The sequence below is a fragment of the Spirosoma arboris genome, from assembly GCF_009754945.1.
In the GTDB taxonomy this organism is placed as follows: Bacteria; Bacteroidota; Bacteroidia; order Cytophagales; family Spirosomataceae; genus Spirosoma; species Spirosoma arboris.
In genome coordinates, this window is record NZ_WPIN01000003.1 from 519,044 (window position 1) to 576,714 (window position 57,671).

The following is a 57,671-nucleotide window of genomic DNA, read 5'->3' on the forward strand; positions in this document are numbered from 1 at the left end:
ATACAGGAAATGACACTAACTTCTATACTGCCAGCAAATTCTTACGCCTGTACTTTGCTAGTTGAACAGCGGATTCAATCGCCAGCACCATAGCATCGGGGCTAGCGACACCTTTCCCGGCAATTTCAAAGGCAGTTCCATGATCGACAGAGGTGCGGATAATGGGCAACCCCATTGTAATGTTCACGCCTTTTACGCTGTCCATCTGTTTCTTATCGGCATTCCATTTAAAGCCCGTTAGCTTGAACGGAATATGCCCCTGATCGTGATACATGGCTACTACACCCCCATAATAACCGGTCGCAGCTTTTGAAAATAAGGTATCGGCAGGAACGGGGCCTTCTACATCGTACCCCCGACGTCTGGCTTCTTCAACGGCAGGAAGAATTTCCTGATCGTCTTCCGTGCCAAAGAGGCCAGAATCACCAGCGTGCGGATTTAGACCTGCCACCCCAATTTTCAGATTAGGTTCGCCCAATGAGATCAGGCCGTTGTATAACAGATCAATGACTTCCAAAATGCGGTCTTTTTTAACCAAATCACAGGCCTGCCGCAAGGATACGTGCGTCGATACATGGATCACCTTCATCTGGTCTTCAACCAGCAGCATGCCGTATTTCTTCGTATCGGTGTAATAGGCGTAGATTTCGGTGTGACCCGCAAAATGATGACCTGCTTCGTTGATTGATTTCTTATTGATTGGGCCGGTCACAGTGGCGTCAACTTCGTCGGCCAAAGCCAGATCGATCACGGTTTTTACCGAGGCAAAGGCCGCTTCGCCCGCCATCGCTGAGATTTCACCGAATTTCAGATTGGCGAGGTCTACATTAGCGAGATTATAGACATCAATCGTACCCAACTGGAATTCTGCGTTTTGAATCAACTTAATGGCATTGATCGTAACGTTTAGCTCCAATCGCCTTGCAATATCCTGAAAGACAGCCGCATCACCGACCAGTACAGGATTGCAGATATTATAAATGGTGGGATTCAACAGTGCCTTAACGGCTATTTCGGGACCAATACTCGCCGGATCACCCATGGTGATGCCAACGATCGGCTTAGCTTGATTACTCATATGCAGAATTGTTTCATGTTCCATGTTTCAGGTTCGATTCTGTATCCGAACCTGGAACATGACCCTTATAGTCTGGACATTACAATTGTATTTCCTCTTTTTCAACTAATTCGGCAAAAGTTGCTTTTAGCTCGGTTTCTTCGCGTTTAGAAAGCGATTGTAGCGGGGGCATCATGGTTGTACCACAAAGCTCGTATTCCTGCATGAGAACCTTTAACGCCCACAACGATTCGCCCAATGTACGACCGGCCTGATAGATATGGCCGAATGCATCCGACTGATTTTGGTACCCATAGGCTTTCTCCTCATCGCCAGCCAGAACAGCCTTCAGCATGTCGCGATAAATGGCGGGGAATAGATTTCCGGTGCTTGGTACCAGGCCATCACTACCCGCGAGTAACGCATGCGCCGACTTTGCAGCCCAGCCCATGAAGTGGCTAAAATCAGCGCGATTAGCCCACAAACCAAGCGCTTCGTTCAGGCGTTCGGTGCTACGCTCGGAGTCTTTGATTCCAACAATTTGCGGGTGGTAACTCAGCTCGTCAATCACTGGTAAAGGAATCGACATTCGGGTAGTTGCGAAGATGTTATAAATGATCAATGGCCCGTTAATCTGATCGGCCAGTTGCTCGAAATACTGCTTCATCTGGCTTTCCGACAACGCATAATACGAAGGAAGCGTAGCCGCTACAGCATCGACACCCTGATCGAAACAGTAGTTTGCAAACTCGACTGACTCTTCCAGGCAGTTCGATGAAATGCCCGCATATAGAACCGTATTTTCTGATTTCAGGCGAGCCGCTTCTTTCACATAAGCCTTTTTTACTGATATGGGCAAGGATGTCGATTCGCCCGTTGTCCCCAGAACAAAGGGCATAGCATCGCTGGCCTGAAGGTTCGCAATCATTTTTTCGACAGCTGCCTTATCTAAAGCAAATCCTTCAGTCAGTGGTGTAACCAGCGGAACGACAACACCTTTATATTTCTTTTTCATAGTAATAGCTAATAAGCGGCTGTATAGATAGAAATAGCATCTTCGCGGGTAATTTCCCGAGGATTATTCTTTAATAAACGAGTGATTTTCAGGGCATCATCGGCCATTTGTGGAATCACTTCTTCGGGGATACCAACATCTCGTAAGCGAGCTGGAATGCCACATTCATGAATCAGTTGCTTGATTTTCGTTACGCCATTCGCGGCTGTTTCGGCATCATCGTTACCTCGCTCGCAACCGAGTGCAACCGCTACCTGCGCATAGCGACAGACAGAAGCAGGTATGTTAAATTCCATGACGTAAGGCAGCAGTAAAGCATTGGAAAGGCCATGCGCCAGGTGAAATAGACTACCAAGCGGATACGAAAGTGCATGCACGCCAGCCGTATTTACCGGTCCCAGACAAAATCCACCCAGCAAACTCCCCATAGCAACCTGTGTTCGAGCCTCTTCATCGGCACCATTTTGTACGGCCTGTACGATGTTGGCCGCAATCAGGCGCATCCCCTCAAACGCATACATGTCGATGAAAGGCTGGGAAAATTTGTTGGTGTAAGCTTCCAGACAGTGAGTCAGGGCATCGATCCCAGTAGCTGCCGTAATAGAGGCTGGCACACTCATGGTAAGCAAAGGATCGACATACACGACATCAGGCACCAGAAACGGGCTAATGATTCCTTTTTTCTGATTGTCTGAATCGTCTACTAAAATGGCGTTGGGCGATGCTTCACTACCCGTACCCGACGTAGCCGGCACGCAAATGAGTTTTTTTCGGCGTCCATTCAGGTTACCGATGCCCAGAATTTCCGTGAGCGTTTGGTCATTGTCCAGTTGAGCAGCTACTAACTTGGCAATATCCAGCACGCTCCCTCCGCCAATGCCCACTACAACATCAGGGTTGACCGGCAAAATGGTTTGCATCAACTTGTCGAAATCGGCAAACGAGGGCTCCTGAACAATGCTGGTATCAATCGCAACAGTTATGCCATTGATTTCCAACTCATTGATCAAATTAGTCAATTGCGTCATCAATGGACTAATCGTTATGATCAATACGTTTGTTGGCGCCAGTAAGATGATCTCATCAGCTAAGTTTCGGAGAGAACCTTTGCCAAAAATCAGTTTACCGGGAAAATGTATTTTCAATTCCTGCTTCATTAGTTTCTTCGTTCGTGGCAGTCTCAGACTATCACTCTCGTTTTCGCTTGGCTTTGCCGAGTGAAGACTATCGTTTTAAGGGCGTCTCGCCCGTATTGTTTATGGTAAAAACAGGCCAGAGGCCTTTGAAAAAATAGTCTTCACTCGGCAAAGCCAAGCGAAAACAGTTTGCTCAATCCTTCGTAATCTCCTTCGCCACAGGCGCGGTATAACCAGCTAATGCGGGCCAAACGCCGTCTTTAATGGGTTCCAGCTTTAACTTTTTTGGATCGATAACCGCGTGTTTGATCTTTTGCCGACGCCAGGTATAGATCACGTGAACCAAACCATCATTTGTCTGAATTACAGATGGATACGAATATTGGCTGATCGGTGAATCTTCCAGAATTATTGCTGCTGACCAGTTTCTACCATCGTTCGAAACGGCCAGATTTAAGGGCGTACGAGGGCCTTTTGCCAGATCGCCCGGTGGCAGTACGTGATTATAGACCAGCACCTGCAGCCCATCTTTCAGCGTCACGGCATCAGTACCGGAGTTGTTATTCGGTAAAGTCGTTTTGGTGAGTGGCGACCAGGTTTCTCCATTGTCTGTCGACCAGGATTCTTCAATGGCGCGATCCCGACTGCGGGCCAGAATCTGGAGTTTTCCGTTTCCATACGTCAGAATGCTAGGCTGAATGGCATTGGCTATTTTACCATCGTTGATAGGACCAATTTTTCGCCAGGTTTTCCCGAAATCGGGGGTTATCTCAAAATGCAGTTTCCAGCCATCGCCCTCCGTGCTGGATGGGCAAACCAGGTTTCCATTCGCCAATAACACTGGCTTGTTTTTGACTGGGCCAATGTATCCTTCAGGCAATTTCTTCGCTGCCGACCATGTCCGTCCACCATCGGATGACGTTTTCAGTAAGCCCCACCATTTCGAAGGGCTTGGACCAACCTTATAAAACAGTATCAAATCGCCCTGAGGAATTTGGTACAAAACCGGATTCCAACAGGCGTACCGAAGCGTGTCGTTGATGATGCCATCAGCCACGTTCTGTGGAGCCAGCCACTGGACGGCACCTCGTTTGCCTTTCTCCTGCCGACTTACCCAAATGCACACGTCCGGATTCCGTTCTTTGGTCCCACCAAACCAGGCCGATACCAATCCGGTTGGTGTCTCAGCAATCGTTGCGGCATGGCTTTCCGGGAATGGTGGATTCTCGACTACAAACTCATCCAAGACCAGTCCAGATTGCCATTTTGCCAACTGAGCATAGGTGTTGCTGGACAGGCTTAGGATGGTAAGCAGGGTTATGTTTAGAAGCTTTATTATCATTATTTTATTGTTTTCATCATTTCGTTTTTTGTCATTTCGACCGGGACGCGTAGTCGTCAGGAGAAATCTTAAGCTTGACCAATAGGAGATTTGAGATTTCTCCTGACGACTACGCGTCCCGGTCGAAATGACAAAAACCTCCGGAGCTGTGACAAAAGAAAAAATCAATTCGTAGCCTGTTTTTTCTCCGCAGCTTTCTTAGCCTTAATAGCCGCCGTATACGTATTGTACATCTCGCGCCAGTTGCGACCGTTAGCGTTGAGATACTGCTCCGATTTGGTTTTGTAGATCTCGAAAATGGCCGAGATTTCTTTCATGTTTTTGTAATCGACCGCCTGCTCCCGCGCCTGTTCCAGAAATCCCAGAATGGTTGTTTCTTCCTGAGTCGTGATATTAGGAACGATAGCCTTGTACCCTCCCATCGTGAAAGCCACTTTGCCAATGGTATATTTATCCAGAATAGCATCGACCTGGCTTTTCTCCAGATCCTTTTGCAGTCCGGTCATCAATGCCTGATGCACCGTTGCAGGAATAGCCGAATCGGCAATGAGTTGGCGATCTAGTTCAGACAGTGGCTTCCCGGTTACTGGATTAATACCAGCCGGGACAGTACTAACCGGATGCTCATTGTGCCAGTCGCGAGTGGTTTTCAAATGAGTCGCTACCACTTCGATCAGACGCTTTTCCCTGTCTGGATCATTCAGATTCAGCGACGAAATCCATTCCGAAGCCTTCTTTTCCAGTTCGGCATCTGCTTTGGCCTCAGCCGTAGTAATCGGTTTAGTGGGTTGATACTGGCTAAAGGCGGGCGATGCCAGGATAAGGGCGGCTATGAATAAACCGGCGGTTAGGGTCTTCTTCATCTTATTTTGAGTTTGCAGTGTTTAGCGCTTCCGAACGCTTTTGGCCTTCGGGAAGCTGACTTTTCAAGGGATTATCGGTGCGAAATGGGCGAGCGGGTAAGCCTTCTTTGTTAACTAAATTGGGTTGTGCTGCTTCATCCCACGCAAAGCGAACGGATACCGGATGCTGGACACTGGGTGACGAAACCAGTATGCGTTTCCCATCAATACGAGCCTCGGCGGAAACGAAAATCCCATCGGCCCCAGCAATGGTAAAACCGGTAAGGCCCTGACCATCTCGACTCGCCAGTCCACTCCCAATCTGACTGAACGATAGCTCGATGCTTCGACCTTTTGTTTTCATTTTTTCGTAGACAGGCCCTTCAGAAACCAGGTCATTTTTCTCATAATCAGCCGACAATGCTAACAGAGCAAGTCGCCGTCCGATCTCCCATTTAAAAGGCGGGTGGATGTCAGATAGATTATCGGCCAGATCGGTTGTGACAATCATACCCGTTCGGGGTAGGCTTAATACGAGTTCCTGTGCCTCCCGAAACTCGGGCAAGGTTTCGCGTGTCAGAGCGACTTTCCCCTTCGATTCAGAGTAGTTGAATGGAGCCAGCGAGACGTAATAAAATGAGAGTTTCTGATCGTTCCAGGCACTTCGCCAGCTTGTGATCAGCGTTTTTAGTTTGTGTGAATATGTGATGGTTTCTTTCAAAAAACAGTTACTCTCTCCCTGATACCACAGAAAACCTTTCAGGGCAAACGGCGCCAATGGCCGAATCATAGGTTCATAGAATTTACCTGGCTCACCGTCTACTTTTTCATTGCCGAAATAAGGGTCTTCCCGGAAAGCAGCTTCTGAAATCCAGGGCTCAATCCGACTACCGGGAACGGCCGACGAGATGACACCAATGGGTACGTTCAGGTTTTTGTAGAGTTCTTTCGCGAAAAAATAAGCCGGTGCCGAAAACGATCGCAATGCCGAATCCTGTGCCATATTCCACCCCCGATGCATCGAATCAGGCTTACTCAGTTCTTTCCGATTGACCAGAAAGATGCGTATCTGTGGGTTATTGGCGTATGCTAACTCATCGACTGGGTTATACTCACCAACGGATTGCATTGCGAGAGAAGGCTTCACTTTGCTGTTCTTCCGCATTGTGTATTCCATGTTCGACTGGCCCGAACACAACCAGACTTCGCCAACCAGAATATTTTGCAGCCGTATCAAATTCGTACCAGCGATAACTAGTTCTTCTGGGTTGCTCGAAGCTTTTAAGGGTTTCAGTGTAACGCTCCATTTACCTGATACGTCAGCAGAAGTGGTTTGATTTTGTCCGGCAAACTGAACGTTCACTGTTTCGCCAGCCGATGCTTTACCCCAGATCACCACCGGCTTACCCTGTTGCAGCACCATGTTATGACCCAAGATTCGGGGCAATACAATCTCGGCTTTCAGCTGGACTGAAAGGAGAAAGATGGTGATAGATAAGAGGGTATGTTTATTCATAAGTATTATATTCCACTTGCAATTTGTCATTCCGACGCAAGGAGGAATCTCAAAAACACGGGTAATTACTCAACTCTGCTTGACGTCCCACTCGTTTTAAATGATTTGATCACAAATACAGCCTCCGGGTCCTGTTCGCCCGAATTGGGCAGATCATAATTTTGATCGGTGGGTGTATCAGCATCTGGGAAACGACGCACACCACCTGTTCGGAAAACCACTCGCCGGAATGAAGCCACAGGTGCGAAAAACAGTCGATTGCCTTTGGATTGGCCGTTTACGAACGTAGTAAACATGCGCTTGTCGCGATCCAATTCGATACGTACATCGTATTGTTTTCCAGCTTCATATTTCTGAATCCCCGAATCACGGTAACCCACTTTGGCTTTGAACAGACTGTCAGAATCAAATAGCAGACGAACCGCTGGTGTACCTTTTGCATCCTGAAACTCGATCTGCAAAACGCCTTTATTGGTTTGCTGGGGCACAATTGTAAACTCGACAGTCACTTTCTTCGACTCGGGAATCACTCGCTCAGCTTTGGCAAAATCGAACCTGTCTTTATCACGAAGAACCAGCGCTTTAGTCCCTTCTATCGTTTCTAGTTGAGCCGTCGCCTGAATCGGGCTATAGATGTTCCAGTATTTTAACTCTTCGCCTGCCGGGAGTTGGGCAAATACATCGTTGGCGTGGGTTTTCACCTCGTCGGTAATGGGCACTGGAATGCTGGATATCCAGATATCTTCCTTATTCATGCTGTAGGTAACCCACAGATTACCATCGGGTGGTATTCCGTTACCTTCTTCGATGCCTCGAACGTACTGGGGTCCGTAGGATTTGTAGGCACCTCCGTAACGCATGGACGTAATCTCACCGTTTACCAGTAGTAGGTTGGTATAATTCAGTCCGTCTTTACTGGTCGATAGCGCCAACGGCCACCGAAACTCAGAAGGATTATAGACCGTAACATATTGACCATCTGACGTCTTTTGTCCCCAGATTTTCGCGTTGCTGTTTACGAAACCCGGTGCCCGCAGGGGATTATATAGCCACATTTTGCCTTCATCTTTGCTGATGGTGGTAAGCGCGTGTTTCCACAAACCCACCACGCGATTATCGGAAAGATGGTAATAGCTGAATGCTTTTACATCCTTTTTCAGCGAAATCAGCGGGTCGTTACGATCAGCTTCTTCAACCCATTGCTGTATCATTAACGGATTGGCCAGTAACTCGTCGCAGGCCTCCACAAAGCCTTTATCTTTTGAACTCGTGTAGAACGGATAGGCCGATTTCGATTTGTCCCAAGACGAGTTATTCCGAATAAAATAAATCGGGCCGAACTTACCATCCGGATAGACCTCTCGAACGACCCTCCCGATGCCATTCCCATCATTGGGGTAATCCTTGGGTCCCATGACAATACCATAAAATGCCAGCGTTAGGAGTCGTTTATTTTTCGCAACGAAGAAACCCATGCGCTGATGCATAACCGCATACAGGTCTTTGGCTACCTCCGGGCGACCTTCTTTCTTCCAGCCATCGGGTATTTTGTAAGGCGGAAAAATAATGGTTGGCTTCGACCAACTAGAGCCGTCTTTCGAGGTCATAAGCAGCGTCTGTCCTGGAGGCACGTGCTCGCCAACCGGATTACTGAGGTATTGCAGATAGAATGTATTGTTCCAATAAGCCAGCATGGGCGCATGATTGTACGTCCAGTTGGTGCCACCCGCTAATTCTGGATGCTCGCGATTTGCCCGAACTACCTGGATATTATGCACACCCACCGCCGGATGCAACTGTCCATGATGGTAATCGACATTCGACAGCGTTTGACCAATATAGCGGACGGTGTCTTGGGCGTGGGATTGGGAAAAGCAGAGGAAGAGAAGGATAACTACCAAACTTCCAAGCTTTTCTAGCCCCTCTCCCGTTTTGGGAGAGGGGTTGGGGTGAGGGTATTGGCGGTTCACCTCACCCCCGGCCCCTCTCCTAAAACAGGAGAGGGGAGCAGCGTGTGACTGCATTATAGGCATTACCCCCAACCCCCTAAAGGGGGCTTTGCATGTGCGAGTTTGAGCCCCCTTTAGGGGGTTGGGGGTAATTTTATTATACGTCATAACCCGTTACTTTTTTTAAGCCAAATCACCTCTGGGCTGCCCGACTGGTTTTTCAGGCTCACCATACCACCACCTTTTACTACGTCTTTCGACTTCGTAATCTGCCCCGTTTTTGGATTTATATAATTGACCGAGAACGAACCCGTTGCTTTTACCAAATCAAGCTGGGCAGGATTTGTCGATTCATTGTATAGAATGTACCCAATTTTCTCGTCGCCCAATGCCCATTGACTGGCAGGCGTTTGGGGCAAATCCATTGGCTGCATTTGGCTGGCATCTGTTAAAAATTGCGGATCACTAACCGCAGGAATATTGGGCATAGAACCACCCGCCATCAACACAGCCCAGCCCACTGAATCGTAGCTGTCAGCAGCATACGTAACTGCTTTCTCCGGAAATTTCTGCCGATATTCCCGCACAGCCTGATAGACTTTTTCAAATGACGTTTTCTTCGGAACAACCAAACGGGCATGTTGGCGAGGGGCTAGATTCTGCCCCCCGGCAGGTGCATAGGTCGTTCCGTTAGCCTGATAATGCCAATACCGAATGTCGATCAGGTTAATTACGGATGCTCGTTTGGCATCGGCCAGAATCGCGTCCTGAACATCTTTGGTGGTGCTTAAGCCTACAATTACTTTTTTGCCGGTTTCCTTTTCCCACTCAGTGATGGTATCAATCCAGAACTGCACAAAATGCAGTGGCCCCGTAAATTCAGCTCCGATCAGTTGAATGACACTCGAGTTGCCAGCGAAATTATCCAGGCACTTTCGGATGTAAGCCCGATGCAACGCCCGCCGAACGGGGTGCGATACATCATAGAATTGCTCGGCCATAAAAATCCGCTTGTCGCCAGCGTAAGGGACAGGTTCAGGAAAACCTGTGTTGTTAATGTTATTCGCAGGTCGCCAGGGGAAATCGGCGTAGTGAGCCCCCGCTTCGATAATGTTGTGCTGGAAATAGTTCTCGTGAACGAGCGCCAGTCCTTTTTGGTCGGCCAGATCGGCAAACTGTTTTAGTCGGCTCCAGTACCAGTTATTGTATTTTGTCAAATCGTATTTACTCAATCCATCCCAGGCTGCCTCTTTGCCGCTTCGGGCAAACGGAAGTTCGTAAAACGGAGGCCATACTTCACCGTTCATTCGGCGAATACGCTCGTGATCATCCCGACGACGGTCGTACCAGAGGCCATAGTTATGGTCGATGGCCACGATATTATCAGTCTTCATGGAATCGGTCATAGCTTCCAGATTATCCGTCAACCCCTGGCCTGTCATGCCCGGTACAAAGCGGGTAATGTGAGGCTTCGCATTAGGTAAGCCATAAGGTCGCGCACTCCCATTCCACCAGGGCACTTCCTGCCGCCGACCTGTCAATAACGCACTGCCTCGAACCAGCTTTCCATGTTGAATCTGCATAGATGCTGCCTTTGTAGAATTTGATTCTTTCGGCAAGCCGATTGCCTCAATTGATCTGGCAGTTGACGTAGTTGGAATAGGCTGACGCGTGTAAGCTGCCGTGATAAAATCGTATAATGTTGGAGCTGGATTAACAGACTGCTTGGTTAAGGCTGCAGCAACCTCAACTTTTGGGCTACTTGACGCTTCTGATTCGACGGGTAACAGGATGGTTCTTCCTGCAATGGCATCGCCCAATCGGTCTTTTAGTTGGGCATAATACAGACTTCGGGGTTGGATATGCTCGTTGGACATATCCCAATAACCATCTCCGGCAAACTGCGCCCAGGTTCCAAACGCCCAGTTCTGTGCCGTAGGAGGCTGGAAATTCTCGACGCGGGCTGCTGTGCATTGCCAGAAAACGCTGTTGGCAGCATTCCAGCCAGCACCCTGTCCATCTTGGCCAAGATTAGCAAAACGCAAAGCATTCCCATCACTATTTACGACATCAAACAACACACCCGACGCCCAACTATCAATGCCTCCACTGAAGCTAAATGGTAGATGTGCTTCGCACTGGACAAAGGCATTGGGGCCAGCACTACAATAGCCAACCGCAAAATCGTGATAGCCAGATTCGGAATAAAGTCGTTGACAAAGAACCTGTTGTCCTCGAATAAAGAATGTCGTTCGTCGCTCTCCGCCAATTTCGGAGACAGGTTCCAGCGACTGACAATCTTCGATTGTAACGCGCTTTGCTGTTTCCTGAACATTCACTGCTGATCCAGCGAAGTGCCTGAAAACGACCTGACGAACCCAGGCATCTTGTACGTTTTCGAGAACGATAGCCATCCAGCGATGATCTTCATCTTTCGGATTAGCTTTGTCGTATGACGATTCCAGCTGTAGATTTTCTATACCAGCTCGTTCAATCCGTCCTGCCCAGGTGTAACGGGCAATCGTTCCTCCACCGTAAGTGGAATCCAGCGCGGTTGTCAATGGCGCATCGAGAGTGAGTTCAGAACCATTCACGGCGGTAATCTGACGATCCCAATAAAGATCGCGTTGACCCGGTTTCCAACCCAGTGCAGAAATTCCCCCGCCAAATGTATCGGTATCCAATTTCTGAATCCATTCTTTGGTCGATGGTCGACGGATCTGTACAAAATCACCAACCTTAAAATCAGTGGATTTCGCGACCCGAACTTTCTGCGCGTTGACCGGTACATAGCCGTCCGTAATGGAAACGGATGAAGCTATTTGTCGGTCGTTTTTTCCAGAAACTGTAAGTAAGTTCTCCCGACTGAAACCCGTCCCGAGAATCGTCGTACCGTTGATTCCGCTCCCCCGAAGTACAACGCCAGAAGCGGTAATTTTCAAGCTTCCAGCTACTTCATAGATCCCTTTTTCAAGCAATACAGCCCCTCGAAAACCATCATTATTGATGGGTAACGAGGCTACATAGTCAATAGCTGCCTGTATTCGCCGGGTAGCATCGCCTTTTCTGAACGGTACAACAACCTTTACGTCTACAATTGGAATCGCCTGTTCGCCAGCCTTGTAGCCACAGTATGAAAAATCAGGAATGCGATTACCCAGCTCGTCCGGCGTATATATTAAACGACCCTGCTGGCCAAGAGCTACAGGTTGTTTCTTTGCCAGCTTATTACCCTGCGCACACGTATTTTCTATACGCACAAATGCGAATAGCAGGCAAAGCAGAGCAATAAGATGACGGGTTTGAAGCACGGTTTTAGGAAAGGTTTTCAGCCCACTGCTTTAGCTGTGGGAAATCAAAAGACGAGTTTCTTGTTAACCGTTTCAACGGTTTTTATACGCTAGACCGTTGAAACGGTTAACAAGAAACTATTAACTCTCGCACCAACCCACAGCTAAAGCAGTGGGCTAAAAATGGCTACTACGTTCTCGGTCTCACCGATTGAACGGGCACAACACTGTTCAGGTAGTCTTCAATATTGGTATACCCATCCTTATTTTTATCCTGGCTGGCATCCGATGGATCTTTCGGGTTCAGGCCGTTTTTGGTTTCCCAGGCATCAGGCATACCATCGTTATCAGAATCGGCATAAGGCGTGCCTTTGTAGTCAGGATAACCACCTACTTGTATAGGGTCAGTAATGATGCCGTTTTTGTACGAATCGATAGGGAGTCGACGGTGTTTAAACTGCGTTTCGGGTAATTTTACACCTTCTTTGTAAGCAATCTTACCAGTACGAACCTGCTCCAATACACGCGTGTCGACGGGATCACGTTTGGGGAGAGCAGCTCCAGCGTTCGCTAATACATAATCGTAGGCCTGCTGTGCTGACAGTATCGTAAGCTTTGGCATTGGTAGCGGCTCCTTCCATTTTATGCTGGCTGTGTATTGACCCGCATTAGGCATATCTTCAACCTGCACGCCCCCATCCCAGTTATCCTTCGTCACCTTGTCGTTGCCTTCCACAATATTGCCGTTCACATACGCACGACCATACTCCCGATGATCCAATTTACTTCGTCCCGATTCTGGTTTGAGAATCCGATAACCAATCGGCGAATCTTTTGGTGTTTGAGGGCCTGGCTTGAAGTAATTGTTAACAATATTGTACATAGCCGTGTAGTCACCGCCATCGGTTGACCGGTGCACCCAATTGAAGATCACATTATTGGTAAAGTTGAAGATGCCATTCCAGCCAATCGACGGATTCCGACCGGCGTTATCGGCCCAGAGATTACGCATGAACGTACAATTTTCGCCACCCAACGTGCTACCAAAGGCGTGATTCCAGGTATCTAAGGCCTCGGAGAAAATCGAATTCTGAATTGTGATATTCACTGTTGGGAGCTTTTCTTCCAGTGGCTTGCCCGTGCTGTCATTATACATGTGGCGGTACATCGACATGTTCTCATCCAACCCCCAGCTTGCCGACACGTGGTCGATCATGATGTTGCCGATTGGGTTCCCGCCAATCGAATCGTCGCGACGACCTACGTTCGTTTCGCCCCGGCGGAATCGCATGTAGCGTACAATCACATCGTGTGTATTGATCCAGACCGATTCGCCAGCCACACAAACACCATCGCCCGGTGCCGTCTGACCAGCAATCGTAATGTAAGGAGCTCTGATAATCAGTGGTGTTTTTAGTCGAATAATGCCGGCTACATTAAAAACAACGGTACGTGCTCCGCCCTGTTCGCAGGCTTCCCGAAGTGTACCGGGGCCACGATCTTCCAGGCTCGTTACAACGATTACTTTTCCACCGCGACCGCCAAATGTGTAGGCTCCACCACCTTCAGCTCCAGGAAAAGCAGGAATGCTGGCCTGGGGCAAATCGACGGGCCGAGCTGCCCACGGAACATATGGTTTGCCTTCCTGTGCTTCTTTCTTAATAATTGGCAATGCCTTTACCCAGGCAATGTCTGACTGACGTCGGGCTTCCTTAAGCAGATCATCACTTTCTTTCTGAACATCTGCCGGAATTGTCGGGTACTGCGCCCAAGCAATGTTTTGGCCTATTAGTAAGGTAGCAGCCACTACCAGAGAAATATTAAATTTTTTCATTGGACAGGGTTTCTTTTGAGTGAATTTGATTTCAACTCTTTTTATAAAACTGGACCTTGACGACTAGTTCATGTTCAGATTGTATATCAACATCAAAATAAGGCTAAAAAATAGGGCAATATCTATATCATTTTTTCGGCAATGTATAGGATATTATCATCCACTAATAAATCGACGCGAAGCATGTGAAGTAATGTGTTTTTATACTTTCTGTTCTCTGTGCCTCTGTGATTAATTGACTAAATCTTCCTACAATAGTGATTTGTAATTCGCGAGTAAAAGTGGGGGTAAAATAGGCGCTTTATGAGCTTATTGCTATTCATACGGTACATCTAGCCAGTACCTAAATCGTTTCGCAGCATGAAACTCCTTATTCTTACCTTATCTGGGTTGCTCTTTTTAACTAGTATGATGCACAAATCTGACACCAACGAACAGGAAACTCCCCCCAAAGCAGGAATCGAAAAAACACAGTTTGGCACCTTTCCCGACGGTCGAGTAGCCGACTTGTTTACCCTTCGGAATGAAAAAGGTATGGTTGTACAAGTCACAAACTATGGCGGCTATATTGTTTCCTGGACTGCCCCAGATAAAGCTGGAAAACAGGAAGAGATTATTCTTAACGTGCCAACGTTTGCCGATTATCTGAAAGGAACACCCAGTTTAGGGCCAATCATCGGTCGGTTTGGCAACCGGATTGCTAATGGAAAATTTACGATTGATGGTCAGGAATATACGCTGGCGCAGAATAATAATGGCAATCACATTCATGGCGGACCAACCGGATTTGACAAACGTCTCTGGCAGGCAAAGATTATTGACGGCAAGGAGTCCTCTTTGGTATTAGGCTATATGGCAAAAGATGGCGAAGAAGGTTATCCTGGTAATTTGGCAGTCATGGTGACCTACACACTTCAAAACGATAATGCACTCCGCATCGACTATGAAGCAACGACCGACAAAGCAACGGTTATCAACTTGACCAACCATACTTATTTCAATCTGAGTGGTCTGAAGCACGATGTCTTGAATCATGAATTGATGGTGGCTGCTAATCGATACCTACCAACCGATCCCAAACAAATTCCAACAGGCGAGTTGAAACCTGTTAATGGTACACCTTTCGATTTCTTAAAACCAACGGCAATTGGTACGCATATCAATGATACAACCGACACACAAATTCGGTACGGCAAAGGCTACGATCATTGCTGGGTATTTACCAATATGTCGAAAGGATTGAAGTTAGGGGCCACGGTGTATGAACCAACCAGCGGGCGTTTCATGGAAATGTATACAACCGAACCCGCAGTACAAGTCTACACAGCGAATAATCTGAATGGCAAGCTAGTGAATAAAGACGGCGTGGCACTTAGCAAGCGTTTTGGGCTTTGCCTGGAAACAGAGCATTTCCCCGACGCGCCCAACCATCCGAATTTCCCCTCGACCGTTTTGCGCCCGAATGAGACGTACAAAAGCACGACGATGTATAAGCTTTCGGTGAAGTAAGGCTAAACTAATACCATTAACCCCTAAATCCCCTGAAGGGGACTTTGCTCGTGCTTAGACAAAGTCCCCTTCAGGGGATTTAGGGGTTAATAAACGCAAAAGCGCCTTTATAAGAGGCCAACCTTTTACAAATTCCGAATGTATTTCTGCCCGCCCAGGTACCGCATTTGGCGGGAAATTTGAGTGGTTCGGCGCTGAATATAGCTTGACGGATTTTTGATTGAAAACTGGCGCGGATTGGGTAACACAGCAGCGATCCGAGCCGCTTCACTACGGGTAAGTGTAGCCGCAGAATGTCCGTAATAGCGTTCTGATGCAGCTTCCACCCCAAATGTCATTGGCCCCGTTTCCGCTATGTTCAGGTACACTTCGAGAATGCGCTTTTTCCCCCAGATCAGTTCAATCAGCATCGTAAAATAGGCTTCCAGTCCTTTGCGAATGTAACTGTGTCCATTCCAGAGAAATACGTTTTTGGCTACCTGTTGCGAAATCGTGCTGGCCCCGCGCGCGCGCTTACCAATCTGATTTTCTTTAATAGCATCCTTAATCTCATCAAAATCGAAACCCCAATGCGTCGGAAAATTCTGATCTTCAGAAGATACTACGGCTAAAGCTGCTTCTTTGCTAACCTCATCGTAGGAGATCCATTTTTTATAGACGTGGCTACTCTCGTCCGTACCTAATGAATCAAACCAGCGCGAGACGATTAAAGGCGTGAGTGGAACCGGCACGTATTTCAGGACGATTACATAGCCTAACGAACCAAAAAACAGCCACAAAAAAGCGCGTAAACAAAAGCCATAAACACTTTCCAGCAAAGGCTGTTCGCGCATAAACTGCCGGAGTTTCTGCCAACGCGTGGCGCGTGGCGGGGAAACATAACTACGGTCAGGTCGCCGTTCCCGCTGCGGAGCAGGCTGTGTTATTTTAGGGCGTGGTTGCTGAGGAGGAGCCGTACGAAATGTATTGACTGGTCGTTGCGGATTCATAGGTGTAGGGGCATTCCGCGAAAATAATAGTAAGGTTGATGTAAACCGATTTTTTACTAAAATCCCCGAAAAAAGCGGGGCCCTACGGTAGCGCAAACTAATCCCCTACTCCACAAATAAAGTTGCAGCTACACGATCAGCGAAAAGCTTACCGGCGTTTGTCAAACGCAGTCTGTCGCCCTCGTGAATAAGCCAACCCGATGCATACATTGCTTTGAGATCCGAAGCCTGTTGACGGGCAAAATCAGTGCCCAGCAACACGCTCAATTCGGTTAGAGAACATCCCCACTGCGTTCGTAATCCTGTCAGCAAATAGTCATTAACCTGGTCAGCAATCGTCAATTCTTCCAGCTCAGCAGGGATTATACCCTTCTGAATGTCGGCGATATAACGTGCATTATTAGCAATATTGTATTGCCTCGAATGACCATTATATGAGTGCGCACTCGGTCCAATACCAAGGTATGGTTTTCGTTGCCAATAAGCCGTATTATGACGGGCATATTGCGTCGTATTTCCCTCATCCCGACGGGCAAAATTCGAGATTTCGTAATGTGCATAATCCGCCTGGTTCAATGCCAGAACCAGCTCCTCAAACTGATCAGCCGCCAACGATTCATCAGAGGGGGGCAGTTTTCCTTTTTGCTGCCATCGCCCAAAAGCGGTATCGGGTTCAATTGTAAGTGCATAGGCCGAGAGATGTGGTACGTTGAGTGCCAGCACTTTCTGTAAATCGAGCTGCCAGAGCGATGGATCGCGATTCGGAATTCCATAAATCAAATCGACACTCATATTCTCGAAACCGGCCTCACGTGCTAACCAGACACAGGCTTCGGCTTCAGTAGCGGTATGAGCGCGATTCATCCAGCGTAGCGTCGCTTCGTCGAATGTTTGAATCCCGATACTCAGTCGATTAACGTATTGGCGCAACATCCGAAGTTTTTCCGTAGTCAAATCGTCAGGATTAGCTTCGAGTGTAATTTCGGCCGTGGGCGAAACAGCAAAATGAGTGTGAATAGTATCAAAAATCTGCGCTAATTCAACCTCGGTCAATAAAGAAGGCGTTCCACCACCAAAATAGATTGTCTCCAGCGTAGAAGTAGGTAGATAATCTTTTTGCAAGTGAATTTCGGCGCATAATGCATCAACCAAGGCCGACTTCTGTCCCAAACTGGTACTGAAGTGAAAGTCGCAGTAATGACAGGCCTGCTTACAGAACGGTATGTGTAAATAGAGATGCATTTGCCCTATTGACAAGAAAATAGATAGATAGGTTTAATGAGTGAAGTAAGTTAATTAAGTGAGGTAATGATGTAGTCAAGTAAGTGAAATGGATTTAGTAAATATAAAGGGGTGATTATTAAACTTCCTTCACTTACTCCACCAATTCACAATAACTTTTTCTCCAGTACAATCGTCAATCCATGCTTCCCCTGTTCGGTTCCGATGATATCGAATTCGAAACGTAGGTTAAGTAGAAGCATCGATCGCCATTGATTATAAGTCTGGGTTCGAATGGTGTTATACTTGTTCTGGCGGCACCAATCGTGTTGTTGCCTCATTAGTTCAGCCGCGATACCCTGCCCCCGAAAATCGGGGTGAACACCACCCAACCAACTATAGAATTGGCCAGGTTTCCGTTCATAACCGAATTTACAGCCCACGATCCGATCATTTATACTGGCCCATTGGGTTTGTAAGCCTGTCCGGGACGCCTGATAGGTAAGTTTGGCTAAAAGTTCAGTGCGATCCTGATTATTGAATATAGTACCCAGCAAATCAAGCAGTACCGTTAATATAGGTTCAGAAGGCAAGCCAGTGGTCATTTCATAGCGGATATTCATGCAATAAAAGTAACAGAAAACCACTATTTTGCGATTCGACCTTAATTGACTCTATTAGTAAGTAGCATGAACGTTCCCGAATCAGAACCCCTGTCCTCTACCACGACAGACGCGCAGGATAAACTTCATGACCTAACCAGCCAGAGCTGGAATCTGGAACTGGTCATTTCGGGGGCAGCCTTATTCGCAACACTCAGTCTCCCCGAACTTTTAGATAGTGCGCTGGCCTACTATCGGTATAACCTCATGACGGATACGGATTATATCCACGATGTAGGGCCAACACAGGTAATGGGCTTACTAAAAGGTGTATCGTATTCGTTGTTTGCCGCCTTTCTTGCTCATTTTATCATGAGAGCCTTTTGGGTGGGACTACTCGGGATATTGGCCGTTTACCCGAGTGGTATTCGGTATGATCAAATTTATAGTCTAAGCCAGTATGCCCGCCAGCAGTTTGCCCAGCGAATGGGCTCCTTACCTGATTATATTATCCGGCTGGATAAACGCTGCAATGTAATTTTTGCACTGGCATTCAGCCTCGCGTTGTTTCTCCTCGGTATAGCGATTGCATTTGGTCTGTTTATCCTTATCGAAGCGGTGCTTCAACTGCTTATTCCAGACCATCTATACAAAACTGTTCGCGAAACAGTAAACCTGATATTGCTGGTTGGCATTGGTGGACTATGGCTTGTTTATGTCTTTCTGAATCTACCCAAGTTTCGCGATAATCCCCGGTTTGCCCAAATAGCCTTCCAACTGAGTCAGCTATTTTCAGTCTTATTTATGGGGCTTTACAAGCCGGGACTTTACATTCTCTATACGTTCTATAGTCAGATACCCAAACAGATACTACAAAAGAGGTTAGTATGGGCATTTAGTATCTTTATTCTAGTCGAGCTGGTATTTATGTCTGGGCAGTTAGTACAAACTATGGGAGCGTCGGATGCTTTAGATAGTCGGTCATATATCACCCTGCGTGCTCCTAATCAGCTAGTGGAGGCCAATTCATTTGATAATTTACGCACGCCAGATGAACTGATCAGTAAAGCAAGTATTCAGAGCGATGTGATTCGGGAACCGTATGTGCGGCTGTTTGTGAGTTATCCGAAATCACTGGATGTAGAATTGGCGAAACGTTTTCGGGAGCCTGTATGGCCAGATAACCTTTCGAAAAAGGACCGGCGGGAACGAAAAGCTACCTGGTACCTGAAATCGTTTGAAAGTTATTTCGGCGTTTACCTGAACGACTCCCTCTATCGGTCACCGGGTTTCCTGTTTACCAAACGTGCCGATAATGGTCAGCAGGGGCTGACAACGGTGCTACTAACCGCTAATTTGAAACCAGGACGAAATATCCTGAAAGTGATGGTGCCTGACTCAGCGAACAAGCCGACAGCTTATTACCAGATACCGTTCTGGTATGTACCTGAAAATTAATCGATCAATCTGGGCACTTCTTGCAGCGTTTGCCCTTTTTGTACTTCTTGCAACATTTTTTCAATACGCACTCATGGCCCATGAATGGGTTAGATTGAATAAGTTGCTTAGCCTCATTCAGTGGTACAGAGCAGTCAGAAGCGAAAAATTCGGTAGTCATTAACACTTATTATTTGCGGAGGCAAAGATACGTTTATTTAGATTTATTACAAATTAAAAATCATGAAAAAACGTACATCTATCCGGGTGTTGAGTCTTTTGTGTTAGAGCAGTGGGCAAAAAAATAGTCAGGAAGTGCATCAAACAGCCTCCTGACTAGTGGAATATGTGAAAATAGGATTTACAACTTGACGTCGCCCGTCAGATAGAGCTGTACCTGACCTGAAATATCGACTCGGACAGGATTGACTCCATCGTCATTTAGCTTACACTTAAGGTAGCCTCCTCGCTTTGAAAGTTGTCGGGCAGTAAGTTCGGTTTTACCGAGTTTCTCAGCCCAATAAGGTACTAGTGTTGTGTGCGCCGATCCTGTTACGGGATCTTCATCGATTCCCGTCTGAGGTCCAAAAAAACGGGATACAAAATCAACCTGATCCTGGTCATCCGTTTTTTTCCCCGGTGCGGTCACGATAACTCCCCTAGCTGGTACGGTATTCATCTCCCGGAAATCAGGGGTCAGCGCTTCAATCTGAGCCTGCGTCTCATATACCAGCATATAATCGGTTTTCCCCTTAAAAATAGCCAGTGGTTTTTCTCCAACACTAGCCAGCAGGGCAGGTGGCTGTAAATTAGACTTATTCACTGTGTCGGCCGGAAAATCGAGCGTTAGCCAACCATTTTCACCCCGGCAAACCTTTAGCAAACCACTTCGTGAGTTAAAAAAAATCTCGTTTTTAGCCGTTTCAGTGTCCTCACCATCCGAGTTGACTTCCAAAAAAAACACCACATAACTGGCCGCCAATGTAGCGTGGCCGCATAAATCAACCTCGATAGTAGGCGTAAACCAGCGAATGTGGTACGTAGCCTCACCTTCGGCTTTTGTATAGAATGCCGTTTCGGCCAGATTATTTTCGGAAGCGATCTGTTGCATTTGTTCATCCGGCAGCCATTCCGTTAAAGGAATTACAGCGGCCGGATTTCCAGCAAATAATCGATCCGTAAACGCATCAAGTTGATAAATACGCATGGTGTTTAGGGTGAGCAAGGCGCTCTTAAGTTATTAGGAATAGTGTTTTGTTGTCAGCAATGTATCGAATATGTCCGATGAAAATTCGGTAAGCGACGGTAAAATAATATCGGCAATCTTAAATTTAGGATCATTGTATTCAAAAGCACCGGGCACGGCAACTGTTTGCATTTCAGCAGCATAAGCCGATTTGAGACCGCTTCCTGAATCCTCAAACGCGAGACAATTAATGGGCAATACACCTAATTTTCGGGCCGTGCCCAAATACACATCCGGAGCTGGTTTATTACGCGCTTCCAGGGTGGCCGAATGCCAGAGTGAAAGGGAATTACGAATACCCAGCCGATCAACTACTACTTCAATTAAACTCATGGGCGAGGCCGAGGCTATTGCCGTCGGAATACCCCGGTTTACAAAAAAGGCTATCGTGTCGAGTGCCCCCGGCATTGGCTCCGCTAGTTGAGCAATACGTTCGTGAACCCCGTGTGTAATCGTATCGGCAAGGTCTTCGAGAGTCCGCCCTTGTGCTGACTGATCAGTCCAGGGTGCTCTGGCAAACCAGTACCGCACGACCTCCAAAATGGGCATTCCAGTCGTTTGTTTACATTCTTCGTCGGTCAGATATAGACCAACAGTGGCAAATACCTCTCGTTCCATAGCCCGCCAGTGGGGTTCTGAGTCCACAAGAAGGCCATCCATATCAAATATTGCTGCGTGTATCAAATTCGTATTCTCTTGGTTTTACGCCTACTTAGTCAACGGGCATGCTCCGTTTGTTTTACTTTGGGTACATCATTGACTTCAAGCGTATCGTCGTCGACAACGGTTGTATCAACGGGGGCTGTGGCCGTTTTTGTTTCTGTGCTGTGCCCACAAGCTGAGAACGAACCCAGAAAAATCAGTAGGCAGGCACCTATAAAATGCCTAAGACGTGACGTATGAATGTTCATTTTGATAGGCGTCAACACAAGGCTGCGCTCATACATTGGCCTGACGGAACGGTTTGACGTCAATCGTATCCCACACACCTTGCACAATATACGGGTCGTTTTGCAGATAGTCATTCAATTGAGCTTCGGTTTCCATGTTCAACATGAGCATCGAGCCAATCATCTTCCCGTCTGGGTCGAGTAAAGCACCACCAAGAAGAAATTGCCCTTTTTCTTTTAGCTGACTGACATAGGCAAGATGCGCAGGACGAGCTGCCATCCGTCGGTCAAGAGCATCGGGGCCGGTATGGTCGTACGCATGAATGATATATTGCATGAATCAGGGTCGCGATTTAATGATCATTTCTATTCCGAAAAGTAAGCGTTTCGGCCTTTTCTTCCTAATTTCAGACTTTTCCCTCTTTCATTTACGCCAATAGAACACAGATTTTTATGATCGTATCGATTTTAAAATGATTTAAAGAAAAAACATTGTTTTAGTATCAGTCGAGCCGTAAAGGCGCTGGTAGCTATAGAACGCTGTATTATCTTAAAAATCTGTTTTCTAAAATTCACTTCATAACTCTATGAAACACATTTCCTGTTGGCCGCTTGCTCTGTTTGCGGCATCGGTTGTTGCCCAGCCAGTTCCTAAACCTGCTGGCTCCGCGGCTCGCCCCCAACTCACCGTCGAAACCATCATGCAGGACCCAAAAGTATGGGTCGGTACCTCACCGTCTAATCCGTTCTGGTCTGACGATTCACAAACACTTTATTTTAGCTGGAATCCTGAGAGTACGAAGGGTGATTCGCTCTATAAAGTAACGTTTATCCGCCCAATCAAAGGCAAATCACTGACTGCTTCTCAACCCGTAAAAGTAAGTCCAGTTGAGCGCCGGGCATTGGCAACTCCCCCCGTAGCAGCTTACAATCGAGCCTACACACAACGGTTGTTTGACCGGCAGGGCGATTTATTTTTACTAGATGTTAAATCAGGCAAAATCCGCCAATTGACAAATACAGTAGACGTGGAGGCTGATCCCGTTTTTTCAGGCGATGAGAAGCAGGTTGTATTTCGGCGAACTGGTGCAGGAGCCAACCTCTTTAGTATCGATCTTCAATCCGGCGAACTCACCCAACTCACTGATTTTCGAATGGGTGCAAAAAAACCTGATCCTAAACTGACGGATGAGGAAAAGTTTCTAAAACAGGATCAGTTGCGCCTATCGTCGGTATTAAAGGAGCGCAAAGAGAAAAAAGACGAAGGCGAACGCATCACCAAGGCCGATAAACCCAATCGCCCCAAAGAGATTTATCTTGACGACAAACAGCTGCTTGGTCCGCAATTAAGTCCCGATGGTCGCTTTGTTACGTACCGATTGAGTAAAAGTGCTACTACAGCCAAGACTGCCCAAGTGCCCAATTATGTGACCGAATCGGGCTACACAGAAGAGCTTGCTGCCCGAACTAAAGTTGGCGCCCCAACCGCTGTGCAGGAGTTTTTTGTATATGATATACGTAAAGACACCGTTCGAGTGGTTAGTACGAAAGGAATTCCAGGCATCACTGATCAACCAGCTTACCTGAAATCGACAGGTAGCACAAAACCAGATACAGCGAAAAAAACGCGCCCTGTTGTCATCAATGGCCCTATCTGGTCTGACGATGGCAAGTTGTGTGTCGTGGTCGTTCGGTCACTCGATAACAAAGACCGGTGGATTATGCGTTTAGAGCCAGAAACACTAAAACTTTCCCTCCTCGATCGCCAGCACGACGATGCCTGGATTGCTGGCCCTGGCATCAATTGGCAGGGCATGGGCTCCTCTTCGGGGAATATGAACTTTCTGGCGGATAACCAAACCCTCTGGTTTCAGTCGGAGGCCGATGGTTACTCGCATATTTATACCGTTAATGTATTGACTGGTGTAAAAAAACAACTTACCTCAGGTAAATTTGAGGTACAACAGGTTCAGCTATCGAAAGACAAAACCCAGTTTTTCATACAAACCAATGAAGTACATCCCGGCGAACAGCATTTCTATCGGATGGCAGTTACGGGTGGAGAACGCACTCGCCTGACGAACATGACCGGTGCCAACGATGTAACGCTCTCGCCCGACGAAACCCGAATGGCCATCCGCTACTCGTCCAGCAACCAACCCTGGGAGCTATATGTGGCCGACCTAAGTCAACAGTCGGCAGTTGCGAGCAATAAATCGCCCCGGTCTGTGTCCTCACAAACGGCCAGTACCACTCCCCTTAAACTCACTGATTCCCAGACGGATAATTTCAAGAGTTATCCCTGGCACGAACCAACGATGGTCACTATACCAGCCCGCGATGGTCAGACGATTTATGCCCGCCTGTATAAACCAACAAATGCGAGCGGAAAAGCGGTTGTATTCGTTCATGGTGCGGGGTATTTGCAGAATGCTCATAAATGGTGGAGCTCGTATTTCCGCGAGTATATGTTTAATAACCTGCTGGTAGACAAGGGCTACACGGTACTCGATATCGACTACCGGGCCAGCGCAGGCTACGGTCGCGATTGGCGAACGGGCATCTATCGGTATATGGGTGGCAAAGACTTAGAGGATCATGTCGATGCGGCTAAGTGGTTGGTGCAAACACAGGGCGTCGATGAAAAACGAATTGGTATCTATGGGGGATCTTATGGTGGATTCATTACCCTGATGGCGCTATTTACAACCCCCGATGTATTCAAGGCCGGGGCCGCACTTCGGCCCGTAACCGATTGGGCTGCCTACAACCACCCTTATACGGCTAATATCCTGAATGAACCGCAGTTGGACTCCCTGTCGTACCGCCGTTCATCACCGATTTATTTTGCAGAAGGTTTAAAGAATTATCTGCTCATTTGCCACGGAATGGTCGACGTGAACGTCCATTTTCAGGATACCGTCCGATTGATCCAACGGCTAATTGAACTCAAAAAAGACAATTGGGAAGTTGCCGCCTATCCGATGGAAGATCACGGTTTTGTAGAGCCATCAAGCTGGACCGACGAATACAAGCGGATTCTGAAGCTGTTTGAAGAGCGATTGTAATATGTATGATATATGGTGTATGATGGGTATATATTATACATCATACACCATATATCATACATATTATTCCACCGCTACCCGTAGTACTGACTGCCTTGACTCAGCAGAGACTTTGAGGAGATAAAAACCTGTCGAAATGCCTTCTATCGGCCATTCTGCCTGTTTTTTACCCGTAAAGGCTGGTATTAGATACGACCTGACTGCTCGACCTGATGCATCCAATAAGTGAATCTGCACGGCCGATCGCTCAGGTTGCTCGATCTCCAGTCGGAGTCGGTCTATAATTGGGTTAGGCACTACCCGAACAGACAAGGGCGCAACCGGTTCATTTAAAGCCGTTAGTATAAAATTTATCGCATCCGACGGGGGCGATGGGCATCCATTAACCGTCACAACAACATAATACTGACCACTCGCAAACGGTATTAATGTAGACCCATTAGCGTTTGACACTGCGGAACCCGATGTACTACCCGTGCTAACGTACCATTGTATTCCTGACGTTTGATCGACCACCAACGTACTATTGGCTACCTGGCTAACAGTTGGTTTAGGCGGTGTAGGGTTTAGCGCTGTTAACGATACAAACACAGTACTGGTTGTGCATCGATTACTGTCCCGAACACTCACCGTATACGTACCCTCCGACAACGAAGTCTGACTCGCGGTGACTGTTTTCAGCGTATCTCGATGGTCGGTTTGCCAGTAAACAGTAAATGGTTTTGCCCCACCAGCGATCTGAACTGTAGCTTCTCCATCATGCCCACCCGAACAGGAAACATTCTTGATCGTACCCGTCGACAGCGTAAGAGCATTCATGTTTGTCACGGTCGCTACAACAGAATCAGCACACCCACCATCGTCCTGTACACGAAGGCGATATGTATTGGGTGGCAAGTGACTAATCTGACTCGCGGCCTGGTACGCCTGACCAATAATCTGATATTGCTGGCCTGTGCCCGTACCACCCGTACTGGTCAAATTGACTGCCCCCGTTGGACAGGTACAGCAGGTAGCCGGAATAGCTGCCGCCTGCGCTTTTAGTGGATCAACTTTTCCGACGGTTACCGATGCCAGGCTTGTACATCCATTAGCGTCGGTTCCGATGACGGTGTAGTTTCCCACAGCAACCCCGCTAATCACGCTACTACTTTGAGGAATGGTACCGGCTACAATCTGATAGGTTACGGCACCTGTTCCACCCGCAGATGTCATCATGATAGCACCGCTGGCGGGATTAAGGCAACCAACAGGCTTCGAAACAGCCGTTAGTGTAAGTGGAGCGGGCTGCCCAATTGTTGTGCTTTGTTTACCCAGACAGCCAATGGCATCCTGAACCGTAATTTCGTATGTACTTGCTGCTAATCCTGTAAACTGAGTTCCGGTCTGAAAAGGCCCATTTCCAAGCTGGTATTTATAGGCCCCTGATCCTCCAGAAGCCTGAACCGTTACGCTCCCATCTGCTGTACCAACGCACCGAGTTGGGGTGGGAGTTAGTTTAATCGCGAAAGGGGCTGGTTGCCCAATAGTGGCTGGCTGATAAACGACACAGTTATTTTTGTCTGAAACAATGACAGTATAGGTCGTATTTGCGACCAGGTTAATAAATGTACCCGTTGTCTGTGGTTCCGTGAGACCTTGAATTGCATAGCGATAATCGCCTACCCCACCAATAGCAGAGGCAATCAGGGCACCATCGCCCCCACCCACACATTTGGTGTTAATGATTGTTGTGCTGACAATGATTGCTGGTGGTTGTTTAACTTCAACAGCCGTTTGCGCAGTACAGGCCTTTGTATCTTTTACCGTAACGGAATAGGTTCCTGCCTTCAGATTACCAAAAACGTTGAGATCTTTAAAGGGTTGGTTATCCAGCTGATAGTGTAGTAAGCCCTCTCCCCCACTCGTATTAACAAGTATTACTCCATCGTTACCACCATTACAAAACGGAGATTGGGTCTCGGTGGTTAGCAGAATGGGAGAATAAACCTGCACAGTGGCAGTAGCCGTCGTTGTAGTTGTAACGATACCAGTGGAACTGGTGGCCGTCGAGCTGGTAGCAGACGTGCTGGTGACCTCGCAGATAGCGGTGTAAGTCGTCGATTGTTTCGGGGCGACGGCGATCACATTTCCCGTTTGTGCGGTTGACCAGCGCACAGCCCCATTTGCAGGGCAACCTGATACAGTAAGGCTTGTACTGGTTCCGGCACAAACAGTTGCCGAGCTAACAGTAAGGGTTAAAGCAGAAGGAGCGGCAGGGATATTGAGAGCCAGAACAGGACTTATGAAACCAATTAATCCTAATAGCAGAAATCCAATATTTCTGCCAATATTCTCTAGAAACCAACTCCTACATTGTATATACTTTGGCATACTCAGGCAATCATAGCTAACAAACAAATATAGTCCGATCAGCTAGGAAACCTATGCTACAGAGAAAGTATTATAGGTTAACTGAATACAATTTATCTTATGGGTAAGTGCAGGTGAAGTGTATGATTCTTACTGGCAGAGCGAGACAAACCTAGTATTCAGGCAGGTTTAATAAAACAACCCCCAATCGTCTGGGGCATCATTATCTTTATCAAATCCATTTACCCATTCAACAAATAGAAGTCGGAACTGCTCAATTTCTTCGCGAAGTACATTTAAATAAGCTGTAGCTGCCAGTTTTTCGGCTTTGCAATAGGACGTTTGGGCGAGTAGTTCGCGGGCGTGCATTTTAATAATCACCGCATTTTCCATCCGGAGAGTATATAAATCTCCTCCTTCAGCTCCAACAATCTTTGGGGCCAGCATCATGGCATTCGCCAACATCTGCTCGTGCATCATCAGCACGTCTTCCTCTTTATTGATGGTTTCGACAATGGCCTGAGTCAGCTCCATCAATTCATTCGCTTTCCGCAGGATGGGCAAATTCTTGATACGCCGATTTTCTGCCTCCATCTCGGCACGCGCTTCTTCAGGATCATAATCCTCATCAAAGCCATCCCAATCCAGGAAGCTATCGTCGTCGTCTTCGTCGTCAAAGTTCATCGCAAAACGGGCAGGGGGAATGATTACCTTCTGCATGCCAAAGTAACACAAACCTTTCCCAAAAACAAACCTTTCGTACCCAAAAAGCCGTGCATGGTAGTCAAATTAGTTATTGACTCAGTTACGTTTCCGACTGGCAGATAGCACCAGTACAATTCGCTTTGATAACCTGACAGAGGTCGTAAATTTATGCTAATATACTCCGGCATTTATGAGCGAACAGCATTTATAAACAGGTTCATTAAAGGCTTACAAATAGCCTAAAAAGGCTTTTTTAGCCATTATGGAGGGCATTTTTCTATGGCAATTCGATAGCACACAGCAGCATTTTTTGAGAAAAGCCCCCGCTAAATCGAACAAAAACGGGGGTAACCTGTATATTTGTCTGGTTTAATACCCAGATGCTCCCGAAGTGGACGCCCCTGATTTCCCACTGTATCGAATGACATATTGTTTAGGCGTTAAAGTTGCATCGGGCTTAGTTGCCATCGCCGACAGACGGTTGACTTCCGGCTCAGAAGTATCATCGAATCGAAAAATTTCGGTTCATGAAGTCGAAAATCACTCGCTGTTTATCATGACCTCCGGTCTGCGCTCTGTTCGCGATAAGGCCATTACCTATTTTAGTGAGGTTCTTACCGATCAGGATCGTTCATTCAATAAGCTGTATAAAGCGGTTAACGCTTTTGGTGAACAGGTGAAGCGAGTTGCTCAGGAAGATAAATCGTCGATCATTGCGAACGGACTGAATTTCAACCTGAATGCAATTGTAGGTGGTCAGCTGGAAGACGACAACGAGCATAAATTATATATGCTGTATCCAGAAGGAAACTGGGTGGAAGTTGATCAGGGATCTCCGTTTAAAATTATTGGCAACTCTGGTTATGGCAAACCACTGTTATTCAGAAATTTATCGTACGAATCTAGTCTACAGGACGCCCTTAAAATAGGATTCCTGGCTTTCGATGCGACGCGTGTTAGTGCCAATGATGTCGATTATCCGTTAGATGTGGTTATCTATCCTAAAAACAGTTTCCACATGACCGAATATCGACTTGAAAAAGAAGATATGGATGAAGTATCACACCAATGGAGTGCTTTATTAAGCAACTCAGTCCGCAAATTACCCTCCTACTGGATGGACCCCATTTTCGAGAAAGTCCGCGCGGTAAATAAATGATGAATTATGAATGATGAATGGTGACAGGTCAATTCATAATTTATCATTCATAATTCTCCTCTCATGCACCTTCACGTTCGGCACAAATCCGAGTACACCTATGATATACCCGTGGCTTTAGGTCCGCAAACGCTTTACCTATATCCACGAATGTATCCGTATCAGCGGCTGTTAGCCTATGAACTAGTAATTGATCCGAAGCCGGCGCGAATCGTGCGGAATATCGATGTAGAAGGGAACGTACAACAGGTCGTATACTTTAATCACCCAACCTCTTATCTGAACGTTTGTGTCGATATAGAGCTTCAGTCCGACGAGTTTAACTCGTTCGATTTCGTCCTGTTCCCTTTCGAAACGCAGCGTATACCCTTTCGGTATCCAAAAGCACAGGAGGAATTGCTCTACCCGTATCTGGAGCGTGTGGGCATTTCTGAACGTGTTGAGCACTGGGCGCGTCAACTAGCGGCCAATGCAGGCTGGCAGACGACGGCCTTTCTGATCGCATTGAACCAGGCGATCCGACAATTTACCTACGAGATCCGTGAGCATGGTGCCCCGTTTCCGCCTGAACAAACCTTAACACTTCGAAAAGGCTCCTGTCGGGATTATACGACCTTATTTATGGCTGCCTCCCGGAGTTTGGGTATTGCTGCCCGATTCGTGAGCGGCTATCTGTTTGGTAATCCACAGCAGGAACATCAGCTTCATGCCTGGGTAGAGGTGTATTTACCCGGTGCAGGCTGGCGTGGTTTTGATCCTACAGAGGGATCGTTTGTGGTAAATCGGCATATTTTTTTGACGTCAACCGCCAAACCTGAACTGGCAGCTCCCATCAGCGGTACATTTATTGGCCAGACTAATTCCAGGCTTCGGGCAGAGTTGGTGTTTGTCTAAACTAGTCGATCGTCATCTGTACTTTACTCTCTACAATTCACTATCCGCAACGGTGGACCACAACTATTGACTATCTTTACAACGTTAACCAAAAACATTTATCCAACCCATCAAGTGGCATTAATTAAGTCTATTTCCGGTATTCGAGGAACAATTGGGGGGCGCAGTGGAGACGGACTGACCCCTTTAGATGTAGTCAAATTTACAGCTGCCTTTGGCCAATGGCTTCGGAAACGCAGTCCAGAAAGGCAAACTGTTGTGATAGGACGTGATGGTCGGTTATCAGGCGAAATGGTTTCCAAATTAGTAGCAGCTACCCTACAAGGGCTGGGCTTAAGTGTACTTGATCTTGGCCTGTCGACAACGCCTACAGTTGAAATGGCCGTGCCAAGTGAAGGGGCTGCGGGTGGTATTATTCTGACTGCCAGCCATAATCCCATTCAGTGGAATGCCCTTAAACTCCTCAACGAAGCCGGTGAATTTATTTCGGCTCAGGATGGAGCCGACGTACTGGCAATTGCTGAAGCAGAGTCATTCGAATTTGCCGAAGTTCGTAAGTTAGGTCAGTACCGTTCTGATTCAACCTGGTTGCAAAAGCATATCGACCAGATTTTGGCGTTACCTTTAGTTGATCGGGATGCGATTGCCGGACGAAACTTTCGGCTTGTTGTCGATGCGGTCAATTCGACGGGTGGCCTGGCGGTTCCGATGCTGTTAGAAGCACTTGGGGTGGAACAAATTACCAAACTCCACTGTGAACCAACAGGTAATTTTGCGCATAATCCAGAACCTCTTCCCGAAAATCTTCGTGACATTATCAAAGAGATGAACAAAGGCAAGGCGGATCTTGGCATTGTTGTCGATCCTGACGTTGATCGTCTGGCGTTGATTTGCGAAGATGGTTCCCCTTTTGGCGAAGAATATACATTGGTGGCGGTGGCCGATTACGTCTTAAAAAATAATCCTGCTGGAAGTACCAGAGCCAATAATACCGTATCGAACATGTCGAGCACGATTGCCCTTCGCGATGTGACCCAGAAATATGGTGGTCAACATTCAGCATCGGCCGTAGGCGAGGTGAACGTAGTCGAGATGATGAAAGAAAAAAATGCTGTCATTGGTGGCGAAGGTAACGGGGGCATTATTTATCCTGAACTTCACTACGGTCGTGATGCATTGGTTGGTATTGCTTTATTCCTGACTCATTTGGCCAAGTCGGGCAAGTCGGCCTCTATGCTGCGCCGGACTTACCCCAACTATTATATCTCTAAAAATAAAATCGAACTCACTCCCGATATTAACGTCGATGCCGTATTAGATCGGATTCAGGCCAAGTATGCCCGCAATCCAATCAATACGATCGATGGTGTCAAAATTGAATTCGATAAAGAGTGGGTTCACCTGCGCAAGTCGAATACGGAGCCAATTATTCGAATCTATTCTGAATCAGACACGCTGGCAACCGCCGATTACCTTGCGGGGAAAATCATCGACGACATTCGAGAGGTGCTTGCGGAGAACCGTTAAACTCTCTTTTTGTAACAATCTATTCTATCGAGCCGCTACAGAAGTAGTGGCTCTTTTTGTTAGCTAACGACCACAGGTAGCCCCTAACTTGTAGAATAAAATACTCAGAAATGCTTTTCTAATGTATTCCGATCAACTCTACAAAAACAGTAAACTTCTCATTATCAGAAACTTCAATTACCAACAAAGTGTATGGCACACTTTTTTACATAGATATGACAAATCCCAGAACGAATTCAAAACAAATAAGATTATGAGCTTTCTTAGAGGAGTACTAGCAGGTTTAGCCATTGGTTATTTAACAGCGCCCCGAAGCGGCAAAGACACCCGCGAAAAATTAACGAAGGGTGCCAACGATTTACAGGATCAGTGGGAAGAAGGGGTCAATCAGGTGAAATCTCAGATAGATCGATTGACAGGTAAAGCCGAAGCAAAAGCCGATCAGTATGCTGGTAAAGCTGAGGAGATTTTTGATAAATACAAGAACGAAACGAAATCTGCTGTCAGCGAGAAACAGGATCGGGCAAAAACAGCCTATAATAACAAAGTTAACGATGCGGCATCTTCGGCCAAAGCAGGAATTAATCATGCTGAAGACGCGCTGAAGCTTAACTAAATAGTTATGCAAACCACATAAGATTCTATTCACCCATTTTTTAGGTGAGCGAGCTCACGTCAATAAAACGAGTAGCCATTAATGGCTACTCGTTTTATTGACGTGAGCTCGCTTTTTTATAAACTAATTACCGTTCCCTCAATGAGTTAACTACTGAACTTATAAATAGTGTACCTTTTATAAAGATGACCATACCTAAACCATTCAACTATGATAGTCCTACCAACACACGTAGGTTTTACTCGCTCCATTGGTCGGTGGATGAGTCTGATTCTGCTCATGACCATGCTTCCCGGTTGCATCACTACCCGAGTCATGACTGAACCTGATTGTGACACACCTGAAGGAGTATCTTATTCGCAGAAAACCGTAACAGCTTACTTCTGGGGATTTAAACAGCCGGTCGATCTTAAACCACCCTGCGATCCACGCTTTAATCACCTCAACGGCATTACGGTAAAATCCACATTTGCGCATTATATGCTCTCAACGATTACCCTCGGCATCGTTAATAAACGGCAGGTGCGCTGGTGCTGTGCCCCCTATGTTCCGCAACGAGATTCTCTCTGATTATCCCCACCTAAACACGTTCTCCTTATGAATCTGCCCAACGGACTTGAGTTATTGGACGTTCACGAACTAACCAATAAACACCAAAATTTCACCCAGCCACTAACCCCAAATGCGTCGTTCAAGCTACGGATTCCAACTGTACCAGCTGATTTACGGGGCGCATACCGACAAACTACAGCTAATTTCCAGTGGTTAATCCGCTATGGTATCGACAACGGCCTGCGCATGCGAGCCATTGGTAAAAACTGGTCATTTACCAAAGTAGGCGTCACCAACGGCGGTATGATTGATGCGAATGCGTTAACAACGACTTTCGGCCTTCGCACTGCATCTATCGATCCTGCTTATCTGGCTCAAGGGAAATTGGCCAGCAATCTGTTTTTTACAGAATGTGGCTTAACAGTCCATATTATTGAGCAAATGCTCGAAGAGAGCAAGAAATCGGTACGAGCATCGGGAGCCAGTAATGGTCAAACCATCGTCGGAGCAATGTCGACGGGTACTCATGGGGCCGCCTTCGATTTCGGCGCTGTGCAGGACACGGTTCTTGGTATACACCTTATTTGCGGCCCCGACCGCCACGTCTGGCTCGAACGGGCGTCCAATCCGGTTACCAAATCCAACTTTACCGATAACCTGGGTATTTCGGAGGTATTACGGGATGACGACTTATTTAATGCCGTTCTGGTAAGTTTTGGTTCGTTCGGCTTTATTCATGGCGTGCTGCTTGACGTTGAGAACTTATTCTGGCTAAAATCGTACAGCGTGGATTCAGTTCCATATACCGATGCATTGAAAAAAGCGATGACCCGTTGTGATTTCTCAGGCATTGCCGATCAATTTACGCCCCCTCTTCCCGCCAATTCAGCGCCCGAAAAACCATATCATTTCCAGTTGATGGTCAATCCACATCAGTTTGACCTGACGGGAGCTGATAAGAACCAGGGCGCGTTTGTCAGAATACTCTATAAGCATACTACGAAGCCCGACCAGGCTGTGCCTCCACCGCCCAAACCTGATTTTATTTATGGAGATGATACTCTGGGGCTTATGCAAAAAGTGCTGGATCTGCTTCGCCCCAGTCAGTTAGTGCCTTTCCTGGTTAACCAACTCTATCCGGCGGCAAAAGAGCAAACGAACGGTTGGGTGGGTACGATGATGGATTTTTTTCCGCCAACGGATATTCGGGGTAAAGCCGCCAGTGCCGCTATCGGCATGGATTCAAGAGATAGCCCACGCGTGTTGGAAAAAATAATTGAATTGAACAAGCAGTCAGCTTTTCCGGGTGTTCTGGGCCTTCGATGGGTAAAAAAGACATCGGCCACTTTAGGCTTCACCCGATTCCCGATAACCTGTGTTCTGGAACTCGATGGCATCGAATCAACACTGACAAATCAGTTTTTAGAGCGTGTCTGGAATGCACTCGAAGCCGAAGGTATACCATACACAATGCACTGGGGGAAGCTCAACTTTGGACTCACACCGAATCGTCTCCGGCAGATGTATACCGATACTTCCGTTGATTCCTGGCTCAAGGCCCGCCATCAATTGGTAGATGCGCCAACACGAGCGGTATTTACCAATGAGTTTATGGAAAAATGCGGCTTGAACCTGGGTATAGCGATAGACAGCCCGATTGCGTAAATTAGGTTTTAACGCAGAGATAGGGAGTAAAAAAAGAGACCCGCAGAGTTATATTTTCTCTGCGGGTCTCTTTTTTTACTCCCTATCTCTGCGTTAAAACGCTTACTTAATAGAAAGTGGCACTTCCACATTCTCCCATTTCAAAACAACGGCTTTACCTGTCACATCATACACCAGTCGCTCGTTCATCGATGATGATTTAGCTGGCTTTGCCGACACAGTCAGGACATCGTTAGCTGGATCGCGGTTAGCCTCTCCACCTCGTTTGATACCCCATTGGCCGGTTTGTGAATTGAAGATAAATTTCCATTCCTTCTGATCAGGAATAGCAAAGAGGCTATACTTTCCGGCAGGCAAAGGCTTACCGTCTACTTTAATTTCTTTGTCGGTTTCAAAGATGGTTGCTTCATTTGCACCGGCCCGCCACACTTTTCCATAAGGAGCCAGCGTACCGCTAGGGTCCCAAACCTGCCGCCCTTTCACCGATGGGCTACTGTAGTTGATGGTAATGGTTGCCCCATTAATTTTCCCGCTGGCCGTTGCTGGCGGGCTTGGTCGGGTTGATTTGTCTCCCTGTGCAAAGCTCATCATTGTCATGAATACACCGGCCAGCGTCATTGCCATGATCCGGTTAATTTGTGCAGTTTTCATAGTAATCAAAAAGTTAGGCATTAGTCGCTAAAAGTAGGCAATTGATTTTAAAACCTTGATTAGCTGACAAGTTTATTTAGCGAATAGCAAACTCTCGCCAAAAACAAACCGCCCGACACTGTTTCCAGCATCGGGCGGTTCATAAAATCGTACTTCGAAAACCAAGAATCTGTTTACTCCCACTCGATGGTAGCGGGTGGTTTCGAGGAGATATCGTATACAACGCGGTTAACCCCTTTTACGCGGTTAATAATTTCATTGGATACATCGGCCAGAAATTCATAGGGTAAATGAGCCCAGTCGGCGGTCATACCATCGACACTTGTTACGGCACGTAGGGCTACAACTCGTTCGTATGTCCGTTCATCGCCCATGACACCCACTGACTGTACAGGTAACAACATTGCGCCGGCCTGCCATACTTTGTCATATAAACCCTCCCGTTTCAGGCCGTCAATGAACAGTGCATCGACCTGTTGCAGAATCTCCACTTTCTCGGGGGTGATATCGCCCAAAATACGGATCGCCAGCCCTGGTCCGGGGAATGGGTGCCGTCCCAGAATGGCGTCGGGTAAGCCCAGGCTCTTCCCTACCAACCGTACTTCGTCTTTGAAAAGGGTATTGAGTGGTTCTACCACTTTAAGCTTCATGAAATCGGGCAGACCACCCACATTGTGGTGAGATTTGATCGTTGCCGAAGGCCCTTTCACCGATACCGACTCGATGACGTCGGGATAGATGGTTCCTTGTCCCAGCCACGATACACCCTCGATCAGATGCGCTTCGTGGTCGAACACGTCGATAAAGGTTTTACCGATGGCTTTCCGTTTAGCTTCGGGGTCGGTCAGGCCAGCGAGTGCGGTATAAAATTGCTCTTTGGCATCAACCCCTTTCACGTTCAGGCCCAGTGTTTTATAGGATTCTAATACGCCCGAGAATTCATCTTTTCGGAGCACCCCGTTATCCACAAAAATGCAGTACAGATTCTTGCCGATAGCGTGGTGAATCAGCATAGCTGCCACCGACGAATCGACTCCGCCTGACAGGCCCAACACCACTTTATCGTCGCCAATTTTTTGTTTCAACTGCGCTACCGTTGTTTCCACAAATGACTCAGCAGTCCAGTCCTGCGCGCAACCGCAAATATCGACAACGAAGTTATGAAGCACCGTTTTACCCTGTAGCGAGTGCGTTACTTCGGGGTGAAACTGAATGCCGTAGGTTTGTTCGCCCTCAACCTGAAAAGCCGCCACCCGGACGGTATCGGTCGAGGCAATAATCTTGAAATTTTCAGGAACGCTCGTAATCGTATCCGCGTGCGACATCCACACCTGCGAGTGCTGATCGATTCCTTTCAGAAGCGGATTTTCGGCGTTGACAGTACCGAGTTTAGCCCGGCCATATTCGCGGATGGACGATGCTTTTACTTCTCCCCCACTGGTATGTGCCAGCAATTGTGCTCCGTAGCAAACGCCCAAAATGGGCAGTTTATGCCGGAAAGCAGCCAAATGTACCTCGGGTGCATCAGCGTCGCGAACAGACGAAGGACTACCTGAGAGAATGATGCCCTTCACATCGGGCGTAATTGTAGGGAGGTGATTGTACGGATGGATTTCGCAATAAACGTTCAGTTCGCGTACCCGGCGGGCTATGAGTTGGGTATACTGCGAACCGAAATCCAGAATCAGAATTTGTTCGGTGGCCATGTATAGGTCTCTAAAATGCAAAGTTAGAGCATTTTTCGATACGCAAAAGCTGTGACACAGAGATACACAGAGAAGCCCCTGAGTTTCATGGAGGATTTTGGCATTTTCGCTGTGTATCTCAAGGGCTTCTATTTATCAAAATTTCAGCACACGTTTACGGATACAACAGGTACTTTTTCCGCATGATTTTATACGCATCCAGCGCGGGTTGCCAGCTTTGGCGGATCTTGGCCTCCGAAACACCCGCCAGTAGTTGCAGCCGTAATTGATCGGTACCAGCTAACCGGTCGATGCCGTTGTTGGCCAGGAAAAACTTGCTTTTATCCGAAGCCCGGTTGAAGAAATCAAAGAAATAGCCCAGCATTAGGCCTTCTTTCTGGATTGTTGCTTTTGACAAATCCAGACCATAACAGAGCTGCCCTTCCAGGGGTGGATTAACCGCACCGGGTTTGTCGACAGGGGTGAACGTATACGAACCATATTTCGTGTAGGGCGAACCAATGACCTGAAACTGCTTATCCGTTCCACGTCCAACGCTCACAACGGTGCCTTCAAAGAAACAAAGCGAAGGATACAGCAAAACAGCCTGTTGATTAGGTAGGTTAGGCGAAGGTGGTATGGGCAATGTGTAGGGGGTTTGGTGTGTGTAGTTTTTGAGCGGCACTACCGTTAATGGACACGTTTTCGACCCGGCCAGCCAGCCTTCGCCGTTAATCATCCGGGCTAGTTCGCCAATGGTGAGTCCATAGACCACAGGAATTGGATTTAAGCCAACAAATGATTTGAATTTCGACTCTAGCACAGGTCCATCGACATAATGCCCATTGGGATTCGGGCGGTCGAGCACGATCATGGGCTTATTGGCTTCGGCGCAGGCTTCCATTACATACTGCATGGTGCTTGTATAGGTGTAGAACCGGGCGCCAACATCCTGAATGTCAAAGACGACGACATCCAGCGAATCCATCTGTTTAGGTGTCGGTTTGTAGTTTTTACCGTAGAGTGACGTGATCATAATGCCCGTACGAGGATCACGTGCGCTATTGATTTGCTCGCCATCGGTAGCCTGCCCTCGGAAACCATGCTCTGGCGCAAAGATTGTTTTGATTGTAATACCCCGTGCCATCAGACTATCGACCAAATGGGAACGACCTATCCGCGATGTATGATTAACGACCATCCCAACCCGCTTCCCTTCCAGGGCAGGCAAATAAATAGTCATCTGATCGGCCCCGGTTTGCAGCGGTTGGCTATAGGCGTCAGGAAGCAGGTTACAGATAGACAGCAGTACAATGGCAAAGACCAGCCTAAGATGTTTCATAATCGACGAGTAAAGTATCATATGGATTTTTGAGAAGTAGGTAGTCGAATCAGGAACGTAGTACCTTCGCTCGTGGTGGTTTCGAGCGTAAACTCTCCTCCGTGCCCTTTCGTAATAATGTCATAACTGAGCGACAGTCCAAGGCCCGTGCCTTGCCCGGTTGGTTTTGTCGTAAAAAATGGCTGAAACACCTTTCGCTGAATCGACTCAGGGATGCCTGTTCCGTTATCACTTACCCGAATTTCAACGACCTCGCCCAATTGCCGTGTACTGACTGTAAGGGTGGGTTGATATCCTACGGGAGCCGTACGTTGGCGCTCCTGAACGGCATAAAATGCATTATTGAATAGGTTAAGGAACACTCGGCCAACATCCTGCGCAACTAGCGTTACTGTACTAATGGTCGGATCGAATTGGGTAACTAGGTGGACATTGAAATTTTTATCCTTTGCCAGTAGGCCATGATAAGACAATCGTAAATATTCGTTAGCCAGTTCATTCAAATCGGTAGGTTCCCGCTGGCCGGTGCTGATTCGACTATGCTCGAGCATAGCTCTGACAATGGAAGATGCCCGCCCGCCATGATGGCTGATTTTTTCAAGGTTCTGTTCCAGGTCACCTAAAATTTCAGCTTCCAGTTCTTCGTCCCGCGACTCATTCCTTCGCTCCTCTTTTATCTCCTGAACCAACTCGCTCGACACCTCGGCGAAGTTATTGACAAAGTTGAGCGGATTTTGGATTTCATGGGCAATACCAGCCGTCAGTTCCCCTAAGCTGGCCATTTTTTCGCGCTGAATGAGTTGTTGTTGCGTTTCGCGCAGATCGGTAAGCGAGCGGGTGAGTTCGGCAGTCCGTTCATTTACCTGCTGTTCGAGGAATGAGTTCTGGGCGGTCAAAATGGCTTGCTTCTCGGTCGAGAGTTGCTCTACCTCAACTAATCGATCTTCTAAATTACGATTTGTCTGAGCATGTTCGCGAGCGAGAATAATAGCAAAACTGATCGGTAATGTCAGGAAAAAGAGCAGATTAGTAAGTGAATTGGCATACAACGCATAATCAAGATATCGGCTCGATAACCATCCACTTACTGCACCACCAACAATCAGAATCATGATCATAACCAGAATACTAGTCAACATAAAACGGGCATTTGTCCGATGGGCACGGATGGCCTCAATATTCACCCGGATACCATCGGCAAACAAAGCAATAATTGAGATAATTGACAGTATAGCCGTAACGTTCGATGGTTCGAAAACATAGACAATAAGTCGGGGAGCGAATAGCAGCAAAGCGACTGTCTTCAGAAACCAGGAAGTCGGCTGCCCCAGGTATTCGTAATAGGTCACCAGTAGCATAAACATGAATAGCGAGATCAGCACACCCTGTACCAAAATGACCCATTCGCCAAGGGTAGTGTTACTAACAAGCCCCAGTAGTTCAATGAAAGTAACACAAAAAGCACCGGCTAGTAGCGTTAACCCGAATACCAGATTAACCCGTTTTCGGCGGTAGGTGTAATACATAAAGTGAATTACACTTAACATCAAAAAAATACCGACTAACAGATAGTTACCAATCGCCTGTATATAAACCTGCTTACTTACTTCATCTGTAATATGCTGTGCAGAAAACAAATTGATCTTGAATACGGCGTAATTCGAGTACATAAGCTTAGGTATGTACCAGGGCGGGCGCTGCTGCGACAGCCGGACAGCCAGTACATGCCGACCCGCCGTCAGTTGAGGAAGCGAATAAATCTTCCGGGCAATGGGTATATAAGCTTCCTGCTCGCTGTACGTCGATCCCACCCGACCCAGACGCAGCCAAAGTACTCCATCAATATAGAGTTCCGACGCACCTACCTGATTAATTACCGCAGCTAGCGGTATACGTGCGCTTGTTGAATCCAGTGTAAATGCCAACCTGAACCAACCTATTGGCTCATGATTAAAGCGCCCTAGCCGATTTATACTACGACTGGGACGGATGGTATCCCAACGACTATCATCGAACGAAGGATTAGCCCAGGCTGGATTGTTGCCTGAATGCCATCGCCAGCCAGTACGCAAGGGAATTCCATCAGCCAGGAGACTATCGGCTCCGATGTGTATCTGGGCAAAGCCTGAATGACCGGTTATCAGCACGAAACCCAATACCAGAGTAAGCCAGATGCTGGATAATTTAGAACAGGAAGATAAATACATCCGTTGTGTGTGCAGTACAGTCATTAATGGCAAATTGCATCCTGTAAAACTCTTACTTTTACAGACCAGAACAAAGAAGAATGGATAAGTCGTCGAGTCGTAACAGCAACTTGACGATTTACCAACTTACAACTTGACGACTTACCAACTTACGACTTATTTTGAACGTTCCTGTTTTTCTGGCCCGAAAAGTCCGCCACGCGCCCGAGGGTAGCTTTTCGGCCACTGTCACACGCATAGGTATCGCTAGCATAGCTCTTGGCTTAGCTATTCTGATCGTAGCTTTTTCAGTGCTATTTGGGTTTAAGGATACCATTCAGCAGAAGATTTTTCTGTTCGGTGCCCATTTGCAGGTGAGCAAATTCACCAATAATGTGTCGTATGAATCACCTGCTCTACCGCTTCATACCAATCTATACCGCGACAGCACTCACCTTCCGGGCATTCGGCATATTCAGGCAATTGCCCTGAAAGCCGGTATACTGAAAACCAGCGACGAACTGACGGGGGTTGTCCTGAAAGGGGTTGGTAAAGATTATGACTGGAGTCTGTTTCGGGAGTCGTTGGTAGCCGGGACGGTTCCGGTTGTTGGAGCCGATACGGGATTCGGATCGACGCAACTGCTACTGAGTCAGTATATGGCGAACCAGTTGCAGGTAAAAGTGGGGCAGAGCATACCACTCTATTTTCTGGGTAACCCGCCCCGTGCTCGTAAAATGACGGTGGTAGGTATCTATGAAACCGGTTTGGAAGAAGTGGACAAAACCATTGCATTGGGCGATATTCGGCTCATTCAGCGCCTGAACCACTGGGGCCCCGATTCGGTAGGGAGCTACGAAATTTTCATTAAGGACTTCGCGAAGCTGGAACCAACTGCGCATACCCTGTCAAATTTTATAGACCCCGACATGCGGTTAACGCGCGTAACGGATCAGTATCGGCCACTGTTCGACTGGATGGTACTGCTTGACCGAAACATGGTCATTTTGTTGGGTCTGATTGTATTCGTTGCCTCCTTCAATATGGTGTCCGTACTGCTGGTGCTAATGATGGAACGCACGCCCATGATTGGTTTACTGAAAGCTCTCGGCAGCCGCAATTCCCTTATCAGACGCATGTTTGTGTTTGTCGGACTAAACATGGTGGTTTGGGGATTAGTCATTGGCAATGTGGTTGGGCTTGGCATCTGCTTCCTTCAGGACCGTTTCAAGCTAATCCCACTTGATCCCAAAAACTATTTCATGAACTATGTCCCCATCGTTTGGGACTGGCCAACCATTCTGACCTTAAATGGAGCTACTATTCTATTGATCGCCCTCGTATTGTGGCTTCCCACAATTATCATTAATCGGATTCAGCCGGTTAAGGCGCTGGCGTTTAAGAAGTGATTCTGAACCGGGATTTAGCTGATTAGTGGATTGGTAGGATTTTGTTTGCAGTTATTGTTGAAAACAAAACCCTGCCAATCCACCAATCAGCTAAATCCCGGTCTCATTTCCGATACTCAAACTTCAAAATATAGCCCTTCTTCCCAGCGCCTTCACTGGAAATAAACATGTCTCCATTGGGAGCGAAACAAATGCCTTCTGGTTGACGAAATTGCTTGGGGTCGAGCGGCTCGGAGTAGATGATTTTTGCCTGTCGGCTGGTGATTAGCAAGCGTTTTCCAGCAGAGGTCAGGATATACCACTCCCCCGTTATTGGGTGTACCGCAATGCCAGAAGGTTTATATGTTTTGGGGTCAATACCGGCAGCATTGAGCTGCTCGTCGTTCAGGCTCATATCTTTAAATACAGCCCGGTTCAGCAAGTCGAATGAGTAAACGGCTTTGTCGCTCGAGCCTTTGCCGTCTTTAACCGCAATCAACAATCGCTTGGTTTTGGGATCGTAGCCTAGTCCTTCTACTTCAGTATGCTTCGGCAAATCCGTTTTAGTTTTGCCAATCTCTTTCGATTCCGGCTTGAAACGAAACAGGTTTCCATTGCTTTCGAGCACGTATACTTCGTCGTTTACGTATTCGATCCCTTCAAAATCGCCATAGCCCCCAAAGCCGAAATCCTTTACTATGTTGCCTTTTTTTGTATCGAAGACATACACTACAGCCTCTTCATCCTGCACACAAAGTAGCTTGTCATCCTTAAAATAAGTCAGCCCCGATATTTCGGTTAGCTCTTTGGGTAGTTTATAATTTTCGGTAGGAGCATTTAGTTGATAAGGCAGTTTAAATGGGGGAGCAAGCGTTCCAGCTTCGGGTTTGTCATTCTTTTTTGACGAAGGTCCACAGCCGGCCAGGAAGAGCATTATACTCAGGAAAAAGCGGTTCATAAACGACGAATGAGGTTTGCGCTAAAAGTAGGCGTTGGTTTCGGTATATCACGCAAAAATGTAGTTTTTCTGAGTCTGCTACTCATTAACCATTGGGAATAAGCTTGACCACAGAAGCCGATTTGCCAGTTTTATTGCTCCTTCGTTGACTTTTTGGTGTGTTCTTTTAATTTTTCGACCATATTGCAATACGAACAAAAACGACTTCTCCAGGATCAATAATTTTTACCAATAATGCCCAATATATCCTTCGTAAAACGAGTTCCGGGGCTTCTTTACGGTATTGTGGTCGGTCTGCTGCTGGGCGCAGCAGGTTTTGCGGGCACACTCGACGGCGCCAATTTTCAGTGGTATTATTTTTTGGTGCAACTACTGGCCCTGGGCATCGGAATTCTTCACCTCTGGATCAGTCCTCGCTTTGTTCCCGCCGTATTTGCTGCATTTGGAATGGGCTTGTTAGGTACCCTGCTCGTGCTTTTGCTGGGCATGGCATTCACACTGATTCTGTATCAACAACTGGGCTATCTGGCTGGCCGCTGGCCTTTTGTAACCAGTTTGTTGCCTTTCCTGATTCCCTTTTTAGTCGTACAGGCTTACCGCTATTATCGAGATATTCCTCTGGCTAATTACCGAAAATGGTATTACCCCGTCAATGGCGATATGCCTGATCTTGACTTACTCGATTTATCCAAGATTTTGGTCATCCAGTTCGAGTTTCTGAAGACCCCAAACGACCCCAACTTTACGAATTTCAAGGCGAAAGCGCCCGTTGCCATGAGTCTAGGAGATTTATTTCTGGTGTTCATCAACGACTACAACGAACGAACACCCGCCAGTCCGATTCAATACACAGACCTCTCTGGTCGGCCATTTGGCTGGGTATTCACAAAAAAAGCAGCCTGGTGGCAACGGCCTGTCTATCTGGACCCTGCGCTTGATTTCAATCAAAACAACTTAGCTGACAATGCTACGATTGTGGCTATGCGAGCGGAATGAAACCTGACCAATATCAAACCTATACTAGCAGTTAATCAGATTAAATCCTCAAAAATATATCGTTCATCATACGGCACGTCAAATTTTCTCAAAAAGTTTAGATACTCTTCCCGAAACGTCTGTTTTTGATGGTGCTCTGCCTGATTTTGAATATATCTGTACACATTATCAATATGTGAGCGGCTATAGGAAAAGGCTCCGTATCCTCCCTGCCATTCAAAGCGCGAAGGCACCAAAGCAGTTTCATTTATCCACTTTGGCGATTTAGCTTTGATAGCCTTCATTAACTCCGAGATGGATACAGTTGGCTTTAGGCCGATAAAGCAGTGAACATGGTCATCAACGCCATTGACGATAATCGTTTGACAGCCTGTTTCATTGATCAAATTACCAATCACTGCAAAGAGGTCGTTTTGCCAGGTTTTATCAATAATTGCCGCACGGTATTTAACTGCAAAAACGGCCTGAATGTAGACCTGATGATAGGTATTTGCCATAATTTATATCGGTCATCCCTACGGGATTGTTAGGTTATGTTATCGTGTATGTATCACTACTGAAGTAGTGGGTTACAATATCGATCATCCCTCTGGGATTTTCAAATCCTAACAATCCCGTAGGGATAACTGGTATTGTAACCCACTACTTTAGTGGTGGGTTAAGCCGATGGCGTAACCTAACAATCCCGTAGGGATGACTGGTATTGTAACCCCTACTTTAGTGATGGGTTAAGCCGATGGCGTAGCCCATCACTTTAGGGTTAACCGATCTAGTTCAACGTAATAATTCCGCCTTTCACTTCTACCATAGCGTTGCCTTTAACGGATGTTTGGGTACCTTCGAGAGAGAGTTGCCCGTTGGCTTTAATTTCGGCGGTGGCGTTTGCTTCGGCGTTGATTTCAGCTCCCTTAATTTCAACCTTAACGCTGCCCTCGATTTTCACTTCGTTAGTTGCCTTCAGTTCGATGTTGTTCTGGGCCTCGAATTTTAGATCATTGGTGGCTTTTATCTCAATGTCTTTCCCCGAAATTTTAATATCGCCCTGCGTTTCAATAGTGATTTGGCCATCATCGGCGAAAGATAACAGCACACGTGTATCGGATTTATTGGCGTTTGTCAATTCAATTGTTTGCTCGCCGTCTTTATCGAACAGGCTAATCTTGTTACCGCCTTTCGTCTGAATAGTCTTCTGAACATTGTCGCGCTGAGTATAGTCGACGCCGTCTTTTTTGGGATATAGGCTTGTCATAACGAAGGGGTACTCCGCCAGATTAGACTCATACCCGATCAGGACTTGTGCATCGACCTCAGGTACAAACAACATACCTTCACCATCACCTGTGTACGGATGAGCTACCCGCAACCAGTCGGACTCTTTGCTATCTCCCGGCCACATAAACTCGACTTTTACGCGACCTAGTTTATCAGGATCTTCATTATCAGTCACTTTCGCCAATTCAGGTTTACCAACGGGCAGCTTAAAAGACGGATTGGGTGGTGGATACGTCACGGAGTCCGGCACCGCCCGAAACGTATTGGAATAATTGCCGCTGCCATCCAACGAATGCGAAACGTGCGTGACCCGATAGCTTCCGAAGTTTTCTTCGGAGGTGCCTCGTTCGGTAATACGGGTTCCTTTCACCGAGATAACTGTTCCAACCGAAACATCTGGATTTTCGCCAAAGCCCTGAAAATCAACAAGACGACTGGCTTCCATCGCTTTTTGGGTTTTGGCGACTTCATCCAGTTCACTTTGTCCATACACGAGTTTGGGCAGAGGTAACTGCGATTCCTGACTGAACATTTTCTCCGATTCGTCCAGCGTAAAATCGCCCCATTGCCCCAGGCCGCTCACCTGCTGATCGCTGGAATGACTCTGATAGGTCTCGTCAGCGACATAATCGTAGCGGGAGTATAGAAATTTAGCGGGCAAGACTCGAAGACTCATGGCAAAGGTTTGCATACCATCGACTTTAAAGTCAACCTTATGATCGTCGGGTTTGCCAAATACGAGTTGCTGCCCATCGTAGAAACACCATTCACCATATTCGGCAGCCAGGCGCGCCAGAAACTCGAAATTTGTCTCATCATACTGAACAACATACTTCAGCATTTCGGATGATTTCGGATTAACTGACCGCTTAAGGAGGTTATTAGGATAGGGATTTATAACCTGATTGACAATATCGCCCAGGCCATATTGTAGAAATGTTCGACGTAATTTACTGTCTTCCAACAAAATGGTCAGCCCATAACCTTTCAACAAAAAAACGTTCGACATGTCGCTGGTGTTTTTCAGCGCCAGTTCGGTTATGATACCTTTAAATTTAAAATCAAACGAGCCGTCTTCGAGCAGTGGATCGAACGAAAACTGGATAGTTTTACCAATTACGTTGCGATGCGATTCGTGAAAAAACAACTCGTTGGCGTCTTCCAGGTCTTCGAATGGCACAGACAACTCAAACGTATGGTGGCCGAACAAGTCCTGTTCAATCGATAACCCTGAAACGTTTTTCAGCTCTTTACCACCTTCGAGTTCAACGTGAGGGATGACCTGTTTGGCCATTGGTTAGGTGTTTTGATGGTCAATACCGTCGAGCTTAATTTTGCCAGCCGACAGCCGCAGCAGAATACAATTGCTTACCCCCGTTCGTTTCACAAAACGTAACATGTTGTTGGTAGCAACTGTAAACCGATCAAGTAACGAATTATTTGTCGATTCATCGGAAGCAAACATGTCGTGGAACGTATCGATAAGTACGTCCACATTATCCATATAGGCAGACGCCATTAACTCAAAATAAAAGATGGCATAAGCATCTTCAAACTCTAGTTTTTGCAGAGCCGATTGCTGATCAACCCGGTCAAAAACAATTTCACCATTTTTTTTAGCCGTCGGGCTGGTTGCCCAGCTACCGAAAATCTCCTCATCTGTGCTATCAATAATCATCGTGATGGCCCCGCCCCGCACCCCAGACGTCACTTTTCCGCGCTCAGCTTTTTGCTTTAAAAGATGAGTGCATTGCAATACGTTGTACGATTTCCCCTCAATGGTTAATGTAGCTTTAAATGACATTGTGGCTCTATAGTTAAATGTTATACCACGTTCAACGTAGCTTTGTTAAAGGTGATCTCTTTACCGATAATGTAAATTATGGTCTTCAGATAATCCTGATCGGAAAAAAACTCATCCCTATAGGTAGCACAATACGCTTTTTTAAATTCTATTTCTTTATAAGTGGCGTCTTCATCAATCCGGTTTAGCGTAATCTTACCATCTTTCTGCATGTTTGGATCAATCATCCAATTCTTAATCGTACTATCTTCCAGTGCGTCCATTCCGACAAGTATCGCCCACTCCGGACGTGACGAAGGTACTCCCCGCTTGTCTTCATCACGGATTACTCGCATCAACATCCAGTCGATGTCGTAGTCATTACCATCTAAACTAAGTTTCCCTTCGTAAGCCATTGATTAGACATTTTGGTGGTCAATACCGTCGAGTTTAATTTTCGCTGCCGAAAGCCGTAACAGAATGCAATTGCTGACGCGTGTCCGTTCTGCAAATTTGATCAGGGCTCTCCTATTCACTATGACTCGTCTATCATCCTCTGATTGATTTGTTGCATCTAAGACAAAGTAATCTTCCATAGCGGCTAAAACGGCATCGGCATTAATATAATTGGATGCCATAAACTCGAAATACTGAGTCATGTAGGCTTCCTGAAATTCCAGTTTTTGTAAAGAAGACTTCTGATCGATACGATCAAAAACAATTTCGCCGTCTTTTTTAACTGTAGGCCCAGCAGCCCAAATGCCCAGCAGGTCATCATCGCTGCTTTCTAGTATGACAACAATGCGGCCGCCCATCACGCCCGATGTAGCCTTACCCTTCTTATAATTTTGATCCATAAGATGGGTACATTGCAACACATTGAACTCTTTACCTTCAACTGTTAATGTAGCCTTAAAGGACATCTGGTTTAAGGGTTAAAAAAATATAACTATACCCGGAGTGTGGCGCTATTGAGCTTGACCTCACCACCCGTAATGTTAATGATTGTGTTGAGGTATTCTGTATCAGCAAAAAATTCATCAAAATAATTGACGCAGATGGCCTTTGTAAATTCGATTTCTTTATACGTAGCGTCTTCGTCAATCCGATTCAGAATGATCTTACCATCTTTTTGCATGTGCGGATCAATCATCCAACTTTTAATTGTGCTATCGTCCATAGCATCTAAACTGACCACTACGTTCCATTCAGGACGCGAAGCCGGTATGCCTTTCTTGTCCTCATTACGCGTTATCTGCAACACCATCCAATTGATATCGTATTCGGTTCCATCTACACTGAGTACTCCTTCGTAAGCCATAAGCAGAATGAAAGGTTATTCGAGTTTACCGTTCCATTTATTTTCGAACTGAGTGTCCTGTATTTTCAGCTTTTCACACGACATGGTGATGAATAGGCAATACGGGTTGTTGGTCCGCTCCTGGAACTTCCGTACCCGATTCCACATATTTTGCATCAGGGTATTATCCTTCCGCCCCAATCGAAACCCTTTATACTGAAAGTCGATCACGTCATCACTCAAATCTTCGCCTGAGCTAACTCGCTTGTAACTTACATTGGGGTTACCTACATTTTCATAATAGCTTTCGGAGACATCCGTCACAAAGGCATTCTCAAACTCATAGGTCAGCATAACCGAGTCCTGATCGTCGCGGTAGGTTTTAATAGTACCGTTCTCAAAGCGGGTTTTATCGATCAGCCACTCAAAAAACAAGTCCGTTCCTCCTTCCATAATCAGGTAGAAATCCCCCAACATCACCTTAGATGCAGGCTTTCCCTGATCGTCGCGGGCTTGCTTGAACGCTACAGAAAACTCAAGAACTGGAATGTCTTCACCAGAAACACTTAATATTGCTTTATGAGCCATGGTATTCGTTCGTTAAAATTCGGGATAAAACATCATTCTAAGTCCCACTCATGCTCCAGAGTAGCATTACCGTTGGTTACTTCTTTTCCCGTAAAGAAAAGATTGGTTGTCTGATAGGACGCATCGCCCGCAAACATCTCCAACATTGCCAGGCAGAAGGTCCCTTTATACGTCCACTCCTTCAGTTTGGTTTCGCCCTCGCTTTCTTCGTCCGATTTATAAAAGGTGACCGTAACGTCCTTTTGCATCGTGTCGTCGAACATCCATTCGGTAAAGGTAAATTGCTCCTGCACGTCGATGGAGGCAAAGAACAGCCAGTTCGTACCCGACGAGGGCTTTCCTTTCGAGTCTCGACTGCGGGAAGCGGTAAAAAATATTCGGCGCAGGGGTAATACGGTACCCTCCACTTCTAATTCAGCATGATACGAGGCCATCAGTAAAAAAGATTAAAATGTGAGCAAACAGGTTATAGCAGGCAGATAGCCAATGGCTTATTGTCGTCCCCACTGATTCTTGTGGTCCACATCGCGAATCGTGATTTGCATGCAGGACATCGAAAGCATCAGCACGTAGGATATACCTGTTCGTTTTTGAAACGCCCGGGTTTTTGCCATCGAATTCCCCAGTACGTGTGCACCTATATCTGACTCTCCACTATCCCGCTGGAATGCGACAGCTTTCGTCCATAGCTCAAAGTCTTCTCCACCGCTTTCGATATCACTGACCGTATTGAAGGAGTTTTGCATGTCCGCATCATAGTAATAATTTTCCAGTATAGAATCTAGAAAACCCTGTACGAATGAATACTCAACAAATGGAGAATCATCCTGATCAGGACGAAAGGTTTTCAACACACCGCTTTCCATCCGGGTCGGTTCGCTGATCCACTCGAAGAAGGTGTCATTCCCTCCCCGTATGATCATAAAGAAATCACCAAAAAAAACGCCAGAAGCCGGCTTTCCCTGATTATCAGTCTGTTGATAAAGCGACACTTTAAATTCAAGCACATTGAAGTCTCGTCCGCAGACGGATAAGATTGCTTTGTTTGCCATAGTAATAAAGGAGTTAGCTTGACTAAACGTTAGGTCGTCCAGTTATTGTTTATGGTGGCATTTCCATTATCAACGGTCGTTCCCGAAATGACAAGCTGAGTTTCCATCACACCCGCATCTGCCACAAAATTTTCCTGAAATCCAACACAATACGCTTTGGCAAATTGCCATTCTTTTTTGGTGTCACCGCCTTCATAGAATTTGAGCGATACATCTTTCTTCTTATTCTGGTCTACCATCCATTCGGTGAAAAGCGACTCATCCGTGGTATCCATATTGATATTTACGGTCCAGGCAGATTCCGAGATCGGGCGACCATTTTTATCTGACTTGCGAGCCACATAGAAGTTGACACGATTCAGAATATATTCCATATCGTCAATCTTTAAAGTAACTACGTACATAAGCGTAAGAGAAAAGAGTGAACAGACAATCTATAACCTACTATTGCTGATCGTAGTCAGCTTTCCATTCCGCCGAATCTGGATCATCGCCTTTCTGTCCGTCGAGTTTGAGCAGGAAAGTTTTGGCCGGGAAATACGGCACCATATGAATGTCGAGCAGAATGCGATCTTTCTGTTTAGGATCTCGTTCGAAACGTAGCAGTTTGAATTTCTCGATGAGCTTTCCTGGCCCCGTTACACTGTCCAGAAACTTCACGATCTGTTTCTGAATATCCATACGGGTGTTGGTGTTGAAGTTTTCAAACGCCCGTCGGTTCAGGAAATCAATCAGAACTTTCGTGATGTAGTCGAAAACCCGAACAACTGAGTACGTCTGCAAACCAACATTGTCGCCATTGAAAAGGGTTTTGGCCGAAAAAGGCATCACCTTTCCGTACTCATTCACCATCGGAATCAAGCCCATTTTTTCCAGGGCTGAGATTTCACTCTTTTTCAACGGGAAACGCACGCCGTCGGCTTCATTCAGCGCGCCATGTTTGCGGCCAGCTGTCACTTGCGACATAACCGTACTGTAAACTTTTCCTGCCAGCGCACTCGAACCCGGTACATATAAGTCCTCTTCTTCACCAACATCCTGGTGCTTTCCCCGACCCGTAAGCCAGTTACAGGTCATCATGACATTCGATAGATAGGCATCACCGCCCGTCAGGTCAGCTGATTCGAATAGGTCGACCACATCCTCTGGCGCATCAAGATGCTGGAAATCCGTCACCATCATGACCTTGTTTTTATGGGCAATCTGCGCCCATTTATCCACCACCTTTTTCGAGCCCAGGTAACCCGGTAATACCAGCAGAGAGTAGCTATCGCGCAAGTCGAGCCGGTCGAACGTACGTGCGAACTCTTCGGCCACAGCGTCAATAAAGGTTGTGTTGTCGAGGTCGGTAATTTGTTCCGGCTCGGCATTCATGACATTGACGTTTTTGGCTTTATCCTGATCCGTATTGGCATAGAAACTAGCCACCGATCGGTAAGATTGCTCCAAACCCCGATTGGCCTCAAATGCCCGACGCAGGTTTTCGCTCAACAGCGTTTGGGCCCCTTCAGCTTTGCTCTGGGCTGTTTCGGCTAGCTCGGCCACGGTATCAGCACTGCCCAGCAGGTCCAGCATTAGGTGCAATCGCTTAGCTAAATCGGCACGCTCCTGTTTCTTAGCTTCTTCAGTCAGAAAGATTTTCTTACGGGCTTTTTTCTCCGGGTTCAGGTTTTGAACACCATCTAAGGTGGTTTCCAAAATACCGAAGCCTCCGTATTTGGCTAATTTGGCGCAGCTTTCATCGAGAGAGAGAGTCGATTCGGCTAGCTTCTCGCCTACTTTTAATGGTTTATTCTGTGCTTCCATGTAATTTTTTAAGTTTCAGGTTCAAAGTTTCAGGTTCAAAGTTTCAGCCGGGCCACCGGTACAGTTCAATGTTCTAACCAGGAGCACCCATTGGCATAACCTGGAACATCGAACTTGAAACCTGAAACCATTTATTGCACTTCTTCCAGCTCACGAATCATGGCCTGAATGGCAGCCATGTAGGCAGCTTTGCCATCGGGATTTTCGAGCATTGCTTTCAGGATTTTGTTTGACTTGAGTTGCTTTACATACTTCTGAAAATCTTCGAACGTCATATTCAGTTGTTGTAAGTACTCGCTCTGAGCAATAACTCCTTTCTTACCGAAGTCGGCGAGTGAGTTAAACCGTAGGGTTTCGCTAATGGTGCTGCCCTCTTCGGTATCAAATTCGACTTCGTTTTCTGGCTTGAAATGGGCAAATACTTCACCCACATTTTTTAGTCCTTCAACCACTTCCGGACGAAATGTCGGGTCAGTAGTCAGTTTCTCAATCAAGAGGGTTTTATTCTGGGGAATGTCAACGATACTCTCGCTAACATTGAGCTTTCGCTCCTGTCCACCAATTCCGTAGTCAAACATAATTTACGTAGTTAGGTAAAAATCTAGAAATCAATTCGTTATCCACCAATCAAAACCGTAGGGCAACCGACCACAATACTGCCACCATGAGCAGTTGTATCGCCCATTCGGGCAGCCGGTTTTCCACCAATCAGAACCGTACCCGAGCCTTTTACAATGACATCGGGTGGTCCAACACAGGTACACATATCGCCCATGACAGCGGCTGGTTGACCACCGATGAGCACTGTTGGCATACCTGGTCCCATAATTGGCCCACCAACATGTGGAATAGGCACTACAGCAGGTGTTTGCATTGGGCAAACATGCATATCCATCAAACGAGCGGCTGGTTGTGGCATGATCAAATACTAGTCAACTAGAGTCATGGTTGGCCTATGTCAAGTAATTCCTGACTATTTATTTCTTCGTGCGTAATTGTCCATTGTAATTCTTCTCCCTGGAGTCCCACCTGAATGGTTGACCCTTTGGTTACGTCGCCCGCAATAATCATCCTCGAAATGGGCCGACGAAGTTGATTTCGAATCACGCCTTTCAACTGCCGGGCACCGTATTGAGGGGTGAAGCCCGATAAAGCCAGATGCCGTTGTGCCTCTGGAGTAAGCTCCAGCGTGATACCCTGTTTCGTCAGTTGATCAGTTAGTCCGCGCAGGTGCAGGTTAAAAATTCGAACAGCATTTTCCTCAGAGATAGGCGCGAACGGTACAATCTCGGTCAGGCGGGCCAGAAACTCCGGTCGGAAGTTTCGGCTCATTGTCTCCATCAGTTCTGAGTTAGTGGGAATCTGCCCTTCACCAAATCGCTGGATAACCAATTGACTGCCAATGTTCGACGTAAATAACACAACAGCATCGGAGAAATCTCCCTCCTTGCCCAGTCGATCGTGCAAACGACCTTCATCGAGAATTTGCAGGAAAATGTCGAAGACCGACGGGTGTGCTTTTTCAATTTCATCGAACAGTACTACTGAATACGGTTTTTCGCGGATTTTGTTTACCAGCAAACCGCCTTCTTCGTAGCCAACATAACCCGGAGGGGCTCCGTAAAGCAGTGCCGCCGAATGCTCTTCCTTGAACTCCGACATGTCGAACCGAATCAGAAATGACTCATCATTGAACAGAAAATCAGCTAACGATTTGGCCAGCTCGGTTTTCCCGGTTCCCGTTGGTCCCAGCAGAAAGAACGAACCGATAGGCTGCCCTGCTTTCGTTAGGCCCGAACGTGCTTCCAGAATAGCATCGGCTACGGCCTTCACGGCATGATCCTGTCCAATCACCCGCTTTTTCAGTACCTCATCCATAGCCAGCAGTTTGTCGCGCTCCTGGCTCTGGATTTTGCCTAATGGAATACCCGTTTTATGCGAAATGACGGCCGCTACATCATGACGATCTACGCTCGTTTTGGCCGTCGCCATCTGATCTGTCAGGCGATTCAGGGTTTGTCGAATATGATCGGCTAAGGCTGGTGCCGATTCAAATGGATCGGCCACCGATTCGTCATCGGATGTTGTATCTGCCAGCAGATTCGCCAGCAAAATCGGGCTGATTTTATTTTCCAGTTCCTGATGTAAATAGCGCAGATCTCGCAGGGAATCAGGACCATCAGTACGTAGCTGATCGAGTTGTTCGGTTAGTTGTGCTACTTCGGCGGGCGTTCGCTCGCTGATCATCCGCACTGCCGAGAGTGTTCGATCCAATAAGTCAACCGCGGCATCGGGCAGTCTACGATTACGGCTATATCGTTTAGCCAGGATCACCGCTTCGGCTACGGCATCGGGGCCTACGCTCAGTTGGTGATGTTTTTCGTAAAAAGGCACCAATCGTTGAATCATCCGAATTGCCGTATCAACGTCGGGCTCTTCTACCCGCAATACATCGAATCGACGACTGAACGCTTCGTCAGTTTCAATGTATTTTCGGTATTCATCAAGCGTAGTAGCCCCAATAACTGTTAAATTTCCTTTGGCCAGCTCGGGTTTGAGCAGGTTGGCAACGCCCGTGCCGAGTGGTCCTCGGCTGTCCAGCAATTGATGAATTTCGTCGATAAACAGAATAATTTTAGCATCCTGTTTCAACTCTTTCAGGATGCTTTTCAACCTGTCTTCCACTTCCCCTTTATACGAAGCCCCGGCGACCAGTGCACCCAAATCCAGCTCGAGCAATCGGGCATTTTGCAAATGATTGGGTACTTGCCCGGCTATAATATTCAGGGCGAAACCATCAGCCAATGCCGTTTTACCAACGCCGGGTTCACCTACTAAAATGACATTAGGCTTCGTCCGGCGACCTAACGTTTCGGTCATCATGCGTACTTCACGGTCGCGGCCAATAATCGGGTCTAATCGCCCCTCGGCAGCCATAGCCGTTTTGTCAACACAATACCGCAGCAAAGCCTGCCCCGTCGCCCCCGACGAAGAACCGGAACTGGTTGCCTGCTTTCCGTTCTCTTTCGCATCAGGCGCAACCGCTGTTTCTACATCTGCATCGGCGAGTGCGGCCTGCATGAGTTCGGCCTGAGTTATTGGCAGACTTCGTAGTTGCTCGGCACTAAATGCAACACCCGGTTTGAGCAGAGCAGCCAGCACACAAACGGGATCGGTTTGTGACTTTCCCAGCTGCATAGCCACCAGATCGGCTAATTCCATCGTCGTTTTTACCCGTTCATCGCCCGGTGGATTGGGCGACAAACGACTTGACTTAGGGCTAGCTTCCAGGCGTACCTCAGCCCATTCACGCAGGTAAGGCACATCCTGACCAATAACAGCCAGCCACGAAGCCATACCGACCTCGTTATGCAACAAGCCCATGAGCAGGTGCGCTGGTGCAAATAGTTCGTTCTGATATTCCTTAGACAGAGCCTGGGCAATCTGTATGGCTCGCTTCACTTCTTCCGTATATGCCATCAGAATTAAGGGGTTCAAATTTGTCAGAGACGGTCAGGGGTTGTCAAGAGTGGTCAGAATTTGTCAAAGTAGGCAAAGGTTTACAGACAGGATTGCTAGTACCTGACCATGACTTGGCTACTCTTGATAATTATGACAATTTATTTCTCAGTCAGAACCTAATCGGCGCAGTTTGTCATTAATCGCAGTGATACGCTGTTTGGCGTCGGGGCGGGTATTTTTCTCGAGCGTTTCCATGGCAAATTCGTACAACGGACGACGCCAGAGCGGAGGGCGGTTAGTAGCATCTGCCTTTTTCTCACAACGGTCTACAATGTCCATTTCGACATCAGCCCGCGAAACACCCGCAGTTACCGGAGCCGAGACAGGTGCGGGCGTACTACCTGCAGCTTTTAGCTGGTCCTGAAGTTGTGTAATGCGCTTTTGAGCATCTACCATTTTGCTGGTGCAATCCTGAAACTGCGCCAGGTAATTTGGCCCGCCCCCACCCGAAGGTGCCGGTGCGGCAGCCGGTGCAGCCGATTTAGCCGCGAGAATCTTAAGCATTTCATTTTCCTGCCGGGCCTGCGTGAGTGCTGCCGTTAGTTTATCTACCTGGCTAGCATCGATACCTTCTTTTTCGAGCAAATCGCGCAGATAACTGATGCTATTACGATAGGTAAGTACAGCATCATATGCCCCAATAATGCCATGCGAAAGTTGCTTATTAAGTGGCTGTAGCTGTGCTGTATCGGCTTTAAGGCCATTTACTTGCTGTTGTAGCCCGTTTTCTAAGCCTGAGAGCTGATTTTTCAAGCTTCCCTTCTCAATGTCCGTCGCTTTCAGGTACGCCTGATCAGTAGTCTGGATGGTCTTGAGGTCAGTACTTACCCCATCCATACGCTTCATCAGTTTCTGGGTTTGTTCATTCAGGGTTTCGTTGAGCCGGGCATTTTCCTGTTTTAGTACATAGTTTGGTGCACTAAACAACAGATAGACTGCCAGCAAAGGCACGCTAAGCGAAAGACAGTAAACACCCAGAAAACGGCTGAAAGCTTGTTGTCGTTCGGGTTTATTGAGTGGTTCCATAGGTAAGTTAAGCGGATTTGATAGAGTTAGGTTTTATGTCAGTCAAGGTTGAACTCCGCAATCTGGAAGTTGAACCATAGAATTTAAGGCAATCAATGTTAGCTTATTTTTAAGCAGATGCTTATATGTACTTATTTAGCGGCACTACCCCAACGGACTCCAGCGCGAACGTGGCTTTTCGGGCGGAGTTTCTTTTACTTCGTGCTCAATGATAAATACGTTCTGCCCCTTACGCTTGCCAATAAAATCTAGCTGAGCCAGTTTATAAAACACATTCGACAGGGTTCGGTAAAATGTATCCAGCGACGTAAGCAGTGCCGTTAATTCGGTATGTTCATAAGGTAATTGCAGAGTCGCATTGAGCTGTGCCTCCAACGCACCCGGTGTCAGATCGGCCCACTCGCCGATGTAGCCAATAAATTCTTCGCGCTCGCGCCCGCTCAGCATGGTCATTACTACCCGCACCGCCTGAATAGGGCGCAACAGCAATTCGGCCATTTGAACGGGTGGTTCGTAAGGAATAATCCAACTATAGCGCGTACTGATGTCGCCCAGAATAAAGGCTACGCGTTCTGCCATCAACAGCGTACTGCTTTGCAGCGCATTTTTAGGGTCCCTTTCCTTCGTGCGCTGTAAAATTTTATAGGAGTTGGTTTCCAGCGATTCAAGGTGCTTGCCAAACTGCTGATGCCATTGCTGAAGTCGGGGAAGGCTATAAACCGAAGTGCAGGCTGGCAGATAATCGGCGTCCTGCTGGACTTCACCATTGCCGTAGCGAACCCGGCCTACAATCAGTTGATGGTTGAGTTCGTGGGCGCGCACCTGTGTAGATGGTACTACGTCGAGCCGATAATCGGGGCGAGTATGTGGATGACGCGGGGGAACTTCAGTAAGGATGGGCTCACCCGTTGGAATTCGATTGAACGGATCGACTGTCAGGAGTACGTCGAACGTTTGCGGTTTACCCGTTTGCAATCCGTAGGTTTCAGCCAGCGATGCAAACGAAGTTGAACACGTGAGTGAATCGGCTGGGCTGTGGTAGTCAATCCGACCTCCATGAGGACTAATGGCCCGGCAACTCCGCAGGTTCACCCGAATCTGCTGATTAAAGTCGCACTGAATTTGCACATCAAGGGCATTGTCGGCGGGCAAAATCCCGTACCGAAATCGAGATAGCCCCAATGCGTTGCTATCGCGCAACTGGTCGTGCATAAAGTTTTCCCACTCGGTAAAATGCCGACGGGCAATCTTCATACCATCAATCCAGTTGACAGGTGGGTAAGTAAGTTCAGGAACAGTCATAATAGAGCGGGCTTTTATGATGTATGATATAGGATGTATGATGTATTCAAAAAGTCAGTCACAATAAAATACATCATATATCTTATATCATACATCTTAAACGTATGTTGTAAAATTTAATCGACCCAACGAGTCTTCGTTGGTAAATAAAAAAGCATCGTTAAGTCCCGACGTGTCCAGATCAATCTGAACGTCAGTGTCTAAGGGTACTAAATAGCCAATCAGCCATTCGATAAGTCGAATCCCGTTACTTCCAGGCATGTAATCGGCGACCCGTTCGCTACGATCGATATGCACCGTTATGCGAAGCAATGGCTCCTCGTTAGGCAACCAGCCATCGAACACCGAATTACTGCCTAATTCCCACTGCCCCAGGGCGGGTGTATTCGCCTGAACCAATG

Annotated in this window: 51 protein-coding genes (1 of these 51 cut by a window edge); 11 read left to right on the forward strand and 40 right to left on the reverse strand. The window is 47.1% G+C overall.

All coding sequences use genetic code 11. The features are described 5' to 3' along the window. Nucleotides 1–22: 22 nt before the first annotated feature. From pdxA to GO755_RS09990, 9 genes are all read right to left on the reverse strand, one after another. The gene (gene pdxA, locus GO755_RS09950) at nt 23–1,102 is read right to left on the reverse strand and encodes a 4-hydroxythreonine-4-phosphate dehydrogenase PdxA (RefSeq protein WP_227686912.1); all 1,080 of its coding nucleotides are present in this window, start codon (nt 1,100–1,102) and stop codon (nt 23–25) included. A gap of 55 nt (nt 1,103–1,157) precedes the next feature. Beyond that, nucleotides 1,158–2,072, reverse strand: coding sequence for a dihydrodipicolinate synthase family protein (locus GO755_RS09955; protein ID WP_157584590.1), 915 nt, complete (start codon nt 2,070–2,072; stop codon nt 1,158–1,160). A gap of 8 nt (nt 2,073–2,080) precedes the next feature. Continuing rightward, a complete protein-coding gene (locus GO755_RS09960; protein WP_157584591.1) occupies nt 2,081–3,229 on the reverse strand; it encodes an iron-containing alcohol dehydrogenase in 1,149 nt (382 codons plus the stop codon). 172 nt (nt 3,230–3,401) lie between these two features. After that, entirely contained in the window at nt 3,402–4,550 is a 1,149-nt protein-coding gene (locus GO755_RS09965; RefSeq protein WP_157584592.1) for a sialidase family protein, read from the reverse strand. A 164-nt stretch (nt 4,551–4,714) separates the two neighbouring features. Next, on the reverse strand, nt 4,715–5,413 hold the full coding sequence (locus GO755_RS09970; protein WP_157584593.1) for a DUF3826 domain-containing protein: 699 nt from the start codon (nt 5,411–5,413) through the stop codon (nt 4,715–4,717). A gap of 1 nt (nt 5,414) precedes the next feature. Then, nucleotides 5,415–6,908, reverse strand: a complete 1,494-nt coding sequence (locus GO755_RS09975; protein ID WP_198174797.1) for a sialate O-acetylesterase — start codon at nt 6,906–6,908, stop codon at nt 5,415–5,417. 65 nt (nt 6,909–6,973) lie between these two features. Further along, complete coding sequence (locus GO755_RS09980; RefSeq protein ID WP_227686913.1) at nt 6,974–8,932, reverse strand: exo-alpha-sialidase; 1,959 nt, start codon at nt 8,930–8,932, stop codon at nt 6,974–6,976. 89 nt (nt 8,933–9,021) lie between these two features. After that, complete coding sequence (locus GO755_RS41975) at nt 9,022–12,168, reverse strand: DUF6298 domain-containing protein (RefSeq protein WP_157584594.1); 3,147 nt, start codon at nt 12,166–12,168, stop codon at nt 9,022–9,024. 169 nt (nt 12,169–12,337) lie between these two features. Then, nucleotides 12,338–13,981 carry a pectate lyase family protein gene (locus GO755_RS09990; protein ID WP_157584595.1) on the reverse strand — a complete coding sequence of 548 codons (1,644 nt, stop codon included), beginning with the start codon at nt 13,979–13,981 and terminating at the stop codon, nt 12,338–12,340. Between the two features lie 360 nt (nt 13,982–14,341). On the opposite strand from GO755_RS09990, the gene GO755_RS09995 reads away from it, so the two are divergent. Continuing rightward, entirely contained in the window at nt 14,342–15,490 is a 1,149-nt protein-coding gene (locus tag GO755_RS09995; RefSeq protein ID WP_157584596.1) for an aldose epimerase family protein, read from the forward strand. A 125-nt stretch (nt 15,491–15,615) separates the two neighbouring features. On the opposite strand, the gene mtgA is transcribed toward GO755_RS09995, so the two are convergent. The 3 genes from mtgA to GO755_RS10010 all read right to left on the reverse strand — a co-directional run bounded on the left by mtgA (nt 15,616) and on the right by GO755_RS10010 (nt 18,323). Further along, nucleotides 15,616–16,479, reverse strand: a complete 864-nt coding sequence (gene mtgA, locus GO755_RS10000) for a monofunctional biosynthetic peptidoglycan transglycosylase (RefSeq protein WP_198174798.1) — start codon at nt 16,477–16,479, stop codon at nt 15,616–15,618. 105 nt (nt 16,480–16,584) lie between these two features. Continuing rightward, nucleotides 16,585–17,721, reverse strand: a complete 1,137-nt coding sequence (gene hemW, locus GO755_RS10005) for a radical SAM family heme chaperone HemW (protein WP_157584597.1) — start codon at nt 17,719–17,721, stop codon at nt 16,585–16,587. Nucleotides 17,722–17,867: 146 nt separating this feature from the next. Then, entirely contained in the window at nt 17,868–18,323 is a 456-nt protein-coding gene (locus tag GO755_RS10010) for a GNAT family N-acetyltransferase (RefSeq protein WP_157584598.1), read from the reverse strand. A 66-nt stretch (nt 18,324–18,389) separates the two neighbouring features. On the opposite strand from GO755_RS10010, the gene GO755_RS10015 reads away from it, so the two are divergent. Beyond that, nucleotides 18,390–19,760, forward strand: a complete 1,371-nt coding sequence (locus GO755_RS10015; RefSeq protein WP_157584599.1) for a hypothetical protein — start codon at nt 18,390–18,392, stop codon at nt 19,758–19,760. A gap of 340 nt (nt 19,761–20,100) precedes the next feature. Here the strand turns inward: GO755_RS10015 and GO755_RS10020 are convergent, their stop codons facing one another. From GO755_RS10020 to GO755_RS10035, 4 genes are read right to left on the reverse strand one after another with little or no spacing between them, the layout of a single operon-like run. Continuing rightward, nucleotides 20,101–20,946 carry a PhzF family phenazine biosynthesis protein gene (locus GO755_RS10020; protein WP_157584600.1) on the reverse strand — a complete coding sequence of 282 codons (846 nt, stop codon included), beginning with the start codon at nt 20,944–20,946 and terminating at the stop codon, nt 20,101–20,103. A gap of 33 nt (nt 20,947–20,979) precedes the next feature. Then, a complete protein-coding gene (gene hxpB, locus GO755_RS10025) occupies nt 20,980–21,669 on the reverse strand; it encodes a hexitol phosphatase HxpB (RefSeq protein ID WP_157584601.1) in 690 nt (229 codons plus the stop codon). 32 nt (nt 21,670–21,701) lie between these two features. After that, the gene (locus GO755_RS10030; protein WP_157584602.1) at nt 21,702–21,896 is read right to left on the reverse strand and encodes a hypothetical protein; all 195 of its coding nucleotides are present in this window, start codon (nt 21,894–21,896) and stop codon (nt 21,702–21,704) included. Between the two features lie 28 nt (nt 21,897–21,924). After that, a complete protein-coding gene (locus GO755_RS10035) occupies nt 21,925–22,212 on the reverse strand; it encodes a YciI family protein (RefSeq protein WP_157584603.1) in 288 nt (95 codons plus the stop codon). A gap of 250 nt (nt 22,213–22,462) precedes the next feature. Here GO755_RS10035 and GO755_RS10040 point away from each other — a divergent pair, with 250 nt between their 5' ends. Then, nucleotides 22,463–24,943 (forward strand): alpha/beta fold hydrolase, encoded by a 2,481-nt coding sequence (locus GO755_RS10040; RefSeq protein WP_157584604.1) that lies wholly within the window; start codon nt 22,463–22,465, stop codon nt 24,941–24,943. Nucleotides 24,944–25,006: 63 nt separating this feature from the next. Here the strand turns inward: GO755_RS10040 and GO755_RS10045 are convergent, their stop codons facing one another. Then, a complete protein-coding gene (locus GO755_RS10045) occupies nt 25,007–27,316 on the reverse strand; it encodes a T9SS type A sorting domain-containing protein (protein WP_157584605.1) in 2,310 nt (769 codons plus the stop codon). Nucleotides 27,317–27,484: 168 nt separating this feature from the next. Beyond that, nucleotides 27,485–28,015 carry a hypothetical protein gene (locus GO755_RS10050; RefSeq protein WP_227686914.1) on the reverse strand — a complete coding sequence of 177 codons (531 nt, stop codon included), beginning with the start codon at nt 28,013–28,015 and terminating at the stop codon, nt 27,485–27,487. A 406-nt stretch (nt 28,016–28,421) separates the two neighbouring features. Here GO755_RS10050 and GO755_RS10055 point away from each other — a divergent pair, with 406 nt between their 5' ends. From GO755_RS10055 to GO755_RS10080, 6 genes are all read left to right on the forward strand, one after another. Then, a complete protein-coding gene (locus GO755_RS10055) occupies nt 28,422–29,159 on the forward strand; it encodes a peptidase (protein WP_157584606.1) in 738 nt (245 codons plus the stop codon). 63 nt (nt 29,160–29,222) lie between these two features. Next, nucleotides 29,223–30,053 carry a transglutaminase family protein gene (locus GO755_RS10060; RefSeq protein ID WP_157584607.1) on the forward strand — a complete coding sequence of 277 codons (831 nt, stop codon included), beginning with the start codon at nt 29,223–29,225 and terminating at the stop codon, nt 30,051–30,053. 114 nt (nt 30,054–30,167) lie between these two features. After that, entirely contained in the window at nt 30,168–31,580 is a 1,413-nt protein-coding gene (gene glmM / locus GO755_RS10065; RefSeq protein WP_317165831.1) for a phosphoglucosamine mutase, read from the forward strand. A gap of 253 nt (nt 31,581–31,833) precedes the next feature. Next, the gene (locus GO755_RS10070; protein WP_157584609.1) at nt 31,834–32,196 is read left to right on the forward strand and encodes a YtxH domain-containing protein; all 363 of its coding nucleotides are present in this window, start codon (nt 31,834–31,836) and stop codon (nt 32,194–32,196) included. 210 nt (nt 32,197–32,406) lie between these two features. Next, nucleotides 32,407–32,766: a hypothetical protein gene (locus tag GO755_RS10075; protein WP_157584610.1), complete on the forward strand. Its 360-nt coding sequence runs from the start codon at nt 32,407–32,409 to the stop codon at nt 32,764–32,766. A 27-nt stretch (nt 32,767–32,793) separates the two neighbouring features. Beyond that, nucleotides 32,794–34,413: an FAD-linked oxidase gene (locus GO755_RS10080; protein WP_157584611.1), complete on the forward strand. Its 1,620-nt coding sequence runs from the start codon at nt 32,794–32,796 to the stop codon at nt 34,411–34,413. 102 nt (nt 34,414–34,515) lie between these two features. On the opposite strand, the gene GO755_RS10085 is transcribed toward GO755_RS10080, so the two are convergent. The 4 genes from GO755_RS10085 to GO755_RS10100 form a co-directional block, all read right to left on the reverse strand. Further along, nucleotides 34,516–35,064, reverse strand: coding sequence for a DUF2911 domain-containing protein (locus GO755_RS10085; protein WP_157584612.1), 549 nt, complete (start codon nt 35,062–35,064; stop codon nt 34,516–34,518). Nucleotides 35,065–35,237: 173 nt separating this feature from the next. Continuing rightward, nucleotides 35,238–36,770: a glutamine-hydrolyzing GMP synthase gene (gene guaA, locus GO755_RS10090; protein ID WP_157584613.1), complete on the reverse strand. Its 1,533-nt coding sequence runs from the start codon at nt 36,768–36,770 to the stop codon at nt 35,238–35,240. 154 nt (nt 36,771–36,924) lie between these two features. Beyond that, a complete protein-coding gene (locus tag GO755_RS10095; RefSeq protein ID WP_157584614.1) occupies nt 36,925–38,091 on the reverse strand; it encodes an exo-beta-N-acetylmuramidase NamZ family protein in 1,167 nt (388 codons plus the stop codon). A 17-nt stretch (nt 38,092–38,108) separates the two neighbouring features. Next, complete coding sequence (locus GO755_RS10100; RefSeq protein WP_227686915.1) at nt 38,109–40,322, reverse strand: ATP-binding protein; 2,214 nt, start codon at nt 40,320–40,322, stop codon at nt 38,109–38,111. Nucleotides 40,323–40,459: 137 nt separating this feature from the next. On the opposite strand from GO755_RS10100, the gene GO755_RS10105 reads away from it, so the two are divergent. After that, nucleotides 40,460–41,686 carry an ABC transporter permease gene (locus GO755_RS10105; protein WP_157584615.1) on the forward strand — a complete coding sequence of 409 codons (1,227 nt, stop codon included), beginning with the start codon at nt 40,460–40,462 and terminating at the stop codon, nt 41,684–41,686. Nucleotides 41,687–41,789: 103 nt separating this feature from the next. On the opposite strand, the gene GO755_RS10110 is transcribed toward GO755_RS10105, so the two are convergent. Beyond that, a complete protein-coding gene (locus GO755_RS10110) occupies nt 41,790–42,623 on the reverse strand; it encodes an SdiA-regulated domain-containing protein (RefSeq protein ID WP_157584616.1) in 834 nt (277 codons plus the stop codon). A gap of 234 nt (nt 42,624–42,857) precedes the next feature. Here GO755_RS10110 and GO755_RS10115 point away from each other — a divergent pair, with 234 nt between their 5' ends. Then, nucleotides 42,858–43,619 (forward strand): TssN family type VI secretion system protein, encoded by a 762-nt coding sequence (locus GO755_RS10115; RefSeq protein WP_157584617.1) that lies wholly within the window; start codon nt 42,858–42,860, stop codon nt 43,617–43,619. A 35-nt stretch (nt 43,620–43,654) separates the two neighbouring features. Here GO755_RS10115 and tnpA read toward each other — a convergent pair whose 3' ends face one another. The 17 genes from tnpA to GO755_RS10200 all read right to left on the reverse strand — a co-directional run. Next, nucleotides 43,655–44,116, reverse strand: coding sequence for an IS200/IS605 family transposase (gene tnpA / locus GO755_RS10120; RefSeq protein ID WP_157584618.1), 462 nt, complete (start codon nt 44,114–44,116; stop codon nt 43,655–43,657). Nucleotides 44,117–44,388: 272 nt separating this feature from the next. After that, complete coding sequence (locus GO755_RS10125) at nt 44,389–46,185, reverse strand: type VI secretion system Vgr family protein (RefSeq protein ID WP_157584619.1); 1,797 nt, start codon at nt 46,183–46,185, stop codon at nt 44,389–44,391. A gap of 3 nt (nt 46,186–46,188) precedes the next feature. Beyond that, nucleotides 46,189–46,695 (reverse strand): type VI secretion system tube protein TssD, encoded by a 507-nt coding sequence (gene tssD / locus GO755_RS10130; RefSeq protein WP_157584620.1) that lies wholly within the window; start codon nt 46,693–46,695, stop codon nt 46,189–46,191. A 20-nt stretch (nt 46,696–46,715) separates the two neighbouring features. Then, nucleotides 46,716–47,090, reverse strand: a complete 375-nt coding sequence (gene tssD / locus GO755_RS10135) for a type VI secretion system tube protein TssD (protein WP_157584621.1) — start codon at nt 47,088–47,090, stop codon at nt 46,716–46,718. Between the two features lie 3 nt (nt 47,091–47,093). Then, nucleotides 47,094–47,597, reverse strand: coding sequence for a type VI secretion system tube protein TssD (tssD, locus tag GO755_RS10140; RefSeq protein ID WP_157584622.1), 504 nt, complete (start codon nt 47,595–47,597; stop codon nt 47,094–47,096). A 26-nt stretch (nt 47,598–47,623) separates the two neighbouring features. Then, the gene (gene tssD / locus GO755_RS10145; RefSeq protein ID WP_157584623.1) at nt 47,624–47,995 is read right to left on the reverse strand and encodes a type VI secretion system tube protein TssD; all 372 of its coding nucleotides are present in this window, start codon (nt 47,993–47,995) and stop codon (nt 47,624–47,626) included. A 15-nt stretch (nt 47,996–48,010) separates the two neighbouring features. Continuing rightward, a complete protein-coding gene (tssD, locus tag GO755_RS10150) occupies nt 48,011–48,562 on the reverse strand; it encodes a type VI secretion system tube protein TssD (protein ID WP_157584624.1) in 552 nt (183 codons plus the stop codon). A gap of 32 nt (nt 48,563–48,594) precedes the next feature. Beyond that, nucleotides 48,595–48,996 carry a type VI secretion system tube protein TssD gene (tssD, locus tag GO755_RS10155; RefSeq protein WP_157584625.1) on the reverse strand — a complete coding sequence of 134 codons (402 nt, stop codon included), beginning with the start codon at nt 48,994–48,996 and terminating at the stop codon, nt 48,595–48,597. Between the two features lie 57 nt (nt 48,997–49,053). Further along, nucleotides 49,054–49,614, reverse strand: a complete 561-nt coding sequence (gene tssD / locus GO755_RS10160) for a type VI secretion system tube protein TssD (protein ID WP_157584626.1) — start codon at nt 49,612–49,614, stop codon at nt 49,054–49,056. 29 nt (nt 49,615–49,643) lie between these two features. Continuing rightward, complete coding sequence (gene tssD, locus GO755_RS10165; RefSeq protein WP_157584627.1) at nt 49,644–50,018, reverse strand: type VI secretion system tube protein TssD; 375 nt, start codon at nt 50,016–50,018, stop codon at nt 49,644–49,646. Between the two features lie 40 nt (nt 50,019–50,058). Next, nucleotides 50,059–51,420 carry a DUF5458 family protein gene (locus GO755_RS10170; RefSeq protein WP_157584628.1) on the reverse strand — a complete coding sequence of 454 codons (1,362 nt, stop codon included), beginning with the start codon at nt 51,418–51,420 and terminating at the stop codon, nt 50,059–50,061. A 131-nt stretch (nt 51,421–51,551) separates the two neighbouring features. Further along, complete coding sequence (locus GO755_RS10175) at nt 51,552–51,998, reverse strand: hypothetical protein (RefSeq protein WP_157584629.1); 447 nt, start codon at nt 51,996–51,998, stop codon at nt 51,552–51,554. 38 nt (nt 51,999–52,036) lie between these two features. After that, the gene (locus GO755_RS10180; RefSeq protein ID WP_157584630.1) at nt 52,037–52,339 is read right to left on the reverse strand and encodes a PAAR domain-containing protein; all 303 of its coding nucleotides are present in this window, start codon (nt 52,337–52,339) and stop codon (nt 52,037–52,039) included. Nucleotides 52,340–52,362: 23 nt separating this feature from the next. Further along, nucleotides 52,363–54,900 (reverse strand): ATP-dependent Clp protease ATP-binding subunit, encoded by a 2,538-nt coding sequence (locus GO755_RS10185; RefSeq protein WP_157584631.1) that lies wholly within the window; start codon nt 54,898–54,900, stop codon nt 52,363–52,365. A gap of 147 nt (nt 54,901–55,047) precedes the next feature. Then, nucleotides 55,048–55,968 (reverse strand): hypothetical protein, encoded by a 921-nt coding sequence (locus GO755_RS10190; protein ID WP_157584632.1) that lies wholly within the window; start codon nt 55,966–55,968, stop codon nt 55,048–55,050. 144 nt (nt 55,969–56,112) lie between these two features. After that, nucleotides 56,113–57,270 carry a hypothetical protein gene (locus GO755_RS10195; protein ID WP_157584633.1) on the reverse strand — a complete coding sequence of 386 codons (1,158 nt, stop codon included), beginning with the start codon at nt 57,268–57,270 and terminating at the stop codon, nt 56,113–56,115. 96 nt (nt 57,271–57,366) lie between these two features. Next, on the reverse strand, nt 57,367–57,671 hold the final stretch of the coding sequence (locus GO755_RS10200; RefSeq protein ID WP_157584634.1) for a hypothetical protein. Its footprint extends 631 nt past the window's final position; 305 of the gene's 936 nt are visible here — the last part of the coding sequence; its start codon lies beyond the right edge, outside the window; the stop codon is at nt 57,367–57,369.

Excerpts from the sequence above, each read along its gene's own strand:
- pdxA (WP_227686912.1), bottom strand. The coding sequence starts at position 1,102 with ATGGAACATGAAACAATTCTGCATATGAGTAATCAAGCTAAGCCGATC.
- GO755_RS09955 (WP_157584590.1), bottom strand. The coding sequence starts at position 2,072 with ATGAAAAAGAAATATAAAGGTGTTGTCGTTCCGCTGGTTACACCACTG.
- GO755_RS09960 (WP_157584591.1), bottom strand. The coding sequence starts at position 3,229 with ATGAAGCAGGAATTGAAAATACATTTTCCCGGTAAACTGATTTTTGGC.
- GO755_RS09965 (WP_157584592.1), bottom strand. The coding sequence starts at position 4,550 with ATGATAATAAAGCTTCTAAACATAACCCTGCTTACCATCCTAAGCCTG.
- GO755_RS09970 (WP_157584593.1), bottom strand. The coding sequence starts at position 5,413 with ATGAAGAAGACCCTAACCGCCGGTTTATTCATAGCCGCCCTTATCCTG.
- GO755_RS09975 (WP_198174797.1), bottom strand. The coding sequence starts at position 6,908 with ATGAATAAACATACCCTCTTATCTATCACCATCTTTCTCCTTTCAGTC.
- GO755_RS09980 (WP_227686913.1), bottom strand. The coding sequence starts at position 8,932 with ATGCAGTCACACGCTGCTCCCCTCTCCTGTTTTAGGAGAGGGGCCGGG.
- GO755_RS09990 (WP_157584595.1), bottom strand. The coding sequence starts at position 13,981 with ATGAAAAAATTTAATATTTCTCTGGTAGTGGCTGCTACCTTACTAATA.
- GO755_RS09995 (WP_157584596.1), top strand. The coding sequence starts at position 14,342 with ATGAAACTCCTTATTCTTACCTTATCTGGGTTGCTCTTTTTAACTAGT.
- mtgA (WP_198174798.1), bottom strand. The coding sequence starts at position 16,479 with ATGAATCCGCAACGACCAGTCAATACATTTCGTACGGCTCCTCCTCAG.
- hemW (WP_157584597.1), bottom strand. The coding sequence starts at position 17,721 with ATGCATCTCTATTTACACATACCGTTCTGTAAGCAGGCCTGTCATTAC.
- GO755_RS10010 (WP_157584598.1), bottom strand. The coding sequence starts at position 18,323 with ATGAATATCCGCTATGAAATGACCACTGGCTTGCCTTCTGAACCTATA.
- GO755_RS10015 (WP_157584599.1), top strand. The coding sequence starts at position 18,390 with ATGAACGTTCCCGAATCAGAACCCCTGTCCTCTACCACGACAGACGCG.
- GO755_RS10020 (WP_157584600.1), bottom strand. The coding sequence starts at position 20,946 with ATGCGTATTTATCAACTTGATGCGTTTACGGATCGATTATTTGCTGGA.
- GO755_RS10030 (WP_157584602.1), bottom strand. The coding sequence starts at position 21,896 with ATGAACATTCATACGTCACGTCTTAGGCATTTTATAGGTGCCTGCCTA.
- GO755_RS10035 (WP_157584603.1), bottom strand. The coding sequence starts at position 22,212 with ATGCAATATATCATTCATGCGTACGACCATACCGGCCCCGATGCTCTT.
- GO755_RS10040 (WP_157584604.1), top strand. The coding sequence starts at position 22,463 with ATGAAACACATTTCCTGTTGGCCGCTTGCTCTGTTTGCGGCATCGGTT.
- GO755_RS10045 (WP_157584605.1), bottom strand. The coding sequence starts at position 27,316 with ATGCCAAAGTATATACAATGTAGGAGTTGGTTTCTAGAGAATATTGGC.
- GO755_RS10050 (WP_227686914.1), bottom strand. The coding sequence starts at position 28,015 with ATGCAGAAGGTAATCATTCCCCCTGCCCGTTTTGCGATGAACTTTGAC.
- GO755_RS10055 (WP_157584606.1), top strand. The coding sequence starts at position 28,422 with ATGACATATTGTTTAGGCGTTAAAGTTGCATCGGGCTTAGTTGCCATC.
- GO755_RS10060 (WP_157584607.1), top strand. The coding sequence starts at position 29,223 with ATGCACCTTCACGTTCGGCACAAATCCGAGTACACCTATGATATACCC.
- GO755_RS10070 (WP_157584609.1), top strand. The coding sequence starts at position 31,834 with ATGAGCTTTCTTAGAGGAGTACTAGCAGGTTTAGCCATTGGTTATTTA.
- GO755_RS10075 (WP_157584610.1), top strand. The coding sequence starts at position 32,407 with ATGATAGTCCTACCAACACACGTAGGTTTTACTCGCTCCATTGGTCGG.
- GO755_RS10080 (WP_157584611.1), top strand. The coding sequence starts at position 32,794 with ATGAATCTGCCCAACGGACTTGAGTTATTGGACGTTCACGAACTAACC.
- GO755_RS10085 (WP_157584612.1), bottom strand. The coding sequence starts at position 35,064 with ATGAAAACTGCACAAATTAACCGGATCATGGCAATGACGCTGGCCGGT.
- guaA (WP_157584613.1), bottom strand. The coding sequence starts at position 36,770 with ATGGCCACCGAACAAATTCTGATTCTGGATTTCGGTTCGCAGTATACC.
- GO755_RS10095 (WP_157584614.1), bottom strand. The coding sequence starts at position 38,091 with ATGAAACATCTTAGGCTGGTCTTTGCCATTGTACTGCTGTCTATCTGT.
- GO755_RS10100 (WP_227686915.1), bottom strand. The coding sequence starts at position 40,322 with ATGACTGTACTGCACACACAACGGATGTATTTATCTTCCTGTTCTAAA.
- GO755_RS10110 (WP_157584616.1), bottom strand. The coding sequence starts at position 42,623 with ATGAACCGCTTTTTCCTGAGTATAATGCTCTTCCTGGCCGGCTGTGGA.
- GO755_RS10115 (WP_157584617.1), top strand. The coding sequence starts at position 42,858 with ATGCCCAATATATCCTTCGTAAAACGAGTTCCGGGGCTTCTTTACGGT.
- tnpA (WP_157584618.1), bottom strand. The coding sequence starts at position 44,116 with ATGGCAAATACCTATCATCAGGTCTACATTCAGGCCGTTTTTGCAGTT.
- GO755_RS10125 (WP_157584619.1), bottom strand. The coding sequence starts at position 46,185 with ATGGCCAAACAGGTCATCCCTCACGTTGAACTCGAAGGTGGTAAAGAG.
- tssD (WP_157584620.1), bottom strand. The coding sequence starts at position 46,695 with ATGTCATTTAAAGCTACATTAACCATTGAGGGGAAATCGTACAACGTA.
- tssD (WP_157584621.1), bottom strand. The coding sequence starts at position 47,090 with ATGGCTTACGAAGGGAAACTTAGTTTAGATGGTAATGACTACGACATC.
- tssD (WP_157584622.1), bottom strand. The coding sequence starts at position 47,597 with ATGTCCTTTAAGGCTACATTAACAGTTGAAGGTAAAGAGTTCAATGTG.
- tssD (WP_157584623.1), bottom strand. The coding sequence starts at position 47,995 with ATGGCTTACGAAGGAGTACTCAGTGTAGATGGAACCGAATACGATATC.
- tssD (WP_157584624.1), bottom strand. The coding sequence starts at position 48,562 with ATGGCTCATAAAGCAATATTAAGTGTTTCTGGTGAAGACATTCCAGTT.
- tssD (WP_157584625.1), bottom strand. The coding sequence starts at position 48,996 with ATGGCCTCGTATCATGCTGAATTAGAAGTGGAGGGTACCGTATTACCC.
- tssD (WP_157584626.1), bottom strand. The coding sequence starts at position 49,614 with ATGGCAAACAAAGCAATCTTATCCGTCTGCGGACGAGACTTCAATGTG.
- tssD (WP_157584627.1), bottom strand. The coding sequence starts at position 50,018 with ATGTACGTAGTTACTTTAAAGATTGACGATATGGAATATATTCTGAAT.
- GO755_RS10170 (WP_157584628.1), bottom strand. The coding sequence starts at position 51,420 with ATGGAAGCACAGAATAAACCATTAAAAGTAGGCGAGAAGCTAGCCGAA.
- GO755_RS10175 (WP_157584629.1), bottom strand. The coding sequence starts at position 51,998 with ATGTTTGACTACGGAATTGGTGGACAGGAGCGAAAGCTCAATGTTAGC.
- GO755_RS10180 (WP_157584630.1), bottom strand. The coding sequence starts at position 52,339 with ATGCCACAACCAGCCGCTCGTTTGATGGATATGCATGTTTGCCCAATG.
- GO755_RS10185 (WP_157584631.1), bottom strand. The coding sequence starts at position 54,900 with ATGGCATATACGGAAGAAGTGAAGCGAGCCATACAGATTGCCCAGGCT.
- GO755_RS10190 (WP_157584632.1), bottom strand. The coding sequence starts at position 55,968 with ATGGAACCACTCAATAAACCCGAACGACAACAAGCTTTCAGCCGTTTT.
- GO755_RS10195 (WP_157584633.1), bottom strand. The coding sequence starts at position 57,270 with ATGACTGTTCCTGAACTTACTTACCCACCTGTCAACTGGATTGATGGT.